The organism is Vibrio sp. YT-19(2023) (assembly GCF_033337395.1).
Genome location: NZ_JAWOQN010000002.1, coordinates 1 through 57671 on the forward strand (window position 1 = coordinate 1; position 57671 = coordinate 57671).

Sequence of the window (57671 nt, forward strand, 5' to 3'; positions counted from 1 at the left end):
TTAGCATGAGTAGTTTTACAGGCAAAGCCGAAGCGGATGATAACCACCTACTGAAGTAGGTGGTTTAGGGCTGAAAATAAAAAGGGCAGTCCGTCGACTACCCTATGGGTTGCTAAACCAACCTGAGGCGATCAGTGTATCAAGCCAAGCTCCCTTGCTTCTTCAATGGTCAACCCACTTTCACGGATCTCACGTAACGCTTCAATGCGTCTTCTGGCTTCTGCTGATTTCACTGTTTTCTCTGGCTTCACAACGGTTTCCTCATCAGGTAATTCCCATTTGTGAGCGATGTTGGTCATCTCGTCATGGTCGATAGAATTAATGGACATATTTCCTCCGAACACACCATGTTTTCGATGCGTAATCTATAGCAAAACCGGAACAAGGTGGTAAGAAAAACTGTAGGGAAATGTGACCCCTCCCGCCCTTTCGTTAACTCCTTAATAGATTCATCATTTAAGTTTTGCCAAGGGACAAATTTACGATTAAATTTGAGTAATTACCCCTACGAAAAGTGTGCTTATCTAGCTCTCAATTCTGCTCTTCTTTAGTTTTATCAACGACGCATTACACCACTTCCTGTTTCACCTAACTTTCGAGTCACTTCACTGATTCATAGCTTGATACTTTCTAAAAACCGCCACACCTGATAATGATAATAATTATCTTTTAGATTGATAAGGTGTTTATATGGATGGTATTAACTTAAGTCATGCATACCACAATGACCCGGTCATCCAGATCCGAGATTTGTGCGTCGATTACATCACTGATAATGGTGATTTTAATGCGGTAAAGTCCGTCAGCTTTGATATCGGCAAAGGCGAAGTATTTGGTCTTGCCGGTGAATCTGGATGTGGTAAAAGCACAATCGCATTCTCAATAAATCGTCTTCATAAGCCGCCAGCGTTCATTTCTGGCGGTAAAATATGGTTTGATGGCAAAGATATCCTTAGTATCTCAGACTCTGAACTGACCGCTCTAAGGTGGAGTGAAATCGCCATGGTGTTCCAGAGCGCGATGAACTCACTCAACCCTGTCTTAACGATACAAGAGCAATTTGCAGATGTGTTACGACACCATCAAGGCCTCACTAACGCTCAAGCAAAAGATAGAGCAGAAAAGTTGTTGGACTTGGTCAATATTCCTCGAGAACGCTTAGCAGAATATCCTCATCAATTTTCAGGAGGAATGCGTCAGCGCTTGGTGATAGCCATTGCTTTGTCTCTAAATCCAAAACTGATCATTATGGATGAACCCACAACAGCATTAGATGTAGTGGTACAGAGAGAAATTTTACAGCAAATTTATCAGCTTAGAGATGAGTTCGGTTTTTCAGTCCTCTTTATCACTCATGACCTGGCACTCATGAGCCAACTATGTGATCGAATTGCAATCATGCGTCACGGAGAAATCGTCGAAGTCAATCGAGCATACGATATACGCAATCATCCTCAACACCCCTACACGCAAAAGCTATGGGCTTCTTTCCCAAACATCCATGACGTCCACAAACAACCAGAGTTACAAGGAGCGTAACCATGAGCCAGCCTATCATCCAAATGAAAAATGTGATTAAAGAATTCAAAGTGGGCGGTGGTTTAGCGAAAGAGGAAACCTTTCGTGCGCTTCAAGGAGTGACTTTTGATCTGTACGCAGGAAAAACCTTGGCTTTGGTTGGAGAGTCAGGCTGCGGTAAGAGTACTTGCGCTCGTTTAATAACCAAAGTCTATCCTGCAACGGAAGGCGAGATCCTTTTCAATGGCACTGACATAAATGAGATCACGTCACGATCGGCTCTACAAGAATATCGCAGTAAAGTACAAATGGTGTTTCAAGATCCGTTTGGCTCTCTCAATCCAACTCATACCATTCGCCATCACCTAACACGTCCTTTAAAAATTCATAAACAAGTCAAAAACGAGCGCGACATCCCAGCCCGCTTGGAAGAGCTTCTAAAGCTGGTGGAACTACCTGAAGAGACATTGAATAAGTTCCCTCACGAACTCAGTGGTGGGCAACGTCAGCGAGTAAACTTAGCAAGGGCTTTAGCGGTAGGTTCGCAAATCATTCTTGCGGATGAGCCTACGTCTATGCTGGATGTTTCTATTCGCTTGGGAGTGTTGAATTTAATGCAACGAATGAAGCAAGAACTGGGAATTGGTTTTTTATACATCACACATGATCTGGCGACTGCGCACTACATCGCGGAAGAAACCGCAGTAATGTACAAAGGGCAAATCGTTGAATGGGGCGACACTCATTCAATACTTAAGAATCCGCAGCATCCTTATACTAAGCTGTTGATTTCTGCCGTTCCTGATCCTGACTTACCTTTTGGTAACTTAGTGAAAAATGAGCCAAACTATTCGATAGATGCCGATGAAATTCGTCAACGTAGCAGCATAATTGTCGACGAATTTGATCAAATAGGGCCAAATCACTATGTAAAACAATGGACTGAGGCAGCGTAATGGATTTGAGTACTTGGCAAGATCAAATCGCCATGTGGTACGAACAGCGGAAACATGATCAAGTAGAAAAATTGGAAACGATCTTATATCAGGTGCCTGATGACGTGTTTGGACCCGAATTGAGTGATCTTCAAAGTAAAGCGATTGCTTGCTGGTTGGATGGATGTTTACGCGTGTTTCAACATGCAAGCTACCAAGACCCTCAGAAAGCATATCAAACCTTGCTTTATACGAGTGCAAAGCTTGAACAAGCAGCATGCCAAGTCTCGACTGATATTCTGATCAAAGATTGGTGTTTGAGACGACTTCAGCATCTCACCGTTGTGGCGTTAGAGTTTTGTAATCAGCAGTGTGATCAAAACAAGTGGCAGGAACAAGCCCATAGCTTAATCGAATCACATGTTGCGTTGATGCGTTCATTACATTGGAATGCACCCAAGAAGCATGATCAAGGTTTACCTCATTAGTCCGGAAAAATGATCAAGGCTTAATTAGCGGAATTTTAGGCAAAAAAAAGCGAGTTTCCTGAGGAGAAACTCGCGAAGTCTATTCAGAATGAATGTAACAATATGAGCCAATCTATTAATCATCAGAAAGGACAAAAGGTTGTCTATTCGGGATAAATAGTAGTATTAGGCTTGGCTTCTAATGTCAGTGGTTTGTAAGAGTTAAGTCTGTTTTTTATCATCGAAAGACATTGTTACATTTCAAACCGATACATCACACCTATAGCTTGATACACATCAAGCGACACTTTTAAATCGCCATTTCATCCAAGGCACGAAATACCATTTCATCCATGTGACCATCGAAGATTTGACGACAAACTTTCCGACGCACCGCTAACCCCGCAATCAAGCGCTCGATGGTAAGATGCTTAACATCGTTCTGGGTGTTAAACAGCTCGACGGTTTTACTTAATGTCTCATAAGGAATCGGCTCATCCCCTACCCTTAGCCAATCGAGCTTCTCTATGTAATCTGAGCACTCTTCTTTGATTGAGGCATAGGAGTGCCCTGTCATCGCAGACAAAGCCGTTATACTGCGTTCTAGAGCCTCTGGTGAGGTATATTTAGATAGAGTAATGGTGATCTCATCAGCATTGATCTCTACCAAATGTTTTCTTTGCTTCACGCGTCGCCCTAAATTTCCTCTTGGAGACGGTGCTTTGCGTTGAATGGGCTCAAATTCGCCGTCTATGATGCCTGAGAGCTCCTCAAGCTGTTGTCGGGTTACCATCTCATTACGAAGTGGATTTGGCAGCGTAGGCGCCATGTTACGCTTTCCTGCGTTGGTCGTTCGCGCTCGCGAGTAACGTAAGACCTCTTCGACATCACATTTGATGTCGATCTGGTAGTCCATCACTTTGTCATTTTCGATCATGGTTTCGATCTTCAGGTGATAACCCCACAAATTAACGACGAATAGATCATCATTCCCTTTTCCATCAGACAACCGCTTTAGTTCTCGGATCAGATCCATGGAGAAACGTCGCCATTCAATGTTACGTGCAAGTTTCTGGTTTAACTCACTCAGTAGCATGCAATCCGTGTGACGACGAACCATGCGACTACGGAAGAAAGAGTACAGTTGAAACACCAAAGTATGTTGTTTCAAGATCTCTGGTGGGAACAAGAAGAAATAATCGCGTGTTAGTAGTTCTTCGTAGAACGACGGTTCCCACACCAAGATGTATAAGTTGGGTTTAATACGAATTTCGCCATCACTGCCCTCAACGGGCGCTTCTTCTGAAGCCGTGATGGTACGGGCTAAGAAGCGGAAGCGGTCACTCTTAAAGCCTTCGGGCATGTTTTCACTTAGCCAACGTCCAGTAAGTTCATGGAGCTGAAAATCAGTGAATTCAATGCGATCAATGCTATCGCGAATGGAATCACGAGCTGGGCCACTGTCTTTTTTGCCTCTGAGCGACAAAATATCAGTGATGTATAGCGGCGTTTTGTTTGGTACGTGAGCAGCATCAAGCTGATACTGATCTTTGTGATGATCATGATACTGAACCGTTAACGTGAAGAGAGCGAACAGGGTCATGAGATCATCCACAGTCATGATATTTTTGGATGATCGCGTCTCAATAACGGCTTTTGTGCCAGAGATCGACACCATGGATTTCTGATAACTTTTTCGAGTTCTTGGTGGCGCAAGTGCTTGGTCAATTATCCCAGCCCAATTTGTTGGAGATACAACAAATTGATCGGCTTCATCTTTCATCGTGGGAGGTGTGTTTAACCCGTGCTCATTCAACAAACGTTTGTTTACTTGAGTCTGAGCCAATGCTTTCGAACGTTTTTGTTTCTCGTTCTGGCGAACTTTGTCGGTAACAAGACTTGTTGCTCCCAACACAGATATAAGCTGATTGGGATTCACAAATTTATGTAGCATCGTTTTACCAGCAAGTCCCTCTTCAAAACGCACTGGAGTTTGAGTAAATAAACCAATATTTACTGCCGCGCGCAAACGTTGTTGCAGAGCTGCACGTGTGAGTTGCCCATCTGTTGCTTCTACAATCTCTGTGGTTGAAACCAAACCATCCTTGCTGCTGAAGCCTCGTAATGAGATCAGATTAAGCAACTCTAAGATGCTTTTGGTCACCCCTTTGAAATGTTGGTACTGCTCTACCCAATCCGCAGAGGATTCATGTACCTCAAAAAGATGGCCATCTTTGTGGCTTCTCGGTGCTTTAATCAGAATTTTTTCATCAGCCGTCATTTTAGATCCAGATCACACTAGCCGTAGTTGTGCTATGGTTCCGAAGAATAAAGAAAAACAGATCATAAATAAAGAAAAAAGATTGTTTTTAAATAACTGATCTTTTTGATTAATCTGATCTTAATTGATTATATGATCTAATGATCTGGCTTGACATTTCTCGCTAAGCTTTTGTTCTATAAGACTATTATTTCCATGCATTTCGGAACTATGATCATAAGAAGTCTGAAAGTATGATCAACAATAACCTGAAAGCATGATCATATTTATTCGTAAGCATGATCATTAAGGTTATGAAAAGATGATCAAAAGAGTCTTGAAACGATGATCATGATGTTTTTACAGGTTATCCACAGATGCAGTATTTAATAATGATCTTCACGATGATTATATTGTGCATTGGTGATGTTATTTATACTCGGATCGATGATCAAGAGCCAATATATCTATCGTTCTGGCGCCCATATTGATGAGATATCACTCATCTGATTAAAATACATTCAAGTCGCTCATATTTAGAAGTAAATCCTAGTCTCTGCTTATTTACAGGAAGCATGATCATGAGAGCGTGATTTATCATAGCAACTTGAGCAATTTCATTGTTCCGGCTTCTATAACGTCAATTTCTGCTCAATCCCCCATTCTGTCTGCACTCAACCGTAAATCAGAGAAGAAAACTCATGCTTCCGAGAGATTCTAAGGCTTGATCATATTTCCGATTAATGGATCTTATTTTATTTGCGTGTTTACACCGTACTCTGCTCTATTTTTCCATGATCATGCTTTCGGATTTGCTTATTAACACGGAAGCATGATCATAAGCATACCTTGATCATACTTCCATAGATGTTTCGCTGGAACTGCCCTATTTTGCTCGGAGACATGATCAAGGTGTTCAGATCTTTATTGTTCCGATATTACTTACTATTTATCGTTTAAATTAGGTTGGTCTAACATAACCCGTAATTTAGCTTAATATTATAATCGTTCCGGTAGAAAATTGATTTACATTGTAAATGAGTGACGCTGTAACACTTTTTATTTTTAAGTTTAGGTGTCCACTTATGAGAAGATTATTTGATTAAAAATAGTTATCTTTTTGACCATAAATCATAAAAGCGTCGATTTGGGTGTTTTTTTATGTGATGGTAATTCAAAATGTTCGTGCACCTTTTTGTTGTTTTTGGTCTTTACTGCTGTACAATTGCAATTATAAATCCTTCCAACGGAATTTGGCATGAAAAGAGAAAAAACGATTGAAAACCTTCTTGAGTTAGCGGAGCTGACTCAGCAGGTTCAAGCTGACCGTATTGAAATTGTTTTAGAAGAGCGAAGCGATAACTACTTCCCACCAATGTCGAAAGCGATGATGGAAACCCGTTCTGGTCTAACTCGCCGTAAGCTCGACGACGCGATTGGTAAAATGGAAGCCGCTGGGCATCAATTTACTAAAAACAACGCGAATCATTATTCAATTACGTTAGAAGAAGCACACATGCTCATGGATGCGGCTGAAGTGCCTAAATTTCATGAGCGTAAAAAGAATTCAGGTAACAAACCTTGGATTATTAATGTGCAGAACCAAAAGGGCGGTACAGGTAAATCAATGACCGCGGTTCATTTAGCGGCATGTTTAGCGCTAAATTTGGATAAACGATACCGTATTTGTTTAATCGACTTAGACCCACAAGGCTCGCTACGTTTATTCCTCAACCCGCAAATCAGCATGGCAGAGCATGATAATATCTATTCTGCGGTAGACATTATGTTGGGTAACGTGCCTGATGGTGTGGAAATTGACAGTGAATTTTTACGTAAAAACGTATTGCTGCCAACGCAATATCCGAACTTAAAGTCGATTTCAGCGTTTCCAGAAGACGCGATGTTTAATGCGGAAGCATGGCAAACGCTATCTGAAGACCCATCACTCGATATCGTCCGTCTGCTGAAAGAGCAACTGATTGATAAAATTGCTGATGACTTCGATATCATTATGATTGATACCGGTCCACACGTTGACCCATTAGTATGGAATGCGATGTATGCATCAAATGCCTTGCTAATTCCTTGTGCGGCTAAGCGTCTGGACTGGGCTTCAACAGTAAACTTCTTCCAGCATTTGCCTACGGTATATGAAATGTTCCCGGAGGACTGGAATGGTCTTGAGTTTGTTCGCTTGATGCCAACCATGTTTGAGGACGACAATAAGAAGCAAGTTTCTGTTTTAACTGAAATGAACTATCTTCTAGGTGACCAAGTTATGATGGCTACTATTCCTCGTAGCCGTGCGTTTGAAACCTGTGCCGATACCTACAGCACAGTATTTGATCTGACAGTAAGCGATTTTGAAGGCGGTAAGAAGACACTAGCTACCGCGCAGGACGCTGTTCATAAAAGCGCACTGGAATTAGAGCGTGTCCTGCACTCTAATTGGCCGTCATTGAATCAGGGGTAATAAGTAAATGGCTTTGAAAACGTCTGAATTAAACGCGAAATTATTTGGCAAAACGAATAAGCGTCGTGTTGTAACTCCGCAAGAGGCGCAAACTGCGGCAAAAGAGAAAGCTCAAACGATTGAACTAGCAGTTGCAGGTGAAAATATTGTTCAGTTTGAACTTGTGCGTATTCCTGCAAATAAAGTTGCGACAGAAACAACAGTATTTGTTGATAACGCTCGTGAGCAATCGTTCTTAAATGAACATGCTTTATCTGATGTTTTAGTCACACTCAAAGAGCGTGGCCAACAATATCCAGCTGTAGGTCGTAGAACTGAAGATGGCAAGATCGAAGTTTTAGATGGTAGCCGTCGTCGCATGTCTTGTATCCTCGCTGAACAAGATTTTTTGGTTTATGTTGCTGACAACATCAATACTGACCATGCTAAGTTTTTGTCTGATGTGGCAAATGCTCACAAGCCGCTCTCTTTATATGAAAAAGGGAAAGAGATGCAGGCTAAGCTTGATAGTGGTGAAGCTGAAGATCAGAAAGCATTGGCAAAAATGTTCCAGTGCAGTGAAGCGTTGGTAAGTGGCGCTTTAAAAGCCGCAGCATTACCGTTAGAACTGCTTCAAGCGTATCCGAATGTTGGCGATCTCGGTCGTCCAACTATCGTGAAACTGCACAAACAGTTTTCAACGCTGACGCCAGAGCAGCAGCAAGAGCTGTTAGATAAATGTCGCTCTAGCGAAGGGTTTTTATGGCAGCGAAGCACAGCTCAAGGCGTTGCTCGTCTGACAAAAGAAGTCACGGAAAGCATCGAAAATTGGATTACTGAACTTGCACCAGCAAAACCTGGCAAGAAGACGGAAAAAGTCGACTTAGTAAAAGGTCGAGCAAGCTATAGCCGAAAAGGTAGCAGCCTGGCGTTGAACTTGAAGAAAGTTGACGACAGCTTAATGGAAGAGATTCTTGCGTTTGTACAAACCAAACTGCAATAACAAATGATGATTGAATCAACCGCCTCCGGGCGGTTTTTTTATATCTGAGAAGCGTCAAATTAAAGATGTGATACCATTGTGTCAGTTCAACGTTGGATAGACAAAATGCAGACACAATCTGATTTCCTTTCATCACTTCAACATCAAGCTCACCAATCTTTCCAAAGGATTGGTGTAGTCATTCAAGGCGAGGCTTCTTGGCAAAATGCGTTGATGTCAGAGTTCCATAAAACGCAGCGCCATCAACGTTGGTTTTCTGTTGGTGATTTTGGTTTGAAAAACGTATCCAGTGTTTCGTCTAAACAAGGGCACATGTTGCTAGGCAGAGAGTGTGACGTTCTATTGTTTGATGCTCGAAATGGCTTTGACGCCAATAGTTTTACCGCCGCGCTTGGCTCATTGGTTGGCGGCGGTTTTCTTATTGTCATTACTGAGCCGCGACAACCAACGAATTTTGCTCAGCAATGGATGCACAAACAATGGGAGAAGCTCGTTGTTATTGAGCAAGACAAACCATTGCCAACGGCTCCAGACATCAAGCAAGCAGAAAAAGAAAGCCACTACACGGAACAAGAACATGCCATTTCTCTAATTGAAAAGGTGGTAACTGGACATCGAAAGCGACCGTTAGTTTTGACCGCTGATCGTGGGCGCGGAAAAACAAGTGCCCTCGGCATTGCGTGTGCGAACTTATTACAGCAGAAGCCGCTTAGAATCTTAATTACGGCACCATCTATAAAAGCCGTTGAGCCTGTTTACCAACATGCTTTACGTTTACTCCCTAGCGCACAGCGTATTAAGAAGGACAGATTAGAATCAGGCCAGGGAGCCATTCAATTCATTGCTCCTGACGAACTTCTATCGAGCAGACCTGAATGTGATTTGTTACTTGTCGATGAAGCGGCTGCAATTCCAGTTCCTATGCTCAAAAGCATTACCGAACATTATCATCGACTCGTTTTTTCTACGACTGTTCATGGTTATGAAGGTTGTGGCCGGGGCTTTACGATTAAATTTGTTGATTGGCTTCAGAAACAGCGTTCGGGAATGAAAACATGGCACATGACACAGCCCATCCGCTGGAGCATGAATGATGCGCTCGAATCATGGCTCTATGACGCGTTTTTGTTGGATGCGGAGTTAACGCACCATCAACTTAACCAGGTCGACTCAATTTCCCTTTCTAAAGCCGATAAGAACAATTTGATATCGCAGCCTAGTTTGCTGCGTGAGTGCTTCGCTCTTTTGGTGAATGCTCATTATCAGACCTCTCCGAATGATTTGATTCACCTTTTGCAAGACGACAACAGTCAGCTCTATTTTGCTAAGCAAGATAATGCGGTTGTGGGGGTGATATTAGCGGTCGAAGAGGGGGGCCTTGACGATGAATTGGTTGAAGAAATCCAGCTTGGTAAGCGTCGTCCTAAAGGACACTTAGCCCCCATTACGATTGCAAACCACCTAGGATTCCCGAATGTCGCGAATCTATCGACGCTGCGAGTCATGAGAATTGCGGTTCATCCAGCATTGCAAGGCAAAGGCATTGGTCAAAAAATTCTGCAGCAATTTGAGCAAATGGCTGCTAAACACATTGCCTACTTATCCACGAGTTTTGGTGCGACGGAAGAGTTGCTCTATTTCTGGCGACAATCGAACTTCCGTACAATTCGCTTAGGGTCAATGCGCGATGCTGCTAGCGGTTGTTATTCAGTCTTGATGGTCAAACCTTGTGATTCCCAACAGACGGCTTGGGTCGACCAATCTCAGGCGCTATTTGAAGAAATGTTGTCTAACAATGTGGCTGACGTCTATCCAAAATTAGAAGCCCCTATTTTTCGAGCTCTATTGCCGCAACCTTTGGGAATGAGTCCACTTCATCCCGCTAAGTTATTACTAATTGAATGTTATGCTGATGGTGGTAACAGTTATGAGTCTGTGTCTGTGTGGCTTCAACAGTGGTTACTTAATTTAGGTTTGAACTCTGCTTCCGACTTGATGATTAGTAAGCTTTTTCTTAACCGTAGTTGGACTGAATGTGCTCAGCAATTTGGTTTACCTGGAAGAAGGCAAGTTGAGCAGCAGTTAAGGGACGAAGTAAGACACATTTGGAGCGATTTACACTGTAAACAATAAAGGGAAATTTACACTGTAAATGAAATTATTGGGAGCTGATTTTACACTGTAAATCCAGCTCCTTTTTGTTTCAGCGTGTATTTTGATTGAGCCTTAGGCTAAATCGAGTTTTCTCTTAATATCCTGTTTAACCGTTATTGATGGATTACTTTCTTTAGTGACGTGAGCCCTATAATAAGAAATGCGAGGTTTGTTCAGAAAACGGATTTGGTTAGACTGAAAGTGTTGATGGGAAGCAAAGTGGTAAGGGTATGTGGAAGCTGTGTCTTGAGTTATCTGAAGATAAGATCAAGGTGATAGCCCGTCTTCCGGGTGAAGTGGATCTCGGTGGTGAGCTAAATCAAAATGAATTAAACGAGCAGCTCGTCGCAATGAACGCTGAAAAGATGTTTATTGTAGAGGGGGAAGTCGTTAGGTTCATTAACTGCGCCAAAGAACGTAAAGCTGAAGCTTACGAAGGCATCGTCATTGCAGAAAAACGCAACGCACAAGTTGAGGTCGAATTGTCGAATAATGACATGCTCGCCAGTATGAACGTTGTCGGTGCGTACGGAGGCCGAGGTTTACGTGGCCCCGAGATTGTTCAAGCTCTTGCTCAAGCGCGAGTTTCGAAAGGCATCAACAAACTGGCTTTGAAGAAAGTGTTGGTTGTCAGCACTCAGCTCAAACCTGGCGAAACTTTTTCTCAACCTGTAGCGGTTGGTAAGCAACCTATCAAAGGCAAAGACGCTCTTTTTACTCCTCTTGTTAAAGACATCACCAAACGCATCCTCAAACCCAAAGACGGCCAATCTGCTAGCGACAAAATTGATTTACGTAATCTCGGTGAAACTATCGCGGTTGGCGTAGGCGATGAGGTGATGCGCCGAACGCCTGCGACCAAAGGCACGCCTGGTTTTACTGTTCAAGGGCGAGTGATTCCTCCACAAGCCGGAAAAGACAGCCCAATGAAGCCAGGCAAGGGCACCGAGATAAGCAAGCACGACCCAAACCTATTGATTGCATCGGTATCCGGTACACCTCTAATTAAAGACAAAACCATTGAAGTTGATAACGCACTCTGTCTCAATAGCGTTGGCGTGAATACAGGTCACGTGAAATTCAAAGGGAATGTGATTATCGGTGGCAACATTGAATCCGGAATGATTGTTAAAGCGACGGGCTCTATTACTGTAGGCGGCTTCATTGAATCGGCTGACGTACAAGCACAAGACGACATCCAAGTCGGTAAAGGGATCATTGGCCACACCGTGAGTGATGGTCAGCCAAAGAGTTGTCACGTCAAAGCCAAAGGTTCGATTCGTGCCAGCTACGCCCAATATTGTGATTTGCAAGCCGGCGAAGATATTGAGTTGGCGGTGCACAGCATGAATAACGATATTGTTTGTGGGCGCAATCTGACGGTGCTGGATGCGAACGGTAGGAACGGTACGCTCAGCGGCGGGGATGCAAAAGTCGGTGACAAAGTGGTGTGTTTACAATTGGGCGTAGAAGGCGACACCGCCACTAAGGTAGAAGCGTTCGCGCGATATTCTGCATTTAAGGAGCGATTAGCAGAGCTCAAAGATCGATACAAACGTGCTCAAGAAGGCACGATGGATGTGATTCGTAAAGAGCTCGAATTTAAGAAACGTCCTAAAGCCGAACGTACCGACGAAGAACAAGCTCAGATTGATGTGATGAAAACACAAAACAACGAGCAGCTTGAAGCGATAAAGCAAAAGTTAGAACAAACGGAACATGACTTTGAAGTCGCGTTAGAAGAAAATATTGTCGAAGCCAAAGAGCATGTCTTCACTCGTGTGACGGTGCAGTTTGGCGACGAGCAAGTAACGACAAAGCGTACTCATGGCGGTTGTTCGTTCCGTTTCAATCAATACGAAATTAAAGTCTCGGCGAACTTGGAAGAAGAGGACGTCGCTGCGGTTTAAGCTTTCTTACTCACTGAGCCCACACGTCGCAACAAGATGTGTGGGCTTTTGTTTATCTACAAATCGACAATGTGCTCTTGATAGTAGTCCGCAAGCGCACCGACTTGGCTGCTACACATTACTTTCATTGCTTGTTTAATGTGTTCTATTGGCCAGTTCCACCATTGGATATTGAGTAGAGTTTCAATCTCTTTATCGCTGAATCGTTGACGTACGACTTGGTTGTTTCCAACCACCACCGAATAAGGTTGGACGTCTCTCGTCACTACTGCGCGTGCTCCGATGACGGCTCCATCGCCGATGTTTACTCCGGGCATGATCATCGCCTCGCTGCCAATCCAAACATCGTTCCCCACCACTGTATCTCCGGCACGCTCGAAACCGTCTTGTACGCCTTCTCCAAAGTCTTCAGGAGAGAAGGGGAAGGTCGAAATCCAGTCAATGCGATGACCTTGGTTTCCTGCCATCATGAAGGTGGCTCCAGAAGCGATGGAACAAAACTTGCCAATGATTAATTTGTCGATGCTATCGGGTTCTCTACTTTGCCATTCTTGAAGTGTGACGGGGTCACCCAACAAGTAGCGTACCGCTTGCTCTTCGAAGCTTTTTTGATGATAGAAGCCCGAGTAATAGCTGTAATCGCCAACGATGATATTGGGATTAGTGATGTGATCTTTAATGACTTGACCTTTTAACCACGTGTCGAAAACACTCATAACTCATCCTTTCAAATTTAGGTTGTACAGAGTTTAGAGGCTTTCTATTATTTCCAGTAGTTTGATTTTAGAGATTCAGAATTACTGTATGGAAATAAAATGGCTCAGCTACGTACCACTTTACGTCGCTTTGTGTGAGGAACGAAGTATTGCTGGTGCAGCAAAGCGACTGAATTGTTCGAATGCGCATGTAAGTCGGCAACTTAAACAGCTTGAAGACATATTGTCGGTGCAGCTTATTCAGCGAACTACGCGCCAGTTTAATTTGACCTACGATGGTTTGCGGTTTTATCAGCAGGTAAAGCAACTGCTCGAAGGCGCTGAGCAGATCAATGAGCAAGTCATGGCAAACGAGATCGTATCGGGAAAATTGAGAATAGCGGCGTCCGCTTCTTTCGGAGCTGCGTTACTCAGCCAAACATTGATCGAGTTTCGATTGCAACATCCACAAGTGAGTGTTGAAGTGATCTTCACAGAGACACCTCTCGACTTGATTGAGGCTGGGTTTGATATCGCATTCTACTTTACCGATACTCCCCCAGAGGGATACGTCGGCCATCAGCTACGCACTTTACACTGTAAACCGATCGCTCATCGCTCGTATTTAGCTGATAAACCAAATGTAAGTACGCCAGAGGAGCTTGGTGACTTAGAGCACATCCTTTATAAAAGTCGTGACTTGGTGTTAGACAAGTGGACGTTTACGCATAAGCAAACTCAACAGCAGTGCAGCATTGAGTTAGAAAGTACGCTGAGTTTTAATCTTGTCCAGTCCATGTTGGATGCTACTTTGGCTGGCTGTGGTGTAGCCATGTTAGATGAATTTGCACTGGCTAAACTCGACCCTGCACAAAAAGAAAAACTCGTGAGTTTGCTGCCAGAATGGCAAACGGATGCGATTTTGCCGCTTTATCTGCTTTACCCAAAACGTGAGCACTTACCAAGAAGAACGCGAGCGTTCATTGATCACTTTAGGAACATATATTCTGTCGGCGAATAGCGACAACAAACTTAGCAACAATTGAGGAAGCAAAGGAATGCGAAAACACTGTATTGCGATTGGCGGTGGGGGCTGGATGATGGGAGAGAATCCGAGCCCGCTCGATCAATACATTTTGTCTTTGTCTGGTAAGGAGAATCCAAACATTTGTTTTATACCTACAGCCACGGGAGATGCCGATGAAGTGATTGAACGTTTTTACGATGCGAAGCTTAGTGAAAACGTGACCCATTTTCCGCTGTTTAAGTTTGAAGCTGGTTGGAAAGAAACGTTATTTGAACAAGACATCATTTACGTCGGTGGCGGTAATACGCGTTCGATGTTGGCCATTTGGCGCGAATGGGGAATCGATAGAATACTCAAGCAGTGTTATGAACAAGGCATCATCATTTGTGGCATGAGCGCAGGTGCAATTTGTTGGTTTGAGTTTGCGGTGACAGACAGTGATCCCGAAGCATACCAAGTTATGCGTTGTCTTGGATTTATTGACGGTTTGGCTGCGGCGCATTTTTCTCATGTAGGTGAGAAGTTCGAGGTTTTCCAAGCCTTTGCTCGTTCTCAACCGAGCATCACTTGTTATGGCATTCACGATTATGCGGCATTGCACTTTGTTGATGGAAAATTGTTAGCTACTGTCACCAGCTTCCCTGATGCAGGCGTGTTGGTTAAAACAGGTAACGAAGAAAACATATTGCGAGGGTGAGCTTCTTCAAATCAGCATTAAAGGCAATAACTACTGACCGGACACAGAAGAAGCTCATGGATTCAGCTAACTTACATTAAGTATCGTGCTTACAGCTCGTAACGCAGACCTAAGTGGTAGTAGCTTTCGTCTGCGTGCGCACCGCCAAACGAGACTTCTTGTCCATTGCTGTAGCCACGCGAGCCGTTACGATCAACGTAGTTTGTGTAGATAGAAGAACGAGGCGTCAGTTTGTATTGCACTTCTAGCGTTGTATCTTTCAGCTCTAGCTCGTCACCATCACTGTTTTCTAAAGAACGATAACCAGCACGCAGTACCCATTTGTCATTTACACTGTAAACCGCCGTTAATTCCATCACTTTGTCGGTACTGGTTTGTGAGTAATAGCCCTCTAGTTCATCTTCCGAGTACAACGCACCCAACATCAAATCACCTAGGTAGTAACGCGTACCTGCGCCCCAGAATGTGTAATCGGTGTCGTTGCTTTCACGTGCATCACCTTTATTCTTCTGCATCGCCACCACTGGTGCCAAGGTACCCAAATTTCCCATGTCTAGCGTATAACGCAGTGCAGTGTTGTAACCGTAGTCGAGCTCAGAAGTGTTGTTTCCTAAAATGTACGCGACAGAAAAATCGAAATTACCTAGGTTGTTTTGGTATTGCAGCGTGCCATCTTGACGGAAAACTTGCGTCGCGGTTTTGTCGACTTTATTCGCTTGGCGCGCCATAGAAACATCGGAAGACGCGAACACATCACCAATGTCGGTAAACATAATCAACCCAGATGCCACGCGACCACCAGTAATGCGACCATAATCTTTCGCATCAATACCCGCCCATACATAACGTGCGGTCAGAGACGGTTTGTCGTTTACTTGGTTTGCGTATTCAGCGGCACCCACTTGGTATTGCGCTTGGCCGATGATCGACGCGTACTCGTTGATGGTTTGTGAACCGTTTAAACCAATACGGCCATCAAACTCGCCATTTGCATCGCCGTGCTCATCATTTTTACTGGTGACATTGAAACCAAGACGAGAGTAAATATTTAAAACTGACCCATCTTCCGCTTGATACAGCTGCGCTGCCATTGCGTTTGATACCATCAATGTTGGGAGAAGTAGAGCCAAAATGTGCTTTTTCATGATTAACGACCTTTCATTTCTATTGTTTTAGGTACGACAAAGCCCCTTCCGAGTAACGGAATAAGAAAAATTGTCGTGAAGTAGAGAGAGGGTGCGCCCTTGTTTGCCAAGGGCGCGAGCTAGTCCATTCCTATAGGGGAAGAATGATTTAGCTTAAATCGACGTCTTTGCAGCCAAAGAAGTAAGTCGCGAGGAAGCCGACGATGTAAGAGATAAGCAGGCCGGCAACAAACACCATCATGCCCGGGAAGATGCCATTTTCAGATGTCATGAGAGGAATCGCCACGATGCCGGACGGGCCAAACACCGTATTAAGACCAACTGGTAAGCCAAGGTAAGAAACTAAACCGATAAAGAAGCCGCCCGCAGCACCACCAATACAAGCGGTAACGAATGGTTTTACGCGTGGTAATGTCACGCCGTAAATCAATGGTTCGCCAATGCCTAGAAGACCCGGAATAATAGCGCCTTTAACTTGAGTGCGCAGTAGAGCGTCTTTTTTGGCTTTGAAATACAGCGCCATTGACGCGCCAACCTGACCGCCACCAGCCATTGCCAGGATAGGGAATAGCGAGTTAAAGCCCTGTGCTTCCATCAATGCGAAGTACACTGGAACAAAACCCTGGTGGATGCCAAATACCACAGAAATTAAGAACAAACCTGCCAAGATTGCAGCGCCTAATGGGTTATCGTTTAAGTTGAGGAACAACCAAGACATCCCTTTAAATAACTCGCCGCCGATCGGCATGATGAGCAAGAAGGTTACCGCACCCATGATCAATAGAGTGATAACGGACGTTAAGATCATGTCCAGATCATCAGGCATGTATTGACGAACCTTACGCTCGACTTGTGCACCGATGATCGCTGCCAAAAGTACGCCGATAATGTTGCCGCGCGGATCAATCGCAAAGCCGAAAAACTCGTTCATGCCAGAGTAAATGCCGGATGTCGCCTCTGGGTTGTAACCCAGCACAAACAAAGAGGCGAGAATGGCACCATTAACACCAGAGCCGCCAAACGCTTGCTGCGCGTTGTAACCAATCAGAATACTTAGGAAAGCAAACAGACCCTTACCAAAGACTTTCATGTAGGCGATCAAATCCAACATAAACTGGCTTGGTGTCTGGTCGAGAACAAACATTTGTTCCAATAACGTCGCAAAACCTAGCAACAAACCAGCGGCAATAAAACCAGGGATCAACGGCGTAAAGATAGTGGCAAACTTGCTTAAAAAACGCTGAACCGCACTGGTTTGTTTGCTCTTCATCTGCTTTTTCTGCTCGGCTGCGACGGCAGAAAGATCTTGTTGCGGCATATCTGCTTCTTCACTGTCACCAGAGGTTAAGCTGTCGATCAATTGATTCATCATCTCAGCCGCTTGTTGAGCTTTTCCGGGACCGAGAATGATCTGAAACTGCTCATCGCTTTCCACCACACCCATTACGCCGGGAATTTGCTTGATAACTGATTGATCAGCCAAGCCATTGTTGGCGAGCGATAAACGCAAACGCGTCATACAGTTACCACATTTGCTTACGTTGCTACTGCCACCCACTGCGGACAGCAACTGCGATACTGTGTTTGAAGTTATTTTTGCCATAGGGTCTATCCTTCAGAACTCGGATTATTTAGTTATTATTTAGTGCTGCGCGAATAAAGCCGTTGTGCGCGGCGAGGCGTGATTTGGCTTGTTCGGCATCCAAATCGGCCAAAATCATTAAGATGGCGGTTTTGCAGTGGCGACCGCAGGCATTTAATGCTCGCTCTGCTTCTTCTTTTGATGCGTCGGTTGCTTCCACAACAATGTTGGTTTGGCGTTGTATGAGCTTGGCGTTAGTGGCTTCTACATCCACCATTAAGTTGCCAAATACCTTACCACTACGAATCATTGCGCCTGTCGTGAGCATGTTTAGCACCAGTTTTTGTGCGGTGCCGGCTTTCATGCGAGAAGATCCAGTGACAACCTCTGCGCCAACTATCGGCAGAATCGCGATGTCGGCCGCTTCTGCCATGGCACATTCTGGATTACAGGCGATAGATGCGGTCGTGGCTCCGATGGATTTAGCGTAGTCCAAACCACCTAGTACATAAGGTGTACGGCCACTCGCTGCAATGCCTACAACCACGTCATGCTTGGTGAGGTGAAGTGCTTTTAAGTCGTCTTGACCCATTTTCGCGTTGTCTTCTGCGTTTTCTACCGCTTTTAAAATTGCTTGATGTCCACCAGCAATTAAGCCAATCACCATATCTGGATGCGTGCCGTAGGTAGGAGGACACTCGCTTGCATCAAGAATGCCTAAGCGACCTGACGTACCAGCTCCCATGTAAATTAAACGGCCACCATTTGCAAAAGCTTGGGTAATTGCGTCAACTGTCTCTGCAATTTGTGGTAGCACCGCTTTTACCGCGAGCGGGACTTTTTGATCCTCTTCATTAATGACTTGCAGCATCTCGATGGTCGAAAGCGTATCGATCTCGGCACTGGCTGGGTTACGGCTTTCTGTCACCAATCTGCTTAAATCAATTTTCATGTTTTGCACTCTTCGTAATGTTCAATCTGAGGGCGATTTTATGGAATAAAATATTCAGGTTTGGTGATAAAAATCACACTTGAGGTTATTCTTTATGCAGGAGAAATTTGGAATAATGAGAGAAAATATACGTCTATTACGTCCGGGATTAACTGTCTTGGTTAGAATAATCAGGGGGGTTAAATCAAACGCCTATTATTTCTGATTTGGAATAATTTATTTAAAATTTCTGAGGTTTTTGTTGTGTCAGTTATCAATAAGATAGTCGCGAGGCGTACTCAGCTTTCGCAAAGTGGTCGTTTGGTTGGCGATTGGATTGTTGAAAACGCAGAAAAGGCGGCGCTGCTCACCAGCCAAGAACTTGCGGCGCAAGTAAAAGTGAGTCAATCGAGCATTGTGAAATTTACTCAGCGTATCGGCTTTAAAGGTTACAGCGAGTTTAAGTTAGCTCTGAATGAAGAGATTGGCCGTAAGCATGCGATGCAGTCGACACCGCTGCACAGTGATATTTTGGCTGACGACCCCATTGCGGTAATTTCACAGAAACTGGTGAAAGCGAAAACCGACGCTATGTTTCAAACCACCAATACGCTGTCTTACGAAGCGTGTCACCAAGCGGTGAAATGGTTGAGTGAAGCGCGTCGAGTGCAAGTGGTCGGGATTGGGGGCTCTGCACTGACCGCCAAGGATTTAAGCTTTAAACTGCTTAAACTTGGTATTACGGCGCTTTCTGAACAAGACAGCCACGTGCAGATTGCTGTTGCCCGCACGCTCTCTCCAGAAGATGTTCAGATCGCAATCTCGTTTTCGGGTGAGCGCAAAGAAATTCTCGTCGCGGCAGAAGCGGCAAAAGAGCAGGGCGCGAAGGTGATTGCGTTATCTGCGCCTGGAAGAAGTCGCTTGCGCGGTATTGCCGATATTACGTTTGATACGATTGCCAATGAAACGGAACATCGCAGCTCATCCATTGCTTCGCGTACCGCGCAAAACGTGATCACCGATTTGCTGTTTATCATCTTGGTTCAGCAAAGAGACGACAGTGCCCGTCAGTTGATCAGCGATATTAGTACCGACATCAAACAGATCCTCACATGATCGCTTGTTTAACAGCGGACTAGAGATCCGGATCGTGCCTCAGCAAAGCAATAAAAGCGGAGAGATGTTTTTCAATGGTGAGATCGGCAGAAATCGCGGGTAATTCCAACGTGATGCAAGGTAAATCACGTTCACTACACCAAGTGCCGAATGAGCCGGGTGTTTCGTAGTCGACATCGTCTACAATTGGCAGTTGGAACTGCTCGCGGAGCCATTTGGCAAGGTCGGAATGTTTGGGATCATCCACAAACGCAAGCGGTTCATGAAACGACACCACAAACTTTGGCTTGCGCAGTTCAATCAAGTTAATTAAAGCGCTAACTTCAGGCTCTAGTTGATTTTTAGTGCCAGTTTTCACCTGTACGTCTCGAACGGGGGTGTGAGAACTCCATCGATACACTGTGCCATGCTCAGTCCAATTTTGGGTTGGAAACGCGCGATTGAGGTCCACTTGGTTTGCATTTGCGCGTGTGCCTAGCTGGTTGCCGTCAGGATTCATTGACAGAATCACATCATGTCGTAAGTTTTCAGCAGGCAAGCTTCTTAGCGCGCAGGACAAACCTGCAATCGAGGCTGTCTCATCCCCGTGAGTGCCTGCCAAAATCAAACCTCGTGAAGCACTTTCGACTTGAGCCGGAAAATACAGTAATGGCGCACCAAGCACGGATTGACCGTATGATGTTGGCCGAATTAAAAATGCCGCTCTTTCCGTTCTTGGAATTAGACTCACCGTAATCTCCTGATTGATGAAGTAGTATCAATATCTAAGCTAATTACACCTAGCTAAACTGAACCGTTTAAACTCGTCAACGGTTGAAATGTTAATTGTGGCACTTGCTTCACAAGACGCGTTAGGAGAACGAAAAACGATATGGATTTTAAAAAACATTCAACGGCGTTGCTGATTTCCTCTTTATTCACCCCTTTTCTTGCTACATCAGTTGCTGCGGAGACCTTACCTAAAGGCATTCAACTTGCCACAGAACAGCATTTAGTACGTGCGAATGACGCAGAGGCGGCGACACTTGACCCAGCGAAAGCCGAAGGTCTGCCAGAAATGCATGTGATTCGTGACTTATTTGAAGGGCTTGTGATTCAAGATCGTGACGGAAACATTATTCCCGGTGTGGCAGAATCATGGGAAACCAAGGATAACCAAACCTTTACTTTTCACTTGCGCAAAGACGCGAAATGGTCGAATGGCGAGCCTGTGACAGCGGATGATTTTGTCTATTCACTGCGCCGAGCGGTGGACCCGAAGACCGCTTCTCCAAATGTTTGGTATCTCAAACTCACCAAGATCAAAAACATCGCCGATGTAGCAGAGGGCAAAAAGCCTTTGGACGATCTCGGTATCAAGGCAGTGGATAAATACACCCTACGTTTTGAGTTGGACAGTCAAGTGCCGTACTTTGTTGCTATGACTGGGCACACGTCCATGATGCCAGTGCATCAAGCGACAGTGGAAAACCGCGACAAGCCGTGGAGCGATCCAGACCAATTTGTTAGCAACGGTGCATTCACATTGGATAAGTGGGTCGTGAATGAACGCATTGAACTGGTTAAGAGTCCAAGTTACTGGGACAGCGCAGATACGCATCTAAACAGAGTGACTTACATTCCGTTTGAAAACCAAAACGCGTCTATCAATCGCTTTGCGGCAGGAGAGCTGGATATCACGTCAGATGTGCCGACTCATATGGCGCAGAAGCTTAAACAAGATTACAAGCAGGCTTACACGGTGGTGCCATTATTGTGTACGTATTACTACGCGTTCAATACCACTCGTCCGCCATTTGATGATGTGCGAGTGCGTCAAGCGGTGTCGTACTCCATCATGCGCGATGTGATTACGAATGGTGTCACGCAAGTGGGCAACCTTCCTGCTTATACTTTTGCGCATCAGTACACCGCAGGGTTTGATGCGACGCCGCCTGAATACAGTAAGTGGAGTCAGCAACAACGTGACGAGAAAGCGCGTCAGTTGTTAAAAGAAGCGGGTTACAGCCAAGACAAGCCGCTCGATTTTAAATTGCTGTACAACACCAGTGAGGCAAACAAATCGATCGCGGTTGCGATAGCGTCGATGCTACAAAAAAATCTCGGTGCAAACGTGGAGTTAGAAAACCAAGAGTGGAAGTCGTACTTAGTGGCGCGTAAACAAGGCAATTTCGATGTGATGCGCGCTTCCTGGTGTGGTGATTACAATGAAGCGTCTACTTTCCTGAGCTTACTTCGCTCAGGTTCCTCGGGTAACTTTGCACGTTACAGCAGTGAAGCGTACGACAACGCGATGAACAGTGCATTGGCTGCAACCAATGAGAAAGCACGCCAAGGTTTCTATGATCAAGCCGAGCAATTGTTGGCGGCGGATATGCCAATCGCACCGATTTACTACTACATGCAAGCGCGTTTGGTTCGTCCTACGGTTGGCGGTTTTGCCAAGAACAACGTAGAAGGTCGTATCTACTCGAAAGACCTCTACATCAAGAAGTAGCGCTCAAAACAAGCGATAAATATGAAGCCCCGAAGATGTATCTTACGGGGCTTCTTTTTATTGTTAGCGAGTGGAGAGCTTATTCACGAGCATAGCGACTCGTTTGCCAAGATACTCCGCCGTTGCAACATCAGAAGCATGCAACTGACCACCTTCACCACCTTGTGCAACAATACCACCTTGTACACCATAACGATTCAGGTTTTGCTCCCCAGAATTGCTGATCTTATCCAACCCGACCCACATCATGCCGTGTTGGTTAGCGAGCGTTTGTAGATATTGTAATGTGCAAGATTGGTCGCCATTCATTGCCCCACCACTGGTAAAGCCAGCCGCGATTTTGCTCGCCCATTTTTGGTAATACCAAGATTCACTGCTTGCATCTGCAAATGCTTTAAACTGCGCTGCTACACCGCCCATATAGGTCGGTGAGCCAAAGATAATCGCATCACACTCAGCAAGTTCATCCATTAGTTTAGGGTTCACAAAACGTCCCTCAATAATCTCACTGCCTTCAATTCGGTGAGAGAGGATTTCACATTCATCTTGCTGCTTAATGCCTTGTTGTTCAACACCTGCGGCAATCGCGCGAGCAAGCTGACCAGTAACGTCGGTTTTAGAGAAATAAATAATCGCAATTTTGGACACAATGGTTCCTTTTTTCATTGTTGATTTTTAATCGTGCGACTAAGGCTAAAACCTCAAGATAAGTTGAGGTCAAGAAGAGATTTGAGATAGATAAAGTACGAATTGGTATCTAAAGAGCTTTCTTATAGGGTAAGTCGACGGCATAACTACAGTGAATGCAACGACGATGAATGTCGTGTATAAAAGCGTTAAAGGAAGATCTTAAAGATGTAGAAAACTCTCTTGGAAACAATGATAAAGGTACCGATGCTAGTGATGATTAATAGGCGGAAAAATAGATTAAAATATGTAAACTCAGACCTGATCCAAGGCGGGAAAAGTACATTTCATCGTTTCTTAAGGCGAGGGATTATTATCATTATGGTAGGAGGCCTTTCTACAGCCTCTTCCACGGTATTTGCACACTTTATAGCGGGTGTGTTTGATGTGGATATGAATGTTCATCCAGAGAGCTTAGAAGAAAAAGTGCATGCACTACTTTTTGTTTCGGTCAGTCTTGTTTTTTACCTCTTTTATGCCCTTATCTCGCTAAATATTAGTGGGTGGCTCATAATGAAGCTAAAAATATAAGCTTAACTAAAACCATGTCCTTGTATTTTAAGGAAAATGGAACTAGTGACGATTTTTTCTTTGCTTGCACCATCTCTATTTTTGTATTTATTTAAGGTTCGTAAATAAGAAGCTTCCTTTGGTTAAAGTGGCGCTTTTGGTTTCGGCGATGTGTCATGTTTTTATCATGAAAGAATACAGTGGTGACCTTCAGCTTATACGTTTTGTCTCTTCACTGTTTTTCGCCATTAACTTTGGGTTATTTGTGACCACCAAGTGATACTAAAAAGCCGATGTAGATACATCGGCTTTTTAGTGGGTTATTTCTTTCTGCGAGTATAAATCCGAGATTTTGCTTTACTTGGCTCTGGCTTGTTTTTCGCCAGCTTTAGCACTGCTTTTTGCAAAATCTGGTTGTTTGGGTAAGTGATTAAGTTACCGTTGTCGTGCTTAATTAACACGTGAAACATGCTGATTTCTTGAATCTCACCGCAGATGTCTTCATCTTTGTCTACGACTTTAATTCGGTCACCCACTCGGTATGGGAAGACAAAAAAGATCAAAAAGCTGGCAGTGATGTTGCTCAGAATTGACCACTGCGCAATAAACGCCACACCTAATACGGCAAAAATGGACGATAGGAACAAAGACACATCACCATAGCCAATACCTGTGATAATGGCAAAAATAGAGGCGGTCAAAAATAGCAGCGCGACATTGAAACAGCGCTGAATAAAACTCAAACGAGCCTTTTTTACACCTTTCGTTGTTGCCAAATTTAGGATGGCTCTATTTACAATCCTCTTCAGGATGCGATACGCGATCAGGACAAAAATGCCCATCAATAGTTTGTAACCGAGGGAGCCCGTAGTGAAATACTGGCTCACTTGCTCTAATTGGATCCAATCATTCATTTCTTCATCTCGACGATATCTAGAAAGCGGCTTTTATAGCTGATTTTTTGCTGTAAGTAATCACAATTTTTCTTTACACCATTTGTCTCTGTGTTGAGGTTCCACAGAGTGCTATATAAGTTAATCAAAGACTTAGTGAGTATTACGAACTCTTTGGCTTTATTACTTATATTCAACCAAAGCTGACGTGATTTTGAAAAGAGCAATCTTTGAGCTGTATCCCATATCCGACATTCTATGACGCTAGTTCCTTATAAACGAGCTGAATATGACTTTTGTCCTGATAACCTAAGGTGTATTAATTGAAATAGCTTTTAGGGCGTTGAAAAATGGAAGAAGATGAAAAGGCGATTATGATTTTATTCGTGATTGTTGGCCTTGTACTCGTTTGGGTCGCGCTTGAAGAACTTAATTATCTCGGGCTCACAATAAAATAAGCCCCGTTAAACACAAGTTAAACGGGGCCCTTGTCTTTTATCAATGTGAATTCAGGCTAGCTAACCGCACGCACTTTGCCTTGTTTCAAATCGTTCAGCACTTGCGCTTTAGGGCCATCTGCGATGATGCTGCCTTTCTCCATCACAATTACGCGATCAACGATGTCGAGCATAGACGTTTTATGCGTAATCAGAATCAGCGTTTCACTAGGTTTCAACTGTGCTAATTGATGTTTAATGTGCATCTCTGAGCGATTATCCATCGCACTGGTTGGTTCATCCATGAGTAGAACAGGAGGACGACCCAAAAATGCACGAGCGATCGTGACTGCTTGACGTTGACCCCCCGAAAGCATTGCACCACCTTCACCAACTTGGCGTTCTAAGCCCGCTGGGTCAGATTGCGTAAACGCAGTAACACCGGCACGATTCGCTGCGTCTAGTACGTCACGGTCATCGGTTAATGGGCGACCTAGCGTAATGTTGTCGCGGATAGAACCAAAGAACAGATTCGAATCTTGCGGCACACAACCAATATTACGGCGAATGTCGACATGATGCAGCTGTGCGATGTCGGTATCATCAATGCGAACATGACCTTCTGTCGGCTGATACAAGCCCATGATGAGACGCTCTAACGTGGTTTTACCCGAACCGATACGGCCTATGATCGCTACTTTTTCGCCTGGGTTAATGGTCAAGCTCAAATCTCGAATCGACGCCACCGGTGAATCTGGGTAATGGAAGGTCACGCGTTCAAGTTCAATTTTGCCTTGTACTATTGGGCGGTGAATGTAACGTTTACCTTCTTCTTGTTCATCCGGCATTTCCATGACTTGATTGATAATTGTCATAGAAGACTTCGCTTGGTTGTAGCGCGTAGAGAGTAAGGATAACTGAACCAAAGGACCAATCGCGCGGCCGCTAAGCATGGTTGCGGCAATCAAACCACCCATGGTTAAGTCGCCTTCTGCAATTAAGTAAACGCCTAGGATGATCATCCCTACGTTACTACTTTGCTGGACAAAACCTGCCGCGTTTTGAATGCTATCCGTAATTCGGCGGCTTTTTATATTCCAGTTCGCCATGTGCGCAACTGCCTCTTCCCAGCGGTATTGGAACTGGCTTTGCGCACTGAGCATTTTTACGGTTTCTAACCCAGCCAAGCTCTCTATCAAATTGGCATATTTTTGCGATGCTAGGCGTGAACCCTCCTCTATGGAGCGACGCAGCGGTCCTTGTATCAGTAGCGAATGAATAATCAAAATGACCACGCCCACCATCGGTACATACACAAGATCGCCAGCCATTAGCCATATAATCACTAAGAATAAAATGGCAAAAGGCAAATCAATGAGAGCACTGACGGTCGCTGAAGTAAAAAACTCTCGAATAGATTCGAATTCTTGTAAATGGCGAGCGAAGGCACCGACCGAAGGCGGCTTCGATTCCATTCTAATCCCCATCACTTTGCTGAACAGTTTGGATGAAATCAGAATGTCAGACTTCTTGCCCGCCACATCAATGAAGTAATTTCTCAGTGACTTGAGAATGAAGTCGAACAGGAACACGACAAAGATGCCACTTGCTAGTACCCATAGGGTTTCAAACGCAAGATTCGGAACCACTTTGTCGTACACCAAGCGAGTGAATAGCGGAGCGGCAACCGCAAAGAGGTTGATGAGAAGTGATGCGATTAAAACATCGCGGTAGATGCGTTTTGACTGCCACAAGGTTGACCAGAACCAGTGGCCTTCGTTGGTTTTGAGCACTTCGGGAGAGCGCTCATCGAAACGGAATTGCTTTTTAACTAAAAAGTACCGACCAGTGTATTGCTCAAGTAGGTCTTCTAATGGAATAGAGATCGGCACCATTCCACTTTCTAGGGTGGTGACTTCGGCCTCGCGTTTCTCCATATTGATGCTGTTGAGAACGCAAGAGTCACCGCCTTTAAGAACTAAGATTGCCGGCAGAATTAGGCTGGAGATGCTCTCCAGCTCTGCGCGGTTTTCCTTGGCAACCAATCCGGCCCTTTCCGCTGCTCTTGGTAGCAAAAATGGGGTCAGTTTACCGTCAGATAGCGGTAGTCCGTTGACTAGCGCTTCTGGCGAGTTAGCTAACCCATAGTAACGGCTAACGTAGATGAGCGAATTCAGTAAAGGGTCTTTCATCGTTGATAAACCTTTTTATTCCTTGTCGACGATGAATCCTTGGAATACCTCAACAAAATGTTCAGTGAGGAAATCCAACTGGATTTGAGTTTCGATACGCGATGCGATAGTCGTAATACCAAGGTTGTGGGCAGTACGAGAGATCGACGTTAGCGTGAATTTCTGTTTTTCGTCGTGCAAGTTGTGTGTGAATAGGTAATCGAGCTTCACATAGTTCGGACGGAACTCTTGGATGTATTCCAAAGATTGGAAGTTACGTCCGTAGTTATCTACGCCGAACTCAGCACCTGATTGGCGAATGGCATTACATAACAGTGCTGTGTGGTGAGGCTGATCGATAAAGCATTCCTCTGGAATTTCAAAGTGTAGCTTAGAGGCCACTTTGGCATGTTTTTCCAGCATGCTAGTTGTCCAGCGAATAAACGATGGTTGAGACAAGCTGCTTTGCGCGATGTTAATCGCGACTGGGTCATTAAGTTCACCACTTTCTAGCATCTTAATCATTGATTCAATGACATACTGGTCAAAGATGTTGGTGGCGTCTAACTGTTCTAGTGCGAATAGGTATTGATTCGCACGATACGTTTCACCATCTTTTTCGATGCTTGAAAATACTTCGTTGTGGAATACTTTACCCCATGTGTTTTTCGCAGCTTGGAAACGGAATTTAACCCAATCACTATGAATGGCTTCTTCAACCAACGCTTTCCATTGCTGTTTACCCATCAAACTAGAAGGTGTATCACTGCCAATGAAGCCGTATGGCTTGTCTGGTTGCGCTTTGGCTTTCGATAGTGCGTTGTCCACCATCGAGAGGATTTCAGAACGCGTTTTCTGATCTTTGCTGTGTGCAACCCCTAGTGACGCTTTAGGTTTTGCTAAGCCTGTTGGGTCAGTATTTAGGCCGTTCACACAATTGACGATGCTGTCCGATAAAATGCGTAACTCGCTCTCATCCATATGAGGGAAAAGCAAGCCGAACTCATCACTAGACAAGCGAGCAATAGTGGCACCCGGTACATCAATGGTGTTTTTCAAACGTTGAGACAGTTCTTTAACGTGGGCATCTGCGCGTTGGTAATCTTTGGTCTCGTAAATGTCCCCAATGTATTCAGCATGGAGTAGCGCGATACCCCCTTGCGTTTGCTCTGCAAGCCATTGGTCGATTTGGTTGATGTAGAATGAGCGGTTACCCAATTTAGATATAGGATCGAGGTAAGCCTGAGCACGCAGACGTTGCGCCTCTTTGGCTTGCTCTTTGAATGATAGCTCGATTTGAGCAGACATCATGTTAATGCCATCTACCACCGCGATAAGATCTTTGGTTCTTGGACGAGCAAGCGGTTCACCAAATTGGTTATTCGCGATTTCATGCATTTTATTTACGATGGCCGTTAATGGTTTTAGCGAGCGACGTAGGATGTATGAAATTGCCACTAAACCAGCTAGAAAAATGACACTGAATACAGACAGCAAGCCAATAAAACCTTGCCAGAGCTGCTCGTAAGCTGCGCCTGGGTGGCTAATGATTTCTACTTCGGCGAGCTGCATCCAACCACTGGTCACAACACGCTTATCGTGAATCGCTTTAAATAGATTCATGTCGATAAACCATTGTGGCACCGTACTTGGTTTAACTGGGTAAGTACGCACGATCTGGTAGTCAGAATCTAATGCTGTAAGACGAACAACTGAGTAGGTGCTGCCGTCAAATAGAGCATTAATCACGGACTCAACCGCGACTTTATCTTTGTCCTTTAGGTAAGGAGCCAATGCCAAACCTACGGTGTTAATAGTGTTGTTGACCTCTGAACGTTGCTGTTGCTCCAAGCTGTCTCGAGTCGTGTTGAATTGGATTACGAATACTGATGCCAACAAGAGTATAAAGACCGTAACCATCCCCACCACAAGCTTCTTATATAGGGTCATGTTTCTCACTCGTCATAGTTAATTTTAGGTTTATTTAACTGCAACTTACGTTCGCGCGAGCGTAAGTCATTCCAAAGGCTCAACCGTGATGCTTTCCCTGCCAGCTCTCCAGTGCTAGCAGATGACTTCATCAACCACAGGTTTGTACCATTAAAACTGTATATCGGTAGCAAGTCGCTACGCTTAGAGGCTCGGACAATATCAGGATTGATATTATCGAGAATGAGCGGCTCAGAACTTGGGGTAGGGTAGTAAGCTAATACCATGTGAAACTGATTCAGTTCGATGGCTTTTACGTATATTAGCCGCATCTTTGAATCTGGTATTCCTAGCTCGAGTAAAGAGAAGTACTTAGCAATAGTGAAATCTTCACAGTCTCCTGCGTTACTCCCTAAAAATTCGAGTGGCGTAGCCCAATAATCTGTCTTTCCCCACAGTTTTATGTCGTCAACGAAATACAGCTGATTAAAAAAGTCGTTAACGCCAGCGAGCTGTTCATGAGTCTCTAATTGTTTAAATAAGTCGAGGTTCTTTCGCCATGTATTTACGCGCAATCCCGCACGTTCGCCGTACACCGCTGTGACCGTATTGACCCATCGTTGTTCTTTACTGTTCAGCGCACCAAGTTGGAACGACAAACAACTTAAGCTGATTAATAATGTAACTTTACGCTGCAAATTGGATCGCATATTCGACTCGTATCACAAGTATACTCTTCTAGAGAGTTCGTCAGTGAGAAATAAGTGCTTTTTATTTAATCACTTATCGCTCAATACTCCCTATCGCGAGTATCTTAATGTGGTTTACTCCTTCAAGGCGTTAGTTTTGGCACTTAAGATAGGCTTAAGTAGATACTCCAAAACGGTTCGCTTCCCTGTGATGATATCGACCGATGCTGTCATTCCTGGAATGATTGGTAAATCTGCATCTTGACCAAAGTTTGTTTTTTCGGTGCGTACACGAACAATGTAGAAGCTGTTGCCTTCTTCATCTTGAGTGGTATCCGCGCTGATATGTTCCAACTCTCCCTCTAAACCGCCGTACTTTGTGAAGTCGTAAGCTGTAAACTTCACGATAGCATGAAGATCTGGGCGTAAAAATGCGATGTCTTTTGGCGCAATTTTCGCCTCTACCAATAGTGTGTCTTCTGTTGGTACGATCTCGACGATATCCATACCAGGTTGGATAACACCACCGACAGTATTGATGTTCAGTGTTTTGATTTTGCCTGTTACTGGCGAATTCACAACCGTTCGGTTTACTCTATCTTCCAAGCCCACCGCTGATTCAACCAAGGCAGATAACTGGTCTTGGGCGCTGTTGAGTTTCTCTTGCTGTTCAGAGCGGAATTTGAGTGCAACATCAATACGGTTGAGCATGGATTCTCGAATCGCTGATTGCAATACGGGAATCTTGAGCTCACTGGACGTCATTTCACGACGGGTATCGTTGACTTGGCGCTGTAATTTGAGCAGTTCAATACGAGGAACAACGCCCTCGTCTGCCAAAGGTTTGGTGATATCGAGTTCTTTTTTCGCGTATTGGTAGCTTTGACGCAAGTTCCTTACTCGTGCTTGGATCTCTACCAAGTCCTGCTGCTTTTGCTGCACTTGTTGGTCAATAACAGAAAGTTGGTTGCGTAAATTATCTAGATCTTCGCGATATTCTGCTTTTTGACGCTGTGTGAGTTGAGGTCGAGTCTCTTCCAAGGTTGGTGGGAAGGTCAGTTTACCGTAATCAAGTAGTACACTTTGACGCCAGTTTTCCGTTTCAAAATCACGATTAACGGCAACACTGTTAATAGAAGCGGATAGTTGCAGCACAGATGCGGTAAGGTTGGCAACTTGTTGCTCACGTTCACGAAAATCTGAGCGAAAGCGGGTGTCATCGATAAGCAGTAACTGTTGGCCTTTTTCAACCAACTGACCTTCTTTGACCAAGATTTCTTTGACTAAACCACCTTCTAAGTTTTGGACTACTTGTATCTGTGAGGAGGGAATCACTTTACCTTGACCAACCGTGACTTTGTCGATTTCAGCCCAAGATGCCCAACCTATTGCTGCAATGAAAAATAGCACCATAACCCAGAGCATAAAACGCGCGCTGTTGGGGGTATTGAGGAGCAATGCTGCAGTTTTGTCATCAACAAAATCCAACTCTTCATCGTTGAGTTTGTTGTAGTTATCTCGGCTCATCACAGTCCCTGCTTATATAATTACGGATTATCTTTTTGATCTTATTATTATTAACCGATCATGTCAGCATGCTCGGCTAATAAAATATGAGAAGAGGGTTATTCTCTCTTCAAATGAGCTTTCTTACACTTTCTAAATCAAACAAAAGCATAATTAGCGTCGGAGTATAGCTATTACGCCTTGAACTTGGCTTTATCCAACTGATGTTTTTTTAGTTTGTCGTACAAGGTTTTGCGTGATACCTGTAATTCTAGTTGAACCTCTTTGAGTCTGCCGCGATGTCTTTGCAATGCATCGAATAACAAGCAATATTCAAAGTATTCTGTGCGCTGAGTCATACTCTGAATTTCAAGACTTTTCTCACTGTTCCAATCTTCCATTCTAAAAGTATCTGGCTTTAGGGCACGAAGTTCAGCAAATTGGCGTAGCTGCTTAACGTTTTCTGGCCATTCGAGATTGGTGAGGTGTTTGACTTCTTCTAGGCTGATATGTGGTGGCTGTAACTGATATCGGCTCGCGGTGTGGCGCACAAAGTGCTTGTATAAAGGCCCTATATCTTCCTTTCTTTCATCGAGCGTCGGTAAGTGAATTAGAGTCGCCAGGGATTTTAGAGGCGGCTCGGCTTGGGTGGTCGCGCCAAAAACACGTTCAAGTTTTGGGTGCTTGAACAAGTATTCCCATTGCTCAAATGATACATGCTCTGCGCTATGTAAGTACAAACTGCAGTGGCGTTTTCCTTCACTTAAGCGGTGTATGGCTTTGTCGAGCGCTTCTAATGAAAGCTCATAGAGGTCTTCACCAGAAGCGGCGATTAGCTCACTATCCGGTGTTGCATGTATGTCGTGGGCAAATTGTGCGGCGAGCCGGCGACCTGTACCATCTTGACCTACAAAAATGAGCGGCTGGCTTGTAGGCGCACTGATCAAGGCGCGACGAATACTAACCATGGCCTTACTGTGACCAATCATTTTCGGACCAACATGAGTTTGCATGTCGAGCTCTTTCTTAAGCCAGATGTTTTCTTGCAACAAGTTCAGTTTATCGCTGGCATTGTTGAGCGATTTCATGAGCTGTTCCGTTGAAAACGGTTTTTCTAGAAAGTCGTACGCGCCGCTTTTCATCGCATCTACCGCGGTTTTCACATCTCCATGTCCAGTAAGTACGATGAATTGAAAGTGATCGTTTTTGCTTCGCAAAGTTCGCATAAACTCCAAGCCATCCATCACGGGCATATGGATATCGGTAATGATAATCGCAGGCGTATTTGAGTCGATTACGCGTAAGGCTTCTACTGCGTTTGGTAAGCAGGTGACGTCTATCCCTTCAATCAGCAGGGCTTGAGACACGGCATCACGAATGTGTGGTTCGTCATCAACAAAGAAAACTGGGTTATTCATGGTCGTTTTCCACTTCTGGGGTACGTTTATTCTGATTGACTATTGGTAGCGTCACGATAAAGGTCATCCCTCCTGCTTGTTGTTCTGTGTTCTGATGTTTATAGGCACAGAGGGAGCCGTGATAGCTCTCTATAATCCGCTTGGAGATTGTTAAACCTAATCCAAGACCCTCCGGCTTAGTCGTAAAAAATGGGTCGAACACTTTTGCTAGGGCTTCGTCTGACATCCCTGGTCCGTTATCGGAAACAAGAATGTCGCAACTGTCATCATGACACTGAACAGCAATGGATATTTGCGGATCGATACAGTGGTTTTCCATCGCTTGTGCCGCGTTGTGGAAGAGATTGATCAGCACTTGTTCTAATTCAACGCTGTGAATGGCCAGCTTCACATCATAGTCGATGGCCGGAACTTTTAGTGTTACTCCTTGCTTAATAAGCTTGTTGCTCAAAATGCTGGTGGCAGTATGTACCGCGTCGTGCAGTACTGAGATTTCATTGTGTGAATCGTGCGTGGTTTTCCGAGTAAAGACTTTTAAGCGGGCAATGACTTCCGAAATGGTGTCATTAAGTGTCAGCATTTTTCCCAAATTGTCGGCGACCATTGGGTATTTTTCCATTGCCAACAAACGCTGCGAGTTTTCGGTATAGGTTCTTAGTGCGGAAAGTGGCTGATTTATCTCATGATTAATACTGGCAGACAGCTCGCCCAACAGTGCCAATTTCGCGGCTTGCGTCAGCTCTTGTTGTGTTTGTTTAAGCTCTTGTTGGCTTTGTTCATATTGGCGGATGGTCTGTTGTAGCTTTTGGTTGGCTTCACTCAGAACTAGTGTCCGTTGCACTACTTTTTCTTCTAGGCTCACATTGAGATGGGCAAGGCGTGCTTTGTTAACTAGGGTTTGGAACCACGCTAACGCAATTAGAGCAATGAGCGCATATAAGATCAGGAAGACGATATCGGCCTGTAAAACGGCGGCAAGAACGCTGTTGTGGTTAATTAAGGCAACGACGCGAAACCCTTTATCCAATAAGTGTGTTGCGTATGCGAGGTAATTTGGTGATAGAAGCAATTGATTGTCATCAAACTCCGTGACACCACTATGTGCCGTTAACTCACCAAAATATTCGGGTAAGGTATCGCCATATTGACGCGTTTCGGTAAGTTCATTTATTGCACTCGATGACAGTGGGAAAAGTGCACGATAGCGCCAGTCTGGTAAATTGCTCATAAACACGACATTGTGTTTATCTGTAATGAGTACGTCAGTCGTGGTTTGCGAAAGGCGCTGTTCTAATTGCTCCAAGTTCACTTTTACTGTGATCACGCCAACGACTTCCTCATTTACCCACAGCGGAGATGAGAAGAAGTACCCACGTTTATTCGAGCGCACGCCTAATCCAACATATTGAGCGGGCTCACCGCGTCGCGCATTTTTAAAATAGGGGCGATAGCTAAAGCTAGAGCCAACAAACGTATCTTCTTGCTGAAAGTTACTTGAGGCTATGACTAACCCGGTACGGTCATGAACGTAAATCGTATCGGCCAAACTTTGCTTCAACCAATCTGATAACAGTAGGTTGAGCTCTTGAGAGGGTGTGCCGCGCTCTACTGCTTTGAGTAGTCTTGGGTCGTGACTTAATAGGTTTGGTATCTGTTCAAACTTTGCCAGTTCGTAGTCCACTTCTTGTGACACTTGCGCGGCTTGTCTCTCAAGCTTTTGTTGCCATTGATCATGTTGGTATTGAGTTGCGTAATGATGAGTAAGCGCAAGCCCTGAAATGCCGACGGCACACAGTAGCAGTAAAAAATGACGTAGGGCTTTGGGGTTGAGTAAGTTCACGATCGGCTCACTGGTTTTTTGTGTCATGGTATCAAATGACGCACTGTGATGCTGTGAGCGGCAACGATAACAAGCACAATGATGTCCTTGTATTTCCTCAGTATCGGGAGCACAATCGACAAAAACGAGTGAAGGAGTAAAGATGGAACTTGCTGATATTCGTCGTGAGTACACCAAAGGTGGGCTGCGTCGTAAAGATTTGAAAGCTGATCCTATTGATCAATTTAATCTGTGGCTAGAGCAAGCAGTTGAAGCGGGTTTAACGGACCCGACTGCGATGACAGTTGCAACGGTTGATGAAAATGGCATGCCGTTTCAACGCATTGTTCTATTGAAAAACGTCGACAAAGATGGTTTTGTGTTTTACACCAACCTAGGCAGTCGCAAGGCCCAGCAGCTAGAGCATAACAGCAATATTAGTTTGCACTTCCCTTGGCATCCGTTAGAGCGCCAAGTTCATATTACTGGTGTGGCTGAAAAGCTTACCGCCGTAGAGAATATGAAATACTTTACTTCTCGTCCTAAAGAGAGCCAGTTGGCCGCAATCGCGAGCAAACAAAGTAGCCGTATTTCTGCCAGAGGTGTGTTGGAAGGTAAGTTTTTAGAGCTAAAACAGAAGTTTGCTAAGGGTGAAATACCAGTACCAACCTTTTGGGGTGGCTTTCGCGTAAAACCAAAGAGCATCGAATTTTGGCAAGGTGGCGAACATCGCCTTCACGATCGTTTTCTTTTCTCCCAACATGATGGAAGTTGGGACATTGATCGTCTAGCGCCATAGGCTTATGGTCCCTCATGAATAAACAAACACCGCCGAATTGGGGCGGTGTTTTTGTAGGTGGAAGCGATGCGAATTATCGCTCTCCATTCAACACAACCGATAATTGATGCTTAAGCAGCGTTTTGGGTACAACAGAGCCGTAGCCTGCTTCCATTGCTTTATCTATTAGTTCGTTCTTGCTGTTCGCTGCAAACTTATTACGTAAGCGTGCGACGTGACCTTCAACGGTTTTTGTTGATATGCCCATGACCTGAGAGATAAATTGAGGCTTTTTGCCATAGAGCAAGAGGAAAAGCGTTTCTTGCTCGCGGCATGTGAGCTTCTCTGGTTTTGGTTGTAAGTCAGAAAAACGAAAGATGGATTGTTGATTTGGGTTGGTACTGATTGCACGACAAACCCAATACCCGACTTCAATCACGGCGGTGTCGGTGAGTTCCCTTCCGTAGAAAATGGTGCCTACGATGTCGCCTTTGTCATCTCGCCACGGTGTTTTAGTAAATATATGTGCTCGCCAGCGGCCATCTGGATAAGGGTGGATATCCAGAATTTTTAGTGACTCGCCAGTTTCGAGAACGTGTTTATCTTGGCGTTGAAATTCTTGCGCGCATTCAGTGGTTGGGCTGGCCATATCAAAATCAGTTTTACCCAAGCACTCCTCGGGCGACGTGTGCCCTAACAGTTCTGCGTATTCCTGGTTTACGTATAGGAATACCGAATCTTTATCTTTGCATCCCCAACAACCTGGTAGCTGTTTAAGGAGGGATTGTTCTATGGTATCGACTGAAATATTCACAAAAGGACTCACTACATACTGCTTTTACCAATACAGAGACGTCCGTGTTACATGGCTCGTATTGATGTTGCCAAGTAGGCAGTTACGTTGCTAGAACACGTTCGTTGATTGGCGCTCAATCCAATTAAATTCATGGTGTTCGATGTTTTCGTCAGGTAGTCATAGACAACGACGAAATGGAACGAAGAGTTTAATTGGGAAAATGGTCTGTTTCATTACAGATATGTGCGCTCACGGATGTCCGCCTAATGTTCGGCTTACAACTCGTATCGTCCTTGATCATGCTTCCTACAACTCAGTTGTAATGTGGTTGACGTTCATATCACTTGTGAGTGAAAGAGCAGCACCTAAGCATAGGAGAGGGACAGTGAGACAAAAGCTATGATATCAGCTTATGCCATTGTTTTCATTGTTGAGAAGCGAAAAAAAAGCCAGCCTGAAGACGGGCTGGCAACACAAGATATAATCTTGTCGACGTGTAGAAGAGGTTCTAAATTACCTAGCGAGGGTCTGCTAAGTAAGTTAGAGGTATCAATGAGATACCGAGAGCTTTAGATCGTATGCATCTTAAAGCTCGATAACTAATGTATTGAATCAGAAGCATATTAGTAAGGGGGGAAATCCCTCTATGTTGAGTTTAAGCGTGGGTTTCGATCCGTTTCAGGGACGACCTATCTAATATGGAGCACGATGTTTTACAAAATAACGGATTGTTCGGTAATAAGGATCTTTACATTGATTGATTATGTATACGTAAGGTGTTGCCTATCTATCCGTTTTTGTTAATAAAATTGGTTGCTCACTGACCGTAAATTAACCTCGCATGATCATCGTTCCGGAACTATGATCATGTAAATGAACTTGATCATGCTGATTTGATCTTGTCGATTGAGTTGGGTAAAAGTTGCAACCCAACAAAGAAGGTATATGATGCGAAGACGTAGGCTGACCGTGTAAAGACGACTGTTTAAAATGAGTGACTCAGATAACCAAAAAATCCTTTCATATCAAGAGATTATTCTGCCGAAGCCGGCGGAGCTGATCACACTTCCGTCTTATATGGATTGCCACGATCATTCTTATACGCAGATCGTGATTGGTTTAAAAGGGCAAGCCGAATTTGAAGTGCGCGGGCGAGGTAATCTTGTCGGCCCTGGTCAAGGTTGTGTGGTTACCGCATGCTCTGATCATGCTTTCGGTGGCGTCATCAATCAATCGGATATTTTGGTGCTGAATATGCCCAAACCGACAAATGATGATCCCGAAATGCTTCAAAAAATCAATAACCTGGAGAGAGACCATGTCTACTTCCAGTTAGATAGTCAAATTCAGAAGCTGATACAGATGTTGGTTCAGGAAATGCGAAAGCATCCGGATGACCTGCTGTTAAGTCGTGCGTGTAACGACACTGTGATTGCGTTAATGCAGCGCCATATCTCGGCATTTGAGACCAGTCGAAAAGAGTCGCGCTTTGATTTGGAGGCGATTGATCGTTACATTGAGCAGCACCTGAGTCATAAGATTAGTGTGGCTCAATTGGCCGGGCGAGTGTTTCTTGGGGAAAGTCAGTTCCATTGCTTGTTTAAAGAGCAGATGGGGATTACACCTCATCAATATGTTCTCGGAAAGCGAATCGACATGGCTCGTGAATTAATCGAGCAAGGGCACCTTTCTTTAGGGCAAATTGCCGAGTTTACTGGCTTCTCAAGCCAGAGTACTTTTACTCATACTTTTACTCGCTTACAGGGAATATCACCTTCCCGTTATAAAAAACAAGTTGGATAACAACGCGTTTTTTTAGGTCAAATAATCATCAATCAGAATGAAGCCATGCACTATGCATGGTTTTTTTATGTTTTATTCACGTGACCTATCTCTCGTTTTTTAAATTCTCTGTTCTTTGCAGTGGTTGATATGCCACTTGATCCTACATTTTCTCTTAGAACGAGCTCTTCACAAAAATCTTATTGATATTCTTGATATTTTGTTGTGAATGCAATGAAAAAATTAAAATTTACAACACAAAATATTACCTATTTGAATGTGACTATGTGGATGTTTTGTTATAAAAGCGAGTTTTTGGCAAAAATGTCGTAGTTTTTGACAAGTATTCTTATCGGCCTCAAAATACACTGCCAGCCATTGATAATCCTCGAAGCGGTTTTCGAGGAGTGAGATTGAGGAACACACATGTTTACAGCTACGAACGTGTTGACACCGGAATTTATCGGGCAGCCGCTTGATAAGTTGTGGTCACTGATCTCGCCATTATATATGGTGGACGAGTCTCAATGGCTAGAGCAACTATTGCCACTAGCGACGCCGACAGAGGATGAAAAATCGGCGATCACTACCCAAACGACCCACCTTATCGAAGCCATTCGTGCCGATAAGAAGTCAATCCAGATGATTGATGCTTTATTGCTGGAATACAGCTTAGATACTCAAGAAGGTATCTTGCTGATGTGTCTTGCAGAAGCATTAATGCGCATCCCAGATGCCGCGACAGCAGATTCTTTGATTAAAGATAAGTTGAGTGTCGCAGACTGGAAATCTCACCTGAAGAACTCTGACTCTGTGTTTGTTAACGCATCAACATGGGGCCTCATGCTAACAGGTAAAGTGGTTGGTCTTGGTGAGCAAGGCACCCAGAGCCCAGGTCAGGCTGTAAACCGTCTGGTAAATAAATTCTCTGAGCCTGTGATTCGTAAAGCCATGTATCAGGCAATGAAGATCATGGGTCACCAGTTTGTTCGTGGTCGTACGATCGAAGAAGCGCAGAAGAACGGTCGTCCAATGCGCGACAAAGGTTTCACCTACTCGTTTGATATGTTGGGTGAGGCGGCGTTAACTACAGCGGACGCGAACAAGTACTTCAAAGATTACCTAATGGCGATCGAAGCGGTGGGTCGCGAGACTTACGGTAACGACACCAGCCCTGCGCCTTCGATTTCCATCAAGCTTTCTGCATTACACCCGCGCTACGAAGTCGCAAATGAAGAACGTGTAATGACAGAGTTGTATGACTCACTAATGCAGCTATTGAAACGTGCAATTGAAGTCGACGTTGCAATCACAATCGATGCAGAAGAAGCGGATCGCCTTGAGCTTTCCCTGAAGCTATTTGAGAAAGTATACCGTAGCGATCTTGTGAAGGGTTGGGGCAAGTTTGGTTTGGTTATTCAAGCCTACTCAAAACGTGCGCTACCAGTCTTGGTGTGGCTAAATGCACTCGCAAAAGAACAAGGTGACGTTATTCCTCTGCGTTTGGTTAAAGGCGCGTACTGGGACAGCGAAATCAAGTGGTCTCAACAAGCGGGTTATGCAAATTACCCAGTATACACTCGCAAAGAAGCGACGGACGTTGCATACCTAGCTTGTGCTCGTTTCCTACTTAGCGAAGGTGTTCGCGGTAATATCTACCCACAATTTGCAAGCCACAATGCTCACACGGTGACGGCAATTGCTGTCATGGCGGAGCACAAAGAATACGAGTTCCAGCGCCTGCATGGTATGGGTGATTCACTGTATAACCATGTTATGAAAATGTACGGTCAGCCAGTACGTATTTATGCTCCTGTCGGTAGCCATGCTGATCTTCTTCCGTACTTGGTTCGTCGTTTGCTTGAAAATGGTGCGAACAGCTCGTTTGTACACCGTCTAGTTGATGCGCGTTGTCCGATTTATGAGTTGACCCATCACCCTGTGGATGTGTTGACGGGTTTTGACACGATACACAACGACAAAATTCCATTGCCTGCCGATATTTTCCCTGAGCGTAAGAACTCATATGGCGTCAACATTGATATCGACAGTGAGGCGAAGCCATTTGAAGCGCAGGTAGAAAGCTTCATGGACAATCAGTGGGTTGCAGGCCCGATGATCAATGGTGAGCGTTTTGCCGAAAGCATGATCAAGGAAAATGCGGCTGAGATCATCACCGCACCGTACGATCGCCGAATTGAAGTCGGCAAAGTGGCATTTGCAACACTTGATCATGTTTCCGCTGCAATTGATGCGGCGCAAACTGCTTTCTCTGATTGGAAAACCGTTCCTGTTGAGCAAAAAGCGGCTTGTTTAGAAAAGCTTGCTGACTTAATGGAAGAAAATCTGGCTGAGCTGGTGGCGATTTGTCACAAAGAAGCGGGCAAGACGATTCACGATAGTATTGATGAAGTTCGTGAAGCAGTGGATTTCTGTCGTTATTACGCGAAACAAGCGCAAAACCTACAGCCATTTGAGCTAGAAGGCTTTGACGGTGTGAAACGCATTTCTAGCCGTGAAGGTCTTGGTGTGTTTGTGTGTATCAGCCCTTGGAACTTCCCGTTGGCTATCTTCCTTGGTCAGGTAACGGCAGCACTGATTGCAGGTAACACTGTGGTTGCAAAACCTGCTGAGCAAACAAGCTTAATTGCCGCTCGTGCTATTGAATTAATGCTTGATGCGGGTTTCCCTGCTGGTGTGATTCAGTTACTTACTGGTCGCGGCGCTGAGATCGGTCATGCACTGACTTCTCATGATGCTATTGCTGGTGTGGCATTCACTGGCTCAACGGCAACGGCGCAACGCATTAACGTCACGCTCGCGGAGCGCAGCGCGAAACCAGTTCCGTTTATTGCGGAAACAGGTGGCCAAAACGCAATGATTGTGGACAGTACTGCATTGCCAGAGCAGGTGGTGCGTGATGTGATTCGTTCGGCGTTTGCATCTGCTGGTCAGCGTTGTTCTGCCCTTCGTGTTCTATTTGTACAAGAAGATGTAGCAGACCGTATGATCAACCTGATTCAGGGTGCGATGAATGAACTGCATGTTGGTTTACCTTACCTACACAAAACAGATGTTGGTCCGGTTATCGACAGCAATGCAAAACAAAAACTCCTCGCTCACCTTGAGCAAATGAGCAAAACACAGACTAAAGTCGCTCAGCTACAGCTGGATGAATCGTGCCAGCATGGTGACTTTGTCTCACCAAGTGCGTTTGAAATCTCGGGCATCGATGTGCTGAAAGAAGAACAATTTGGTCCAATCTTGCACATTATTCGCTTTAAAGCGTCTGAATTACCGAACGTGGTTGCGCAGATCAACAAAACGGTTTTTGGCTTGACGATGGGTATCCATAGCCGTAACGAAACCACGTACCGTTGGATTGAGAAACATGCACGAGTAGGTAACTGCTACATCAACCGAGACCAAGTTGGCGCTGTGGTTGGTGTACAGCCGTTTGGTGGTCAAGGCTTGTCAGGTACTGGCCCGAAAGCTGGTGGTCCACACTACCTATTCCGATTTACTCAACATCTTCTTGCTCAAGCAGAAAACGCATAAGGAGTCGCATTATGGTTCATCAGATCACCTATTTTAAAGATGCATTCTCTGCGTGGGAGCAGTGGAATCTGACTGATTTTGATTACAAATGCGAGCATGTTCTGGCATTTAAATCTGCACTAGAAGGGCAGCAGTCTACCGTTGCCAAAGTGGTTTCTTACCACTTGCAACAAGCATCAGCTCTTCTTGCAGAAACTCACCAGTTAGTTGGCCCTACAGGGGAAACTAACGAACTGTATGCCGCAGGACGCGGTGTGGCTTTGGTGATTTGTGAAAACAACATCGAGCCTGCTGATAATGCGTTATACAGTGCTTTTGCGATGATCACCTGTGCCTTAATTGCCGGCAACAGTGTGGTCGTTTGCAGTGACAATGCAGAGCTAAACCAATTGGTTAAGCAAGCTGTAGCGTTGGCAAACTTCCCATCTAACTTAGTCCAGGTTGTTGCGTACGATGCGTCTGCCCCGTTGCTTGAGAGCGATGTACGTAGTGTGGGTTATGTTGGGCGTTCACAGGTTGAGCATGCGCTCAATCTTCAACTAGCTAAGCGTGACGGTGCAATCGTCGGCTTAGTTTCTGAAACGGATTTAGAGTCACCGAAATTGGCTCATGATCCTCATCTCTCGTTGCGCTTCATTACTGAGCGCACTCGAACGATAAATATTACCGCGGTGGGTGGTAACGCAACTCTACTCGAGTTGGGGAACGAAACTCACTAACCTGACTTGTAATGCCAATCTGGAGTAACTGGACTGAGAGCCGGTCCAGATTGGTTTTTTATACTCTGATGTATTGCTGAGACGGTAAAATATCAGGGCAGGCAAGGAAGGAAATAATTATAACGAGGACTATCTAATGATAGAAAATAGCTTTGCTATCACGTCCACTTTTGTGGCGTATTTACTGATTATGGTTGCTATTGGCGTTTACGCGTATAAGAGGACTTCCAATTCATCTGACTACTTCCTAGGTGGCCGTAGCCTAGGTCCGTGGCCTGCTGCATTATCTGCAGGTGCTTCAGACATGAGTGGTTGGTTGCTGCTAGGCTTGCCTGGCTATGCGTACGCTGCGGGTATCGAGGCCTTCTGGTTAGCCGGCGGTCTACTTCTTGGTACATGGGCAAACTGGCTCATCAGTGCAAAACGCCTCCGTACCTACAGTATCCAAACTGACGCGCTAACGTTGCCAGAGTTCCTGTCACGTCGCTTCAACGATAAGTCGAAACTGATTCAGACAATCTCTGCGTTTTTCATTCTTCTATTTTTCCTTTTCTACACCAGCTCAGGTTTGGTCGCAGGGGGCAAACTGTTTGAGACGGTATTCGGTCTAGATTATACCTACGCTGTTATCATCGGTACGGTGTGTGTCGTTTCTTACACACTATTCGGTGGTTTCCTAGCGGTATCTTGGACTGACTTAGTGCAAGGTCTGCTAATGGCGGCTGCGCTAATGATTGTTCCTATAGCGGTAATGGACGGTGGTTTAGGTCAGCTAAGTTCTGATCTACATGACATCAACCCAGAACTTGCAACGCTATGGAATGACGCGAAAGGCGAACCATTGTCTGCGATTGCCATTATCTCTCTAGCGGCGTGGGGCCTTGGTTACTTTGGTCAGCCACACATCCTAGCGCGTTTTAAAGCGTCTCGTTCAAACAAAGATCTAACGACTGCACGTCGTATCGCAGTGATTTGGACGGCACTATCTATGGTTGGTGCAATGCTTGTTGGTCTTGTTGGTCTGGTTTGGGTTACGGGTCATCCGGGTACTCAACTAGAAGACGGTGAGAAGATCTTCATGCTATTGGTTAACGCAGTATTCCACCCTGTCGTTGCGGGTATGTTGTTAGCAGCAATCCTAGCGGCGGTAATGAGTACCGCTGACTCACAGCTCCTTGTTTCATCTTCAGCGCTTGCAGAAGATTTCTACAAGCAAGTATTCAAGCCAGAAGCGTCTTCTGAAGAAATCGTAATGATTGGTCGTATCGGTGTTATCGTTATTTCGCTTGTTGCGCTATTCCTAGCGATGACGCCTGATAGCTCAGTACTTGGTCTTGTATCTTACGCTTGGGCTGGTTTTGGTGCGGCATTTGGTCCTGCGGTTGTACTTAGCCTTTACTGGAGCGGTATGAACCGTAACGGTGCGTTAGCAGGTATTCTTGTTGGTGGTATCACTATCGTGGTTTGGAAGCAGCTAACTGGCGGTTGGTTTGATGTGTACGAAATCGTACCGGGCATCATCTTCTCTACGCTTGCTATCATTGTGGTAAGTAAAGCAACGGGCGGTGCTGCGCAAGACGTGTTAGACCAACACCAGTCGTTCGAGAAAAAACTGGTTGAACTAGACTAGTAACTTCCCGTATATGAACACAAAGCCCGCTATTTTAGCGGGCTTTGTTTTATCTGAAACTTAATTAACGTTAATGGTGGTAGCTTGAGATCAAAGCTTAGCATTGCTCGGTTAGATTGGAGTGTTAGTCGCGACGAATTTTGGCGTAAATAACGGTGTTACTCAACTCTCCCGATGTAGTCAGACGTTCGTTTCTGAGCTCTCCTTCGAACTCATAACCACAGCGCTCGGCTACAGCCCGGCTCTTTTGGTTGGTGCTATCAGCATGAATTGCGATTCTCTTGGCGCCCAAGTCATCAAACGCATAGCGCTCAACTTCGAGCACAGCCTCGGCAACATAACCATTGCCAACGGCAGCATTATCTAACCAATAACCTATCTCAAAGGATGGTACGTCGGGATCTCGAATCATCAAGCCGACCGCACCCAGTAAGCGATCGCTTTCCTTTTCAATGATGTAGTAACGCAGCTCTTCTTCGAAGTTTTCAAAGTTTGCGATGGCTTTCTCTGTCCCTTCTATCATCGCTTCTAATGTCAGCACATGAGGCACCCACGGCAGATAGACTTCGAGAGTCTTTTGGCTGCGAACGACAGCTTGATGCGCCTCTTCGGCTCGTTCTAAACAAGCAGGGATGAGTTTGAGACGTTTCGTTTCCATGCCGACTCTCCTATGGGTGAAAAATGAACGGAAAATCATTTAAACAGATGTACTTAGAATGATCTAGTCAACGCCGTCATATTATTCACTTGGTTTGCCAGAGAGAAACTGAGAGAATCGAACCGTTATCAAACCAACTAGGTTCATTATGAAACTTTTAGTAAGAAACTTGGCTCGTCACATGACCGAGCAAGATATCCGCAAATTATTCTCAGCGTACGGCAAAGTAGAACTGTGTTCGCTAGTGCTTGATCAAGACACGGGTTTGTCGAAAGGCTTCGGTTTTGTCATCATGCCGGACGAAGCAGAAGCCATTTCTGCTCTTGAAGCACTGAATTTGACGAACGTAGAAAAAAGCAAAATTCGCGTGAAAGTCGCACAAGACTAATACAGAGAAAAGCCAGCGTTATTGCTGGCTTTTTTGTCTTTCTATTTAGAGACCAAATTGGCAACATTCTAGAATGTCTTCTCTTTTCGTTTTAGCGAGATTGATCATCAATTCTCTCTTCAAGTTGTTTCATTAAATCCTTTAACTGTAGAGAATCGAAATTGTCTGAATTCGGCACTTGGTAAGCGTCGTTGACTGTGTAGAGCATCAAACTTTTGCTAGAGAGGAACTCTTTCTGTATTTGGACTTTGACAATGTCATCAAGAGGTAGACGGAAGTAAACCGTTGAGCCCTGGCGGTACTTCAAGGTGTTGGTGCTTGCATCGATATCTAGCGTTTTAGGATTGAACGCGCGGCGCGTGAAGTACGTTGAGAGCAGTTTCAATCCTATTATTGTGAGTGCTACGAGTCCAAACTCGACGATCTTGTCTGCTAGGTAGGAAAAATAGAACAGCGACAACAATACAGTTCCTAGCAAGAAAGGGTTGTTCTTGGGCAGATTTTGTGAAGTTTCATGGATGATCATCCGACATATCCCTCGACTTTATTCAAAAGCGACGAACGTGAGTTGGTAGACACAAACCTTTCGTTCTTTGCCTTGCATGCGCAATGTTTTGTCACCGACGTAAGGGATCTTTAGTTTTTGGATCACCGATTTAGAACGCAGATTGTCCACCAAATGCATCACGGTTATTCCGTTTAACTCAAAGTGCATTCGAGCAAATTCGAGTAAGGCTTTGGAGGCCTCGAATGCATAGCCTTTCCCCCAATGTGGCACGCCAACCCAGTAGCCTAATGTTCCGTACCCCTCTTCGATACGCGGTAAACTCACCGCACCAAGTAACTCCCCAGTGTTTCGCAAGGTAATAGCGTACGCCACGCCTTGATGCTGCTGATACATCGGATAGTGCCTATCTATCCATGCTTGCGCCATCGGTAGCTCATAAGGATGTGGGATGTTTGCTGTCATGTCGGCAATTCGCTTATCTCCAGCGAGTAAAGCCACTTGTTGGCAGTCATCGATATTGAATGGCCGGAGGACGAGTCTTTCGGTAGTGAGAATCGGTTGTATCGTCATGCATTTCTTCCTTGATGAGACGGCTATAGCTGCTAGCAACTGGTTTGCGGGGTAAATCAAGATAACAAGGCGTCTCGAAAGCTCGATCTAGCCAGCTGTAAAGTTGTCATGCGCCTTACTAAATAATAAGCCCGAACAATTGCTTATGTGTAATGTGTCGTATTATTACACACATAAGCACGTTTGCTCATATTGATGGTACAAAAGTTGAGGTCTGACCAATGTCTCAGTTTTTTGATACTTTCGTTCAATTTTTTGAAGATAGGGCACAAAAAATTAAAGGAGCTTTTTAATTGTGGAATTATTTTGAACAAAATATGTCAATTGTCAGTAGGACGAAAAAGTAGGGAGAAGAGAAATGCCGGATATATATTGCGCAGCTTGTAGAAAATCAACGCAACATAAAGTGATTATGAAGCGTTGCGAGCCTCAGTCTGTTGACTCGTTAACAGGCAAAATGGTGAGTTTTACACAGCTGATGGCGAAATTTGTATCAGGTGAACATTATTACGAGATGGAGCCTCAATACTACTGCCGTTGTTGTAATCATCGTGCAATTGGAGAGGTTGTTCCACATCCTACACGGCATACATCGGCCGCACTCTAATTCTGAGTGATAGCCATGATTAATGGCTAAATAGGGCAGTGTTGCCCGAACGACATATCTATACAGGCGTGTCATGCGCTTTCAAATTTGCGACTCCGCGGGAGCCGCTAGGTTGCTTTTTCTCTTCATATCACGGTTACTAAGTGAGCGGCAATAATCATAGCTCTTTCCCTCCTTCGTTGTTTTCTGGTTATTCTCTGCTGAATTTCACATGCTGTGCATTTGATGGTTTGCAATTGTTTGAGCAACGATTAATGTGATGCTTTCTAAGTGGTTACAAGGAAGCGGGTTAATGAGTTATCAATTGGACCGGATTGATTTACATATTTTGAGAGTGCTTCATTCGAGAGGCAGAATTCCGGTTGTAGAACTAGCAAAGCTGATTAACTTAACGACTTCTCCATGTTCTGACCGTGTAAAGCGGCTAGAAAAAGAAGGGTATATCAATGGTTACCATGCAGAGTTGAATGCGGAAAAGTTGGGGCTGGATGTGCAAGTATTCATCCATATTCGTTTAGACCAAACCAGTTTTTCTATTTTTGAAAAGTTTGCGAAAGCGGTGGAATTGATGCCTGAAATTGAAGAGTGCTACTCGCTCTCTGGAGATTTCGATACCATGATAAAAGTTCGTGTTAAGAGCATGAAAGCGTATCAGGAGTTTATGTCGAGTAAGTTAGGCACGCTTCCGGGCGTGATTCAAACTCGTAGTGAAGTGGTCATAGAAGAACATAAAACGGGATTTGGTGTTAATCCCGAGCTCCTTGGTTAGGCGAGGCATGTGTTGAGCCTCCTTATTTAGCGTGGCTTGGTATATTACTTTTTCTCGATTAAAAAAGGAGCCGAAGCTCCTTTTTTAATAAATCGGTGAGCGATTATGCCCCGATAAAGGTACTGATAACGCCAATTAAACCACCAAAAACACCGCCCCAAACGACTAGCCAGCCAAGGTGTTCTTTGATCATCTTTTGCACCATTTCTTTAACTAATGCCGGTGTTAATTCGCTTAAACGTTGATCGATGATACCTTCAATGTTCTGCTTTATCTCATCCATCATTGCAGGAGATTCGAATTGCTCTTTCAGTGCTTCTTTGATGTTATCGCTCTTGCTCAACTCAATGATGGATTCTTGCATCTTTTCGACGAAAGGTTGGCGCATGGGTTGTAGCGCTTCCGAGCCGCCAAACATCGCTAGCATGCCACCAAACTGAGAGCCTTCAATTACTTCCACTAGGGAATCAAATGCTGGATTTAAATCTACTTTCTCAATTACTGGTTGAAGATCGATGTTCACACCGCCCGCCATTTCTTTATTCAAGAATCGGTCAATGTTCGCTTCAGTAAAAAACTGTTCCATCATCAGGTTTTTGATAGCCAGTTTAAACTCTTCAAATCGTGCGGGGATCACGCCAGAACCGTATAATCCAGGCACTTTCTCAAACAGCATATGGATGGCAAGCCAGTTGGTGATGGCGCCTGAGAACGCAAACAGCCCTGCATACCAAAGATAGTCGTTTTGTAATTGATGACCTCCAGCCATCAAAGCGATAGCGAGGACATTCGTTAGCAAACTTTTGTTCATAGTGACCAGTTATATATGAATATCGGAAAGAATAAGTGGGCCTGATTCTATACCTAAGTCACATTAAGATGCTAGGTTTTGCCGTGATGAGTAGTCTTGTAGAGAAGGGACAAAAAATGAATGTTCAGAAAAACAAAACCCGACAATCATTGTCGGGCCACTGCTTTTTCTTAGAAAAACTAAGATTCTATTTTTAATTTTAGATGCGGTAGATCTTACAACAAAGTTGGCATTTCCATCTTTCTGAGTAGCCAAATAGCTTGTCAGCCCAACTTGGTTTGAGTTGTACGATCTGCATTGAACCACATTTACACATAAGCTAATTACCTTATGGTTAATATAATAACTAAGCCATCTATTGAGTATAGCTGTTTCTCAAAAAGTGAAATGACAAATGAAGACGGCTCAATACTCTGTATTGTGTTCATTGCAATGGATACGCAACGAGGCGGTATATTAGCAGAAAAAGTGTGAGCTTTATCATGGAGAGTGTTTCATATATGAGAAACCACAATGGCTATATGAGCGTCTAGCCATGGATTAAAATAAAAAACGGCGCTTAAAGCGCCGTTTTTATTGAGCTTATCACTCGTTAAGAAGCGTGTTGATTGTCTAGTTCTTCAGCGATAAATCCGCCAGTTTGATGCGCCCAAAGCTGGGCGTAAATGCCGTTATTCGCAATGAGTTCTTGATGAGAACCTTGTTCAACGATGCTGCCTTTATCTAGCACGATGAGGCGATCCATTTGTGCGATGGTCGATAATCGGTGAGCGATAGCAATAACCGTTTTCCCTTGCATTAATTCATTCAAGCTTTCCTGAATCGCTGCTTCGACTTCTGAATCCAGAGCCGATGTGGCTTCATCCAGTACCAGCAATGGTGCGTCTTTGAGTAGCACACGAGATATTGCGATACGCTGACGTTGGCCGCCAGACAGTTTCACACCACGTTCACCAACTTGCGCATCGTATCCGACATTACCAAATGGGTCGGTCAGAGTTTCGATAAACTCATGGGCATGCGCTTGCTTAGTGGCTTTCAGCAAATCTTCTTCTGTCGCCTCTGGATTGCCATACAAAATATTGTCTCGAATTGAACGGTGTAACAGAGAAGTATCTTGGGTCACCATACCGATCTTTGAGCGCAAAGAGTCTTGTGTGACTTCTGAGATGTTCTGTCCATCGATCTTAATGCTGCCGTCTTCGACATCGTGGAAGCGAAGTAACAAGTTCACCAAAGTCGATTTTCCGGCGCCGGAGCGCCCGACCAAGCCTACTTTCTCTCCTGGTTTGATGTTGAGGTCGAGATGGCTAATCACGCCTTTGTTCTCACCGTAATGGAAGCTGACGTTATCAAAGTGAATGCCTCCTTCAGTGACAACCAAGTCTTTTGCACCTGGTTTATCTTTAATATCAATAGGCTTAGAGAGCGTTTTCATTCCATCGACAACGGTTCCCATGTTTTCAAAGAGGGCGCCAACTTCCCACATTATCCACATAGACATACCGTTTACGCGCAATGCAAGACTAACAGCAATCGCAATCGCGCCAACGCTAATGGCACTATCCAACCACAGGTAAATCGATAAAGCAGCAACGGAAAATACCAAAATATAGTTTGAGATCTCTACAGCGACGTCGAAGCCGGTCACTAGGCGCATTTGACGATAGACCGTATTCAAAAATCCTTTCATGCCTTGCTCGGCATATTGGGTTTCGCGCTGGCTATGAGAAAACAGTTTGACGGTTTGAATATTGGTATAACTGTCTACGATGCGCCCTGTCATTGTCGAACGTGCATCGGCCTGCGCTGAAGCGACGTCTTTGAGCTTAGGGACAAAATAGATTTGGATAGCGATGTAAGCGAGTAACCAGACGATCATTGGGATCATCAAACGCCAGTCTGCCGTCGCTAACATAATGATCATGCTGGTGAAGTAAACCGTAACGTAAACAAACACATCCATAGCTTTCATTACGGTTTCGCGCACAGCTAATGAGGTTTGCATGACTTTCGTTGCGACTCGACCTGCAAAATCATCTTGATAGAAGTTCAAGCTTTGATTGAGCAAATACCGGTGTGCAAGCCAGCGGATAGACATTGGGTAGTTGCCCAATAACGTTTGATGAACGAGCAACGAGTACAAGATCACCAATATAGGCATGACAACCAGCAATAAGGCTCCGTAGAAAATCAAATCCGATTTGTTGTCTTGTAAGAACGTTTCTGGATTGCTGGTAGACAACCAATCAACCAATTGTCCCATCGCGCCAAACAACATTACCTCAACAACAGCCACAATTGTGGCCATCAAAGACATGATGATCAAAGGCTTTTCATAACCACGAGTGTAATAACGCAGAAAAGCGAACATCCCTGAAGGAGGCTGATCCGGTGTAGATTTGGGGAACGGCTCTGTAAAGCCTTCAAATCGTTTAAACATAACTCATCCTAAAGTTAAAACAGTGCCATTTGGGGTGGCTAAATCCATCGATTCACGCTGCTTTGGACGAAACCGCGTGTATGAGAGTTTTTTGCCTGCTCCTCGATAAAGCAGACCGATTGACGAGAGGGGCGAAAAAATAGTCTAACCGATTGTGTCTTAAATGTAACTAGTTGGTTATGAGTGTGATTGTCTATGGTTCTGATTCTTATGATGAATTCTTATCATGTTCATCGTGGTGCCATAAAAGCTTAAACCTGCAAAGTGACAATAAAATTTAAGGAAAAATGAACTTAATGCAGCAAAAATTACTTTTGTGCAATTAAATTAATTGTCAAAACAGCAAAACTGAAGTTAACAATAAATTTACAATCTCCTCATTCTAGTGATAAGGAATATATTGGATGCTATTACACGAATCAGTGACCCAATTTGCTAATGGGAAAGAAGAAAGCACGCAAAGTGCTCAGCGCCAAACCGCAAACTGCGTAGTGATGGTGCCACCGAAAGAGTTTCGTTTTAATGAAGAAACCGCACAAGATAATGAGTTCCAACATAAAGTGTCACTCAGCCAAGAAGAAGTCTCACGTCGAGTAATGGCCGAGTTCGCGAGTATGGTTGCAACGCTGCGTCAAGAGGGCGTTCAAGTTGTTGAGTTTGATTATCCAACTTCAGATGTTGCGACGCCAGACGCGGTATTTCCAAACAATTGGTTTAGCACTACGCCAGATGGCACGTTGTACACCTTTCCAATGGCCTGTGAAAACCGTCAAAAAGAAGTACGTCCCGATGCGCTTGTGGCAGCACTAGCGCAAGCAGGGCGAGAAGTTCATCGACGCAGCAGTCTAACTGAATATCTTGACGAGCAAGCGTATTTAGAAAGCACGGGTGTGATGGTGTTTGACCACCTAAATAAAACGGTCTATGCCGCACTCTCACAACGTTGTGATCGTCTGGTTTTAGAAGATTACGCCGATCGTATTGGCTATGAACGAGTGATTTCTTTCCAAACTCGTTTGCCGTCTGGTGCGCCGATTTATCACACCAATGTGATGATGGCGGTTGGCGAACAGTTTTGCGTGATTTGTGACGAAGTGATCCCAGAATTTGAGCGTCGTTTTGTAATGAAGTCACTCGCCAAAGACAAGCAAGTCATCTCAATTTCGCTTGAACAGATGAACCAGTTCTGCGGTAACATTCTGCAACTGGAAACGATCAACGGCGACAAGGTGATTGCGATGTCGCAATCGGCGTACGATGCATTCTCACCAGCACAAAGAAACCAATTGGCGACGCACGGTAAATTGCTGCCATTCGACGTTTCTACCATAGAATCTATTGGTGGTGGTTCGGTTCGTTGCATGTTGGGTGAAGTGTTCTTACCGAATCGTAAAGCTGTGCTTTAATAAACTGCACATTTCTTTTCAGCCGCAGTGAAAGGCTGACGAAGCGTTCTCTTCAAGGGTTTTTAGCCGTTAGCTCTGTGGCAGTACAGACTAACGGCTTTTTTGCGCTTTTTAGTTTTCTGACGATTTGCGTAGGCGACGCTTGGTTTAAGCGCCTAAAATAGGATGGTTCACCTAGCAGATTGTGGTAAAGTCCGCGCCTGCGTTTTACCGCATCTTCATTATTTTCATTGCTTCTTCAACCCAAAGTACAAGGTTTTCGTTAATGCCATTTTCTACTCTCTCATTGAGTTCTGAGCTGATTCATGCACTGCCAAAAGACTTCAAGAAGCCGACTTATATTCAAGCGTTGGCCATTCCTGAGCTGTTGGCTGGTCAAGATCTATTGGCTTTGGCAAATACAGGCAGCGGCAAAACCCTTGCTTATGGTTTGCCTTTGTTGGAAAAGCTGGGTGTCAATCCAGAGCAAAAAGCGCTGATTCTTGTGCCAACTCGTGAGCTGGCAATGCAAGTGAGTGAAGCAATTAACCAAGTTGGTCAAGTTCTTGAACTCAACGCAGTGTGTTTGTGTGGCGGCGTTGATAAAGAGCAACAACAGCAGGCGCTAGCGACAAATCCTCATATCCTTGTCGCGACGACAGGTCGTTTGGTTGACCTAGCAAATAATGGCTTGGATTTGAGCAATGTTCATTATCTAGTATTGGATGAGGCGGATCGTCTGTTGGATATGGGCTTTTGGCCTGACGTACAAAATATTGCGGGGCTTATTTCAAACCAGCGTCAAACCGCGATGTTCTCGGCAACGTTTTCAGATGAGTTGAAGGGTAAAGCGAAGCTGCTTATGCCGGCACCAAAGCAAGTTGCAGCGCATCAAGAAAACAGCACCAACCAAGATATTGCTGAAACGCTGTACCTCGTTAACAAAGGCAGTAAAACCAAGGCATTGATTGAACTGATTCAAAAAAACGCGTGGACTCCGGCATTAGTCTTTATTGGTGCGAAAGAGAACGCCGATGGCTTAGCGAAGAAGCTGAATAAAGCGGGCATCTCAACCAATGCGCTGCATGGCAATAAGAGTCAAGATGAGCGAGAAGAAGCACTGGCGCAGTTTAAATCTGGGCAAATTCAGGTGTTGATTGCCACCGATCTACTAGCGCGCGGCATTCACATTGAGCAATTGCCTGTAGTGATCAACTTTGAACTGCCAATGCATGCAGAAACCTATGTTCACCGAGTAGGGCGCACCGCTCGCGCAGGCGAACAAGGTGTGGCGGTGTCATTGGTTTGTCATGGTGAAATGGACGCACTAAGCGCGATTCGTCACCTGACTCAACGTGCATTACCAGTGCAAGATCTGGCAGGTTTTCCAGTAACGGATAAGCCATCAACTGGCGAGAGCAAACGCGCGCCACGCGATAAAAAAGCCAACCGTCGAACTCATGCTAAGAAGAGCATTAAGCAGTTTCAAGGTAAGTCGAAACGCCCAGCCCCGAGTGCGAAGTAAAACAAAAAACACGCTCTTGACGGCATAGTCGGTTCAGAGCATGGCTTACAAATTTTACTTTTGAGTATTAACGGCAGTTGGGCCAATTAAGCGCATTTCCCAATCTTCGACTTCACCAGTTTCTAGACGGCGCTCGACCAGCTTGCCCCAAGACTCGACTAACGGCAGCTCAGACAGCTTAGTGAGTTCTTTTCTATCTAAACAGCCAGTGAAAACCGCACCCATGATACGAGCCAATGGCCATTCTGGATAAGGTCTTTCGCACAGAATAATCTCGTCACCTGCACCGATATCGCCTTCTTCCAGCACTCGGAAATACCAGCCTGTTCGAAGCGTATCTTGCAGTCTTCTCGCCATGTCGTGTTGGTCAAAGCGTACGTTAAGTTTCCAACAAGGCATGCGACCTTGCGACACTTCCAGTAGTGTTGAGCCGATGCGAATTTTATCTTTCAAGCAAATCGTGGATTCGGTGACGCCTTCGGAGCTGATGTTTTCGCCAAAGCCGCCTGCGGATTGGAAAATTGGTCTTTCGCCTAATTCTTGTTGCCAGATTGGGTAGTGTTCGCTTGGGTAAATATGAAGCGCTTTTTGAATGCCACCATGAAAGCGCGGATCACCTTGCTCATCACTGATAAAACCGAGCTCTGTTGCATGCTGGCGCTCAGGCAGCACTTGTTTGTTGATTGCGCTTTGCGCACCATGAGCATAAGGGACGGTTTTCCCTGCTAGCACAGCTTTTACGACGCCGATTTTCTTCATGTAACCTCCTTATTATTTGAATGAGAGATAAAGTGTTTACCTTCATTCGCAATGCGGAGCATGATAGCCTAGTAAACTTGTGTCGGTGTAGGGATGAAAAGACAACTAACAATGCTAACTCGCCAAATTGATTCGAAGTCAGGCGTCGTCACCTCCAATGAGATGATGGCCGCGAATCCCCATTCTCCTGTTTTAGTGAAAACCATCGACATGCCAAAAGGTTACATTGATGCGCTGCATCAACACACTTGGCATCAAATCATCTTTCCTATCAAAGGGTTATTGCAAACACAAACTGAGCATTATCAGCACTTGGTTCCGCACACCTCTGCGTTATTTGTTCCTGCGGGTGTTCAACACGAGTCGATTGCTCTAAGCAATACGATATTTGTTGGTATTTACCTCAACCCTGAGTTTGGTGCGACGTACGAGCCACAAGTGAGAACCATTGCTTTAACGTCGTTTTTAAATGAGCTTTTACAAGAGATCCGCAGACAGTGTGAAGGTGAGACAAGCCACGAAGAAGTGTTGCATTTGCTGGCGGTACTGCATGATCAAATTTTGAAACGCAACGTGCAGACATTTCAGTTATTGCTGCCACAAGACAGACGACTAAAACTGATTTTCGAGCGACTGACTGACGAGCCAGCGTTGAGCTGTTCGCTAAAAGAGTGGGGGGAGAAAATTGGGGCATCGGAGCGTACTTTATCACGGTTGTTCGCCAAGGAATTCAACACTTCATTTCTGCTTTGGCGGCAACAAATTCGGCTAATTTACTCGCTTTCTTTGTTAGATGAATCGTTGTCAATCCAAGCCATTGCAGACCTAGTGGGTTATCAAAACGACTCATCCTACATCAAAGCATTTAAAGCCTATTTTGATATGACGCCACAACAGTTTAGAGTGAACGGCGTATCGCGCAGGTAGAAATACAGAGCTTCGACTTCACTTAATGTTTTTGAGTAGAAGTTACGAAACTTTCTTTTTGAATTTCAATTACATGGTATGAATAACAATGGCACCAACGATAAATACTCGAGTGAATCAATTCTGTTTTGGTCAACCCAAAACATCGCTGTCGTTGGAAAAAGAGCCCCTCAATCCGCTTGCTCAGGGCAAGGTTCGGGTGAGACTGGAAGCTACAAACATTAACCCAAGTGACTTGCTTTCCATTCATGGTGTTGGGCAATACCGCCGCGTTCACGTACCACCTCGCGTGCCGGGGTTTGAAGCGGTTGGGCGTGTGGTGGAAGTCAGTGCAGTTGGTCAAACTGACCTTCAAGTTGGGCAAAAGGTGTTGGTGGCGATGAGTGGTACTTGGCAATACTACATAGATGCCTCGCCTGAGAATCTTTTTCCGCTACCTGAGAGTTTGGAGAACGGCTATGCCTGTCAGTTGTACATCAACGCGTTAACCGCGTGGGTGATCACCACTAAAGTAGCTAAGTTGAACAAAGACGATGTGGTGATCATCAATGCAGCAGGGTCAGCGATCGGTAAGATATTTGCCCAGCTCGCCCATTCACTGGGTTTTGCACTGATTGCTGTGACCTCAAAGCGAGACGACTATCCGTACGATACCATTCCAGTGTTGGACGCAAAGAAAGACTTACAAGCGCAGCTGCAAACGCGCCAACTGCCACAACCAACGGTCGCTCTGGACGCGATAGGTGGTGAGGCTGGCACGGATCTCATTCGTACCTTGAAAGAAAACGGCCAATACATCAACTACGGAACATTGTCGTTAACGCCTTATACGCCTGAGTTTTTTGAATCGATGAAGGCCAACAACATCGACTTTAGTACATTCTTTTTGCGGTATTGGGAAGAATCGGTAGGTAAAGGCGGGAGAAAGACGGTGTTCGCTGAAATGTTAGAACACTTTATTAGCAGCGACATAAAGTTAAACGTTGCATATGATCTGTCGTTAGAGGACTTTCAAACAGCGATTGAAATGGTTGAGCGACGCTCGTCAGCAGTGTCAGGAAAAATCATTTTGACGCTGTGAATTACAGTGGGCCTGTTGAGAAAAGGGAGGATAAAATCCTCCCTTTTTTATGGGTTTATTTGTAATGATAGGGCTATTTTAGATGGAAGATTTGCTCTGTTTCGAGCGATGTCATCGCACGTACTTGACGCCAAATGTAATAAAAAATACCGAACATCATCAACATACTTGGGATGGCAATCATTGGGTAACTGTACAGCGTCATTTTTCCTAACTCTTCGTTAAAGGCAGCAGTACCAGAAGGGCTAGTCACAATCCAAGTCGCAAGGAAGTAGTTCATTGCAGATGAAAACGCAAAAGTACTTGCAAACAGGTAGTTAGAAGACATAAGGCAACGTTCGAACGCATCGGTTTTACCATTTTCTTTTAAACGTTGGTTAATCAACGCGAGGTTCAACACAGTGTCATTCAGTACTAACTTCTGCATCAGCGGGTAGCGGGTAAACGTTGAACCCAAAACCGCTAAACCGATCAGGCCAGGAATCAGGGCTTCTTTTAGTGCTAACCAGCGTGTATCAAGCTCTAACAAGCCGATGCCACCAGTTAGTAGAACACTGATAAAGCCCAGAGCAGAAATAAAGTTAAATTTCTTGTTACGGACAAGGTCCATACCGCCATAAATGATAGGAAATAGCAAAGCGACAACCAGCGCCATTGCTGTCCCTAGATGCTCATCGCCACTAAACTTCATCAAAATGAAGGAAGGGATAAATACGTTGAAAAGGATTTCAAATAAGGGATTCGGCTTTTTCGCCGTCGTGTTACTCATAATGTTTTACTGACTCTACTCTATGTCGGCTGTTATTGTACTTTGACAAGAAGTGTTCATCTAGTCGCGCTTGATGTAAAGCGTTAAAGCGTCGAGTTGTGTAACGACTTATGAAATAGACCGGAGCATAGCCAGTTAGTTTACATGATTGACTACTTTTTGTGTCTTAATGACTCTCCTTCTGTGCGATGATCTGATTACGCGCTCTGAATAATCGAGTCGCCACTGTGTTGTGGTTGAGCCTCAAGGCTTGGGCAATTTCATCATGATTCAACCCAGCCACTAAGCTCAAGAGCAACGGCTCTCGGTATTTGGGTTCGAGAATCATCATTTGTTTTTGAAGCCAATCTTGGGCCATGTCGTAGTCACTGCCAGGGTAGGTTTTTGTCTGTATTGCACACTCATCAATGTCGACAAAATCGTACTGTTTTCTATCAAAGCGCCGAGCATTCTCACGACGCAAAATAGTAATGAGCCAAGACTTCGCGGCGTTGGGGTCATTTAATTTATCAAAGAATCGCCACGCTTTCAGAAAGGTTTCTTGCGCTAAATCTTGAGCAAGGTGGTGATCTTTGCATAACCAATACGCGAGACGGTAAATCTCTTGGTATCGATCTCTCGTCAGTGCTTCGTAACGTTTATGTTTTTCCATAGCATTAAGATAAAAAGTTTGGAGAGCACGTTGTGTCTGCCAGATGAACGACAACCCTTTTTATCGCTTTTACAGTGATAAAAAGGGTTGTTCGATTAGGAAGAC

The 57671-nt window shown here is 44.7% G+C and carries 48 protein-coding genes; 24 read left to right on the forward strand and 24 right to left on the reverse strand.

The genetic code is table 11. The features are described 5' to 3' along the window. Positions 1-131: 131 nt before the first annotated feature. Positions 132-329, reverse strand: coding sequence for a PA3496 family putative envelope integrity protein (locus R7E78_RS02090; RefSeq protein WP_005374493.1), 198 nt, complete (start codon positions 327-329; stop codon positions 132-134). 361 nt (positions 330-690) lie between these two features. Here R7E78_RS02090 and R7E78_RS02095 point away from each other — a divergent pair, with 361 nt between their 5' ends. The 3 genes from R7E78_RS02095 to R7E78_RS02105 are packed head-to-tail and all read left to right on the forward strand — an operon-like array spanning position 691 to position 2941. Beyond that, positions 691-1539, forward strand: a complete 849-nt coding sequence (locus R7E78_RS02095) for an ABC transporter ATP-binding protein (protein ID WP_005374497.1) — start codon at positions 691-693, stop codon at positions 1537-1539. Between the two features lie 2 nt (positions 1540-1541). Then, on the forward strand, positions 1542-2474 hold the full coding sequence (locus tag R7E78_RS02100; protein ID WP_017821873.1) for an ATP-binding cassette domain-containing protein: 933 nt from the start codon (positions 1542-1544) through the stop codon (positions 2472-2474). Further along, entirely contained in the window at positions 2474-2941 is a 468-nt protein-coding gene (locus R7E78_RS02105; RefSeq protein WP_318057591.1) for a transcriptional regulator, read from the forward strand. The genes R7E78_RS02100 and R7E78_RS02105 overlap by 1 nt, the downstream gene beginning before the upstream one ends. A gap of 289 nt (positions 2942-3230) precedes the next feature. On the opposite strand, the gene R7E78_RS02110 is transcribed toward R7E78_RS02105, so the two are convergent. Continuing rightward, positions 3231-5201, reverse strand: a complete 1971-nt coding sequence (locus R7E78_RS02110; RefSeq protein WP_318057592.1) for a replication initiator protein RctB domain-containing protein — start codon at positions 5199-5201, stop codon at positions 3231-3233. A 1237-nt stretch (positions 5202-6438) separates the two neighbouring features. Here R7E78_RS02110 and R7E78_RS02115 point away from each other — a divergent pair. The 4 genes from R7E78_RS02115 (at position 6439) to R7E78_RS02130 (ending at position 12702) form a co-directional block, all read left to right on the forward strand. Continuing rightward, positions 6439-7656 carry an AAA family ATPase gene (locus R7E78_RS02115; RefSeq protein ID WP_005374503.1) on the forward strand — a complete coding sequence of 406 codons (1218 nt, stop codon included), beginning with the start codon at positions 6439-6441 and terminating at the stop codon, positions 7654-7656. Positions 7657-7663: 7 nt separating this feature from the next. After that, positions 7664-8638 carry a ParB/RepB/Spo0J family partition protein gene (locus R7E78_RS02120; protein WP_005374504.1) on the forward strand — a complete coding sequence of 325 codons (975 nt, stop codon included), beginning with the start codon at positions 7664-7666 and terminating at the stop codon, positions 8636-8638. A 105-nt stretch (positions 8639-8743) separates the two neighbouring features. Continuing rightward, entirely contained in the window at positions 8744-10771 is a 2028-nt protein-coding gene (locus R7E78_RS02125; protein ID WP_258513904.1) for a tRNA(Met) cytidine acetyltransferase TmcA, read from the forward strand. A 251-nt stretch (positions 10772-11022) separates the two neighbouring features. Then, entirely contained in the window at positions 11023-12702 is a 1680-nt protein-coding gene (locus R7E78_RS02130; RefSeq protein WP_042522292.1) for a DUF342 domain-containing protein, read from the forward strand. A 56-nt stretch (positions 12703-12758) separates the two neighbouring features. Here the strand turns inward: R7E78_RS02130 and catC are convergent, their stop codons facing one another. Continuing rightward, on the reverse strand, positions 12759-13418 hold the full coding sequence (gene catC / locus R7E78_RS02135) for a type C chloramphenicol O-acetyltransferase (protein WP_042522290.1): 660 nt from the start codon (positions 13416-13418) through the stop codon (positions 12759-12761). A gap of 88 nt (positions 13419-13506) precedes the next feature. On the opposite strand from catC, the gene R7E78_RS02140 reads away from it, so the two are divergent. Together R7E78_RS02140 and R7E78_RS02145 are read left to right on the forward strand one after the other, a co-directional pair. Next, a complete protein-coding gene (locus R7E78_RS02140; RefSeq protein ID WP_017635661.1) occupies positions 13507-14418 on the forward strand; it encodes a LysR family transcriptional regulator in 912 nt (303 codons plus the stop codon). A gap of 37 nt (positions 14419-14455) precedes the next feature. Continuing rightward, positions 14456-15121: a peptidase E gene (locus R7E78_RS02145; protein WP_054700563.1), complete on the forward strand. Its 666-nt coding sequence runs from the start codon at positions 14456-14458 to the stop codon at positions 15119-15121. An 89-nt stretch (positions 15122-15210) separates the two neighbouring features. Here R7E78_RS02145 and R7E78_RS02150 read toward each other — a convergent pair whose 3' ends face one another. The 3 genes from R7E78_RS02150 to murQ form a co-directional block, all read right to left on the reverse strand. Further along, the gene (locus R7E78_RS02150) at positions 15211-16266 is read right to left on the reverse strand and encodes a porin (protein WP_186585564.1); all 1056 of its coding nucleotides are present in this window, start codon (positions 16264-16266) and stop codon (positions 15211-15213) included. Between the two features lie 148 nt (positions 16267-16414). Further along, positions 16415-17869, reverse strand: coding sequence for a PTS N-acetylmuramic acid transporter subunit IIBC (gene murP / locus R7E78_RS02155; RefSeq protein ID WP_054578581.1), 1455 nt, complete (start codon positions 17867-17869; stop codon positions 16415-16417). A 28-nt stretch (positions 17870-17897) separates the two neighbouring features. After that, entirely contained in the window at positions 17898-18800 is a 903-nt protein-coding gene (gene murQ, locus R7E78_RS02160) for an N-acetylmuramic acid 6-phosphate etherase (protein WP_017635657.1), read from the reverse strand. Between the two features lie 243 nt (positions 18801-19043). On the opposite strand from murQ, the gene R7E78_RS02165 reads away from it, so the two are divergent. After that, positions 19044-19895, forward strand: coding sequence for a MurR/RpiR family transcriptional regulator (locus R7E78_RS02165; RefSeq protein WP_033907250.1), 852 nt, complete (start codon positions 19044-19046; stop codon positions 19893-19895). A 19-nt stretch (positions 19896-19914) separates the two neighbouring features. Here R7E78_RS02165 and mpaA read toward each other — a convergent pair whose 3' ends face one another. Further along, positions 19915-20625, reverse strand: a complete 711-nt coding sequence (gene mpaA / locus R7E78_RS02170) for a murein tripeptide amidase MpaA (protein ID WP_064354431.1) — start codon at positions 20623-20625, stop codon at positions 19915-19917. A gap of 141 nt (positions 20626-20766) precedes the next feature. Between mpaA and R7E78_RS02175 the strand changes: the two genes are divergently transcribed. Beyond that, positions 20767-22392, forward strand: a complete 1626-nt coding sequence (locus R7E78_RS02175; protein ID WP_318057593.1) for an ABC transporter substrate-binding protein — start codon at positions 20767-20769, stop codon at positions 22390-22392. Positions 22393-22455: 63 nt separating this feature from the next. Here R7E78_RS02175 and R7E78_RS02180 read toward each other — a convergent pair whose 3' ends face one another. After that, entirely contained in the window at positions 22456-23040 is a 585-nt protein-coding gene (locus R7E78_RS02180; protein ID WP_017821885.1) for a flavodoxin family protein, read from the reverse strand. Between the two features lie 231 nt (positions 23041-23271). Between R7E78_RS02180 and R7E78_RS02185 the strand changes: the two genes are divergently transcribed. Next, entirely contained in the window at positions 23272-23610 is a 339-nt protein-coding gene (locus R7E78_RS02185; RefSeq protein ID WP_017821886.1) for a hypothetical protein, read from the forward strand. 299 nt (positions 23611-23909) lie between these two features. Here the strand turns inward: R7E78_RS02185 and R7E78_RS02190 are convergent, their stop codons facing one another. The 7 genes from R7E78_RS02190 to R7E78_RS02220 form a co-directional block, all read right to left on the reverse strand. Next, a complete protein-coding gene (locus R7E78_RS02190; RefSeq protein WP_017820061.1) occupies positions 23910-24503 on the reverse strand; it encodes a mechanosensitive ion channel family protein in 594 nt (197 codons plus the stop codon). Positions 24504-24996: 493 nt separating this feature from the next. Beyond that, positions 24997-27111 carry a type I secretion system permease/ATPase gene (locus tag R7E78_RS02195; protein ID WP_005374556.1) on the reverse strand — a complete coding sequence of 705 codons (2115 nt, stop codon included), beginning with the start codon at positions 27109-27111 and terminating at the stop codon, positions 24997-24999. Between the two features lie 15 nt (positions 27112-27126). Continuing rightward, positions 27127-29040 carry an EAL domain-containing protein gene (locus R7E78_RS02200; RefSeq protein ID WP_005383568.1) on the reverse strand — a complete coding sequence of 638 codons (1914 nt, stop codon included), beginning with the start codon at positions 29038-29040 and terminating at the stop codon, positions 27127-27129. Positions 29041-29045: 5 nt separating this feature from the next. Then, positions 29046-29729, reverse strand: coding sequence for a transglutaminase-like cysteine peptidase (locus R7E78_RS02205; protein ID WP_005374561.1), 684 nt, complete (start codon positions 29727-29729; stop codon positions 29046-29048). Positions 29730-29843: 114 nt separating this feature from the next. Continuing rightward, entirely contained in the window at positions 29844-31235 is a 1392-nt protein-coding gene (locus R7E78_RS02210) for an HlyD family type I secretion periplasmic adaptor subunit (RefSeq protein ID WP_005374562.1), read from the reverse strand. Positions 31236-31408: 173 nt separating this feature from the next. Further along, entirely contained in the window at positions 31409-32632 is a 1224-nt protein-coding gene (locus R7E78_RS02215; RefSeq protein WP_017634536.1) for a sigma-54-dependent transcriptional regulator, read from the reverse strand. Then, positions 32625-34499, reverse strand: coding sequence for an ATP-binding protein (locus R7E78_RS02220; RefSeq protein ID WP_285385370.1), 1875 nt, complete (start codon positions 34497-34499; stop codon positions 32625-32627). Before R7E78_RS02220 ends, R7E78_RS02215 begins: the two co-directional genes overlap by 8 nt. Positions 34500-34614: 115 nt before the next feature. On the opposite strand from R7E78_RS02220, the gene pdxH reads away from it, so the two are divergent. Further along, positions 34615-35250 (forward strand): pyridoxamine 5'-phosphate oxidase, encoded by a 636-nt coding sequence (pdxH, locus tag R7E78_RS02225; RefSeq protein WP_005374570.1) that lies wholly within the window; start codon positions 34615-34617, stop codon positions 35248-35250. 73 nt (positions 35251-35323) lie between these two features. Here the strand turns inward: pdxH and R7E78_RS02230 are convergent, their stop codons facing one another. Further along, positions 35324-36043: a PAS domain-containing protein gene (locus tag R7E78_RS02230; RefSeq protein ID WP_017820063.1), complete on the reverse strand. Its 720-nt coding sequence runs from the start codon at positions 36041-36043 to the stop codon at positions 35324-35326. A gap of 972 nt (positions 36044-37015) precedes the next feature. Here R7E78_RS02230 and R7E78_RS02235 point away from each other — a divergent pair. The 4 genes from R7E78_RS02235 (at position 37016) to putP (ending at position 43714) form a co-directional block, all read left to right on the forward strand. Beyond that, on the forward strand, positions 37016-37828 hold the full coding sequence (locus tag R7E78_RS02235; RefSeq protein WP_053308001.1) for an AraC family transcriptional regulator: 813 nt from the start codon (positions 37016-37018) through the stop codon (positions 37826-37828). Positions 37829-38233: 405 nt separating this feature from the next. After that, the gene (putA, locus tag R7E78_RS02240; RefSeq protein ID WP_318057594.1) at positions 38234-41365 is read left to right on the forward strand and encodes a bifunctional proline dehydrogenase/L-glutamate gamma-semialdehyde dehydrogenase PutA; all 3132 of its coding nucleotides are present in this window, start codon (positions 38234-38236) and stop codon (positions 41363-41365) included. 11 nt (positions 41366-41376) lie between these two features. Then, complete coding sequence (locus R7E78_RS02245; RefSeq protein ID WP_005383557.1) at positions 41377-42084, forward strand: 1-pyrroline-5-carboxylate dehydrogenase; 708 nt, start codon at positions 41377-41379, stop codon at positions 42082-42084. 136 nt (positions 42085-42220) lie between these two features. Next, entirely contained in the window at positions 42221-43714 is a 1494-nt protein-coding gene (gene putP / locus R7E78_RS02250) for a sodium/proline symporter PutP (RefSeq protein WP_005374582.1), read from the forward strand. Positions 43715-43838: 124 nt separating this feature from the next. On the opposite strand, the gene R7E78_RS02255 is transcribed toward putP, so the two are convergent. Further along, complete coding sequence (locus R7E78_RS02255; protein WP_017820066.1) at positions 43839-44372, reverse strand: GNAT family N-acetyltransferase; 534 nt, start codon at positions 44370-44372, stop codon at positions 43839-43841. Between the two features lie 148 nt (positions 44373-44520). Between R7E78_RS02255 and R7E78_RS02260 the strand changes: the two genes are divergently transcribed. Then, on the forward strand, positions 44521-44760 hold the full coding sequence (locus R7E78_RS02260; protein WP_005374587.1) for an RNA recognition motif domain-containing protein: 240 nt from the start codon (positions 44521-44523) through the stop codon (positions 44758-44760). Positions 44761-44851: 91 nt separating this feature from the next. Here R7E78_RS02260 and R7E78_RS02265 read toward each other — a convergent pair whose 3' ends face one another. After that, on the reverse strand, positions 44852-45286 hold the full coding sequence (locus tag R7E78_RS02265; protein WP_053303956.1) for a hypothetical protein: 435 nt from the start codon (positions 45284-45286) through the stop codon (positions 44852-44854). A gap of 18 nt (positions 45287-45304) precedes the next feature. Further along, a complete protein-coding gene (locus R7E78_RS02270; protein ID WP_318057595.1) occupies positions 45305-45838 on the reverse strand; it encodes a GNAT family N-acetyltransferase in 534 nt (177 codons plus the stop codon). A gap of 358 nt (positions 45839-46196) precedes the next feature. Here R7E78_RS02270 and R7E78_RS02275 point away from each other — a divergent pair, with 358 nt between their 5' ends. Both R7E78_RS02275 and R7E78_RS02280 read left to right on the forward strand, forming a co-directional pair. Further along, entirely contained in the window at positions 46197-46445 is a 249-nt protein-coding gene (locus R7E78_RS02275) for a hypothetical protein (RefSeq protein ID WP_005374593.1), read from the forward strand. A gap of 292 nt (positions 46446-46737) precedes the next feature. After that, on the forward strand, positions 46738-47214 hold the full coding sequence (locus R7E78_RS02280; protein ID WP_005374595.1) for an Lrp/AsnC family transcriptional regulator: 477 nt from the start codon (positions 46738-46740) through the stop codon (positions 47212-47214). A gap of 103 nt (positions 47215-47317) precedes the next feature. Here R7E78_RS02280 and R7E78_RS02285 read toward each other — a convergent pair whose 3' ends face one another. Together R7E78_RS02285 and R7E78_RS02290 are read right to left on the reverse strand one after the other, a co-directional pair. Further along, positions 47318-48025, reverse strand: a complete 708-nt coding sequence (locus tag R7E78_RS02285) for a DUF445 domain-containing protein (RefSeq protein ID WP_005374596.1) — start codon at positions 48023-48025, stop codon at positions 47318-47320. Positions 48026-48617: 592 nt separating this feature from the next. Further along, a complete protein-coding gene (locus R7E78_RS02290; protein ID WP_318057596.1) occupies positions 48618-50468 on the reverse strand; it encodes an ABC transporter ATP-binding protein in 1851 nt (616 codons plus the stop codon). 404 nt (positions 50469-50872) lie between these two features. On the opposite strand from R7E78_RS02290, the gene R7E78_RS02295 reads away from it, so the two are divergent. Together R7E78_RS02295 and R7E78_RS02300 are read left to right on the forward strand one after the other, a co-directional pair. Next, positions 50873-51874 (forward strand): arginine deiminase-related protein, encoded by a 1002-nt coding sequence (locus R7E78_RS02295; protein WP_005383547.1) that lies wholly within the window; start codon positions 50873-50875, stop codon positions 51872-51874. 265 nt (positions 51875-52139) lie between these two features. Further along, the gene (locus R7E78_RS02300; RefSeq protein WP_318057597.1) at positions 52140-53378 is read left to right on the forward strand and encodes a DEAD/DEAH box helicase; all 1239 of its coding nucleotides are present in this window, start codon (positions 52140-52142) and stop codon (positions 53376-53378) included. Positions 53379-53432: 54 nt separating this feature from the next. Here the strand turns inward: R7E78_RS02300 and R7E78_RS02305 are convergent, their stop codons facing one another. Continuing rightward, positions 53433-54137, reverse strand: coding sequence for an MOSC domain-containing protein (locus tag R7E78_RS02305; protein WP_054578589.1), 705 nt, complete (start codon positions 54135-54137; stop codon positions 53433-53435). A gap of 111 nt (positions 54138-54248) precedes the next feature. Here R7E78_RS02305 and R7E78_RS02310 point away from each other — a divergent pair, with 111 nt between their 5' ends. Together R7E78_RS02310 and R7E78_RS02315 are read left to right on the forward strand one after the other, a co-directional pair. After that, positions 54249-55064 (forward strand): AraC family transcriptional regulator, encoded by an 816-nt coding sequence (locus R7E78_RS02310; RefSeq protein WP_175413520.1) that lies wholly within the window; start codon positions 54249-54251, stop codon positions 55062-55064. 88 nt (positions 55065-55152) lie between these two features. Next, a complete protein-coding gene (locus tag R7E78_RS02315) occupies positions 55153-56145 on the forward strand; it encodes a zinc-dependent alcohol dehydrogenase family protein (protein ID WP_318057598.1) in 993 nt (330 codons plus the stop codon). Between the two features lie 73 nt (positions 56146-56218). Here the strand turns inward: R7E78_RS02315 and R7E78_RS02320 are convergent, their stop codons facing one another. Continuing rightward, a complete protein-coding gene (locus R7E78_RS02320; RefSeq protein WP_005383527.1) occupies positions 56219-56914 on the reverse strand; it encodes a VC0807 family protein in 696 nt (231 codons plus the stop codon). Positions 56915-57080: 166 nt separating this feature from the next. Beyond that, positions 57081-57611: a sigma-70 family RNA polymerase sigma factor gene (locus R7E78_RS02325; RefSeq protein ID WP_258616870.1), complete on the reverse strand. Its 531-nt coding sequence runs from the start codon at positions 57609-57611 to the stop codon at positions 57081-57083. Positions 57612-57671: the final 60 nt, after the last annotated feature.

Bases quoted from the DNA above. Each gene is read 5' to 3' on its own strand.
- R7E78_RS02090 (WP_005374493.1), bottom strand. From the start codon at position 329: ATGTCCATTAATTCTATCGACCATGACGAGATGACCAACATCGCTCAC.
- R7E78_RS02095 (WP_005374497.1), top strand. From the start codon at position 691: ATGGATGGTATTAACTTAAGTCATGCATACCACAATGACCCGGTCATC.
- R7E78_RS02100 (WP_017821873.1), top strand. From the start codon at position 1,542: ATGAGCCAGCCTATCATCCAAATGAAAAATGTGATTAAAGAATTCAAA.
- R7E78_RS02105 (WP_318057591.1), top strand. From the start codon at position 2,474: ATGGATTTGAGTACTTGGCAAGATCAAATCGCCATGTGGTACGAACAG.
- R7E78_RS02110 (WP_318057592.1), bottom strand. From the start codon at position 5,201: ATGACGGCTGATGAAAAAATTCTGATTAAAGCACCGAGAAGCCACAAA.
- R7E78_RS02115 (WP_005374503.1), top strand. From the start codon at position 6,439: ATGAAAAGAGAAAAAACGATTGAAAACCTTCTTGAGTTAGCGGAGCTG.
- R7E78_RS02120 (WP_005374504.1), top strand. From the start codon at position 7,664: ATGGCTTTGAAAACGTCTGAATTAAACGCGAAATTATTTGGCAAAACG.
- R7E78_RS02125 (WP_258513904.1), top strand. From the start codon at position 8,744: ATGCAGACACAATCTGATTTCCTTTCATCACTTCAACATCAAGCTCAC.
- R7E78_RS02130 (WP_042522292.1), top strand. From the start codon at position 11,023: ATGTGGAAGCTGTGTCTTGAGTTATCTGAAGATAAGATCAAGGTGATA.
- catC (WP_042522290.1), bottom strand. From the start codon at position 13,418: ATGAGTGTTTTCGACACGTGGTTAAAAGGTCAAGTCATTAAAGATCAC.
- R7E78_RS02140 (WP_017635661.1), top strand. From the start codon at position 13,507: ATGGAAATAAAATGGCTCAGCTACGTACCACTTTACGTCGCTTTGTGT.
- R7E78_RS02145 (WP_054700563.1), top strand. From the start codon at position 14,456: ATGCGAAAACACTGTATTGCGATTGGCGGTGGGGGCTGGATGATGGGA.
- R7E78_RS02150 (WP_186585564.1), bottom strand. From the start codon at position 16,266: ATGAAAAAGCACATTTTGGCTCTACTTCTCCCAACATTGATGGTATCA.
- murP (WP_054578581.1), bottom strand. From the start codon at position 17,869: ATGGCAAAAATAACTTCAAACACAGTATCGCAGTTGCTGTCCGCAGTG.
- murQ (WP_017635657.1), bottom strand. From the start codon at position 18,800: ATGAAAATTGATTTAAGCAGATTGGTGACAGAAAGCCGTAACCCAGCC.
- R7E78_RS02175 (WP_318057593.1), top strand. From the start codon at position 20,767: ATGGATTTTAAAAAACATTCAACGGCGTTGCTGATTTCCTCTTTATTC.
- R7E78_RS02185 (WP_017821886.1), top strand. From the start codon at position 23,272: ATGATAAAGGTACCGATGCTAGTGATGATTAATAGGCGGAAAAATAGA.
- R7E78_RS02190 (WP_017820061.1), bottom strand. From the start codon at position 24,503: ATGAATGATTGGATCCAATTAGAGCAAGTGAGCCAGTATTTCACTACG.
- R7E78_RS02195 (WP_005374556.1), bottom strand. From the start codon at position 27,111: ATGAAAGACCCTTTACTGAATTCGCTCATCTACGTTAGCCGTTACTAT.
- R7E78_RS02200 (WP_005383568.1), bottom strand. From the start codon at position 29,040: ATGACCCTATATAAGAAGCTTGTGGTGGGGATGGTTACGGTCTTTATA.
- R7E78_RS02205 (WP_005374561.1), bottom strand. From the start codon at position 29,729: ATGCGATCCAATTTGCAGCGTAAAGTTACATTATTAATCAGCTTAAGT.
- R7E78_RS02210 (WP_005374562.1), bottom strand. From the start codon at position 31,235: ATGAGCCGAGATAACTACAACAAACTCAACGATGAAGAGTTGGATTTT.
- R7E78_RS02215 (WP_017634536.1), bottom strand. From the start codon at position 32,632: ATGAATAACCCAGTTTTCTTTGTTGATGACGAACCACACATTCGTGAT.
- R7E78_RS02220 (WP_285385370.1), bottom strand. From the start codon at position 34,499: ATGACACAAAAAACCAGTGAGCCGATCGTGAACTTACTCAACCCCAAA.
- pdxH (WP_005374570.1), top strand. From the start codon at position 34,615: ATGGAACTTGCTGATATTCGTCGTGAGTACACCAAAGGTGGGCTGCGT.
- R7E78_RS02235 (WP_053308001.1), top strand. From the start codon at position 37,016: ATGAGTGACTCAGATAACCAAAAAATCCTTTCATATCAAGAGATTATT.
- putA (WP_318057594.1), top strand. From the start codon at position 38,234: ATGTTTACAGCTACGAACGTGTTGACACCGGAATTTATCGGGCAGCCG.
- R7E78_RS02245 (WP_005383557.1), top strand. From the start codon at position 41,377: ATGGTTCATCAGATCACCTATTTTAAAGATGCATTCTCTGCGTGGGAG.
- putP (WP_005374582.1), top strand. From the start codon at position 42,221: ATGATAGAAAATAGCTTTGCTATCACGTCCACTTTTGTGGCGTATTTA.
- R7E78_RS02255 (WP_017820066.1), bottom strand. From the start codon at position 44,372: ATGGAAACGAAACGTCTCAAACTCATCCCTGCTTGTTTAGAACGAGCC.
- R7E78_RS02260 (WP_005374587.1), top strand. From the start codon at position 44,521: ATGAAACTTTTAGTAAGAAACTTGGCTCGTCACATGACCGAGCAAGAT.
- R7E78_RS02265 (WP_053303956.1), bottom strand. From the start codon at position 45,286: ATGATCATCCATGAAACTTCACAAAATCTGCCCAAGAACAACCCTTTC.
- R7E78_RS02270 (WP_318057595.1), bottom strand. From the start codon at position 45,838: ATGACGATACAACCGATTCTCACTACCGAAAGACTCGTCCTCCGGCCA.
- R7E78_RS02275 (WP_005374593.1), top strand. From the start codon at position 46,197: ATGCCGGATATATATTGCGCAGCTTGTAGAAAATCAACGCAACATAAA.
- R7E78_RS02280 (WP_005374595.1), top strand. From the start codon at position 46,738: ATGAGTTATCAATTGGACCGGATTGATTTACATATTTTGAGAGTGCTT.
- R7E78_RS02285 (WP_005374596.1), bottom strand. From the start codon at position 48,025: ATGAACAAAAGTTTGCTAACGAATGTCCTCGCTATCGCTTTGATGGCT.
- R7E78_RS02290 (WP_318057596.1), bottom strand. From the start codon at position 50,468: ATGTTTAAACGATTTGAAGGCTTTACAGAGCCGTTCCCCAAATCTACA.
- R7E78_RS02295 (WP_005383547.1), top strand. From the start codon at position 50,873: ATGCTATTACACGAATCAGTGACCCAATTTGCTAATGGGAAAGAAGAA.
- R7E78_RS02300 (WP_318057597.1), top strand. From the start codon at position 52,140: ATGCCATTTTCTACTCTCTCATTGAGTTCTGAGCTGATTCATGCACTG.
- R7E78_RS02305 (WP_054578589.1), bottom strand. From the start codon at position 54,137: ATGAAGAAAATCGGCGTCGTAAAAGCTGTGCTAGCAGGGAAAACCGTC.
- R7E78_RS02310 (WP_175413520.1), top strand. From the start codon at position 54,249: ATGCTAACTCGCCAAATTGATTCGAAGTCAGGCGTCGTCACCTCCAAT.
- R7E78_RS02315 (WP_318057598.1), top strand. From the start codon at position 55,153: ATGGCACCAACGATAAATACTCGAGTGAATCAATTCTGTTTTGGTCAA.
- R7E78_RS02320 (WP_005383527.1), bottom strand. From the start codon at position 56,914: ATGAGTAACACGACGGCGAAAAAGCCGAATCCCTTATTTGAAATCCTT.